Raw genomic sequence first — 57,671 nt, forward strand, 5'->3', positions numbered from 1 at the left:
TCCGTTACCAGTTGCGTGCCATTGAGCCAATGGCCGCAAAGACCATTCCGCCAACCCCACCACTCCGCTTCCGGGCCGGCATTGGTCGGCGGCGGCTCGAAACCGCAACCCGGTGAAATAACCCTCGCCCATCATGGCGTTCTATTTCTCGACGAACTTCCGGAATTCGATCGCAAGGTGTTGGAGGTGTTAAGGGAGCCGCTTGAATCCGGTCACATCGTAATCTCCCGCGCCAAGGATCGTGTCCGCTTCCCGGCCCGTTTCCAATTGGTAGCCGCGATGAACCCTTGCCCCTGTGGATATCTTGGCGAACCCAGCGGCAAATGCAGTTGTACACCGGACATGGTCCAGCGTTACCGCAACAAACTGTCGGGGCCGTTGCTGGACCGAATCGACCTGCACTTGACCGTCGCTCGGGAAGCCACGGCGTTGAACCCTGCGCTGAAACCCGGTGATGACACCGCTACCGCCGCAGTGCTGGTTGCCGACGCCCGAGAGCGACAACAAAAACGCCAGGGCTGCGCGAACGCTTTCCTTGATCTGCCGGGCCTGCGCGAACACTGCAAGTTATCCACAACCGACGAAACCTGGCTGGAAACGGCATGTGAGCGATTGACCTTGTCGCTGCGAGCGGCCCATCGACTGCTTAAAGTCTCACGCACCCTGGCGGACCTTGAGCAAGTTGATGGCATCACCCGCGATCATCTGGCTGAGGCGCTGCAGTATCGGCCGAGCACAAACTGACCAGAATTACTCCTTGGAGAAATCAACTAACGGCGTTTGTCGTACCTCGGTTTCCCGAGCACCCTGAATCTCGCTCACCCGATGCAACGCCTTATCCACAGCCCCCTTATCCGCCAGCAAGCTGTACTTGATCTGAAACTGCTTCTGCTCTTTAACCCCAATAATCGGCACCAAACCAAGTGGCCGCTGATACCGGCGGTTATAAGAAAAACTTGTCCCCGGCTCCAACCCGGTCACATATCCCTGCCCTTGCGTATCGGTGTTCTTCCACAACGAGAAGACAGGCAACTGCTGAGTATTAAACCCAACCGACACCCCAAGGTTCCCTGCCTTGTTATGCAGCACGGTCAACGTGTCACCTTTGGCATCGGCGTACGGCACTACGTTGTAAACCGTTTCGTCATAGTCCTTGGTCGGTCCGCGATAGGTTTGCCAGTCCGGCAAATCGCTTTTGGCTTTATCGTTGAACGGCGACACCTGTTTCACCGGCGCAGCGAAGCGGGCGCCCTGTTCCAGGAATGGGGTGCTGAAGTTACTGTGATAAAGCGCCTGGTATTCCTTCGGATAATCACCGTTGTTGGTCAGGGTGTCATTGAGGGCAAACGCGACGCTTCCGGGCTCAGTGACCAGCTCAGTCATCACCGAGAAATCGACTTTCTTGAACGCTTGCTCTTTGAGTTCGCCGCGCAGGCTGATCGCGTAAGGCGGTTTCTCATCTATATGCAGGGTAACTTTGCTGGCCGGGATGTTGGCGGCGCGGCCATGCAGAGTCAGCAGTTCGCCGTTGTCGATGCCGGGGTGGCCGACCCATTCGTAGCCGCAGCGGGTGACCAGTTCATTGAAGCCTTCCAGCCAGCCGAGGCCACCACGGCCGTTGAGCTCGATGAAGGACGGATTGACCACTTCCTTGACTGGCGAATCCCAGCCCATGCGCACATTACCGACCGACGCCTGCAGCACATTCATCCCGCGAGTCGGCACCACCGAGAGTTTCATCGTGCCGTTATCGATGTCGACGATGCTGACACCCTCTTGCCGACCGCCGTGCAAGGTACGAAGTGTCACGGAGAAGGGTTGGTCGGTTTTCACACCGAGTTGCTGGCTGGTGATCTGCCAGTTTTGCGCGGCTTTGTCGCTGTCGAGCAGGACGTAATCCCAAGCCATGGCGTGAGAGGCGGACAGCGCGCCAAGGACAACGAGGAGTTTGAGCGAGGTCATGGGGAAAGCCTTTCTTGGAATTGTGCATTTTTTATAGCGCTGATTAAACGATTCAGCAAGCATAAAAAGCTTACGCCCGAGCCTTCCCAAGCCAATTAAAATTGACCTTATGCAACCTCCGCACGCTTACGTTAGTCTCATAAGGCTTGAACCTCCGGCAGATTGACGGCGATATCATGATGACATTAAGGTCGCCCGCTAAATGCAGGAGCAAGTACAGACACATTTGTCTGTCATTTTTGCGCAACGGATCGTATGGAGTTTGAATGCGCGGGGCACTATTACGCAGCGGTAAGAGCGGGTCATTCACTGCCCTCGGCGAAACAGGTCAACCGGTCTACCGGGCAGCCCTGCAATTGCGCGAAGCCATTCGCCGCAAGAACCCCGATTTGGTCGATCATCTGGCCATCCCTCAAAGCGATGAACTCGGCAACCAGATCGATTGGTACAGCGCCCTCGACGGTGATGTAATTCCGTGGAGCAGCGCGACCGAAGAAGAACGCGCCCCTGCCCGCCGCCAACTGGAAGCCCTCAAGACTGCGCTCGAGGAATTGAGCCAGCGTTTCCTGGGCACTGATTCCGGCGAACAGCAGCAAGGCGACAAAGCCGTGTTCGGCAAGCTGCTCAAGCGCGTCATTCATATCCCCGACGAAAACTTCGTGTACCTGGTGCAAGGCAAACCGGTGCTGACCTTTTGGGGTTTCGAGCACGCCGGAAGCGACCTCAATCGCGATCCCCTGCACTGCCTCTATCAGGTTCCGCCGCTGCCACCCGTGGTCGAAGCGCCTGTTGTTGCGCCCGTCGTACCGGTGGTGGCTCGTCCGTGGTGGCGTCGCTGGTGGTGGCTGTTGCTGCTGCCGCTCCTGCTGCTGCTTTTGTGGCTGTTGCTCGGCCTGCGAGGGTGCGTGCCGCTTCCGTTGGTGGCGGTAGACCTGCTGCCCAAGGGCGTCGTGCCAGTGGAAAAACAGCTGGAAGAGCCGCCACTGACCGGCAATGTCACGACGCTCAATGGCGTCCCCGTGACCGGCACCGTCGTAGGTGCTACCAACGGCACCGGCACCGCCGCGACCGAAACACAGGGTGTGGAAGCGCAGGCCGTCGAAGGCAACGAGGCTGATGCAGCGCCAGCCGACCTGGCCAATGACCCAGCCAAAGACCCGGCAGCCGAAAGCAAAACCACGCCACCCGAAAACAAAACCGCGCCGCCGGATGTCACATCGCCCGAAGCAGAAAAATCCGCCGCCGCAAAACCCGGCCCTCCCCTGAGCATCCCGCCAGACGCCGCCGACGGTGCCGCCAAGTTTCTCGATGGTCAGTACAGCGCAGGCGCCGGGATACAGGACCGCCGAACCGGTAAACCGCTGCGTCTGGAATACCAGCTCAAGGACGGTAAGGGCCAAGTCACCGTACACCAGGCCGACGGCACGAAATGCAGCGGGCCGGTGAGCGCTACTATGAAGGGTGGCAGCCTGGCCATTGACAGCCAAGGCCAGGCCGTTTGCGGCGATGGCAGCACTTACGACATGCCCAAGGTCAACTGCCGCAAAGGGGCGACCACGGTCGCGGACTGCACCGGCGGTTACGGAAAAGAACAATTCCCCATGTCCATGCGGCAAGTGGCCGAATAAAAACGGAATAACCCGACATGTTGCCTGAAGTCACTCAATTCGAAGACACCGTCACGCTGGTCAGCGACACCGGCATCCAGTTCATGGATTTCGCCCTGCGCCTGGATCCCCGCAAGGAACCGGCGGGCGAGTTCGCGCCGATGATCAGCGGGCTGATCTGCCGCCTGGCGTACAACGAAGAGAAAGACTTCTTTTTCTACGAGCCCGAACCGGAAAAGGTCGAAAAAGCTAAACCTGCGTTCAGCGTCGACATGAAAAGCAGCCTCGATTTGCTCGACGGTATCTGGCTGCCGACCCCATTTTTCCGCTTCATGCCGCCGCATCGCTTCGACGAAGGCCCGACCAACTGGTCGCGCATGCGCTTGGTGAAACTGGCGACTCCCGACATCGACGGTAACACCCACCGCCTGACGATGGCGTTCGACAGCCGTGTGATGCCCAAGCGTGACGGCACTGCTTATCTGGCGCCAAACGAAGAAGACATCAGCTCCGGCGTGTCTTTCAAACTGGCGACCAAGGCCAGCGAAACCCGCTGGTTCCTGGCGCAGCCGTGGGTCAACGAGTGGTTGCTGGAAGTGTTCAACGAGGGCAATGCCCACCGTTCGCGCGCAGAGTTGGACATCGATATCCGCGCCAACTATCACCTGGCGCACTACCTCAACTTGCTCAGCCTGTTGAGCAAACCGTCGGCGGCCCAACAATCGACGGCCCGGGCGAAAGTTGAAATCCCCGAGCTGAAAGTGGTCGCCAACGACAGCAATGGCCTGGTCAAACCGATTCCCGTGGACCTGGTGCTGGACGTCGGCAACTCGCGCACCTGCGGCATCCTGATCGAAAATCACGGTCAGGCCGGCTCCGGGCTGAAGCAGAACTACGTGCTGGAACTGCGCGACCTGATCACCCCCGAACACACCTACAACTTGCCGTTCGAAAGCCGCGTTGAATTCGCCCAGGCGTACTTCGGCAAGGACCACTGCTCGGTCAAGAGCGGCCGTCACGATGCGTTCCAATGGGCGACGATTGCCCGTGTCGGCAATGAGGCCAGCCGTCTGGCCAGCCGTCGTCGCGGCACCGAAGGCTCCACTGGCCTGTCCAGCCCGAAACGCTATCTGTGGGACGAAAACGCCTATGGCCACGGCTGGCGTTTCAACTGCTCGTACATCAAGACCGACAACGAGCCGTACGCCACCGCAGCGCCGTTCTCACATCTGATCAACGAAACCGGTGAGGCGCTGTACAGCCTCGAGGAAGACGATCGTCTGCCTGTGTTCATGCCGCGTTATTCGCGCAGCTCGCTGATGACCTTCATGCTCGCCGAAGTGCTGGCCCAGGCGCTGTCGCAAATCAACAGCCCGGCCCAACGCTCGCGTCAGGGGCACACCCGCGTGCCGCGCCAGCTCAACAGCATTACCCTGACCGTGCCGCCGGGCATGCCACAGGCAGAGCGCAGCATCCTCAACGAACGCATGCTGCAAGCCATCGGCCTGGTGTGGAAAAGCCTCGGCTGGCATGCCGGCGAGGAAGATCCACATCAGGATCAGGCCGTCAGCCCGCGCACGCCGATTCCGAGTATCCGCGTGGAATGGGACGAAGCGTCCTGCGGCCAGTTGGTGTACCTGTACACCGAGGTCAACGAGAACTTCGCCGGTCACCCGGAGGAGTTTTTTGACACCATCGCCCGGCCGGACAAGGCCGACCGCCAACGCATCACCCTCGCGACCATCGACATCGGCGGCGGCACCACCGACCTGGTGATCACCGACTATCGCCTCGACCGCGCGGGTAATACCGGCAGCGGCAGCAACGTGCACATCGTGCCCGAACAGCGTTTTCGCGATGGCTTCAAAGTGGCCGGCGACGACATCCTGCTGGACGTGATTCAGGACTTCGTCCTGCCGAGTTTCGAAAAAGCCTTGCAGAACGCTGGCGTGAAAGCCGCGGATTCGCTGATGTCACGTCTGTGTGGCGATGAATCGGTCAGCGCCCAGGACATGATCCTGCGCCAGCAATTGAACCTGCAGGTGTTCGCACCGCTGGGTCTGGCGCTGCTCAAGGCGTACGAGCATTACGATCCGCAGGTCCCGCAAGAAGTCACCCCGCAAAGCTACCGCCAATTGCTCGGTGACAACGCAATCAGCCAGACCGTGCTCGACTACGTCAATGCCGCCGTGCGTCGCGATGTCGGCGGTCAGAGCGGTTTCGACCTGTATACCGCGCCGATCAGCTTCGACCTGCAAAAGCTCCACGCCGCGTTCCTCAACGACCAGATCAACATCACCAAGATCCTTGGTGCGCTGTGTGAAGTGGTCGCGCATTACCCGTGTGATGTCTTGCTGCTGACCGGCCGCCCTTCGCGCCTGCCCGGCATCCAGGCGTTCATTCGCAAGGTGTTGCCGCTGCCACCGGGGCGCATTCTGGCGCTGCAAAACTACCGCACCGGCGGCTGGTATCCGTTTCACAAGAACGGCCGGATCGACGACCCGAAAAGCACCGCCTCGGTCGGCGCCATGCTCTGCCTGTTGTGCGCCAACCACAGCGTGCCGAACTTCTACTTCCGGGCATCGGCGCTCAAGCCGTATTCGACGGTCAAGCACATCGGCGTCATCGACCTGAACAACGTAATCAAGGATGCCGACGTGCTGTACCGCGACATCCAGTCCGAAGACTACAAAATAAAGCTGCCGGAAATCGGCACGGGCGACGCCGCCGACACGCCACAGCTTGAAATGCGCGGCGATCTGCGCCTCGGTTTCCGCCAGTTGGCCGCCGACCGCTGGGCCGCCTCGCCGCTGTACACCTTGCGGTTCACCAAGGCGGGTCGGGAGAAGTTTTCCCGCGCAATCGGTGAAAACGGCAGCGCCCCGCTTCTCAAGGTGCGGTTTGAGGTCAAACCGGCAGACAAATACACGCGCAAGCAGGATCTGGTCAGCGACCGCCTCTCGGTCCGCGACATCGAATCCAACAGCAACAACGTCAACTTCAACCCGCGCAGCGACCTCGAGCTGGAACTCAACACCATGCTCGACGCCGGCCTGAGCGAGACCAAGTACTGGCTCGACAGTGGAAGTGTGAAACGCAAATGAATGACCTGACCCCCGATCAAACTCAGCTCTCTGCCAGTTGGGCCGCTGTTTATGAAGGCGCCGGTCAGGCGCTGGACTGGATAGGCCAGACGCGCGGCAATGCGCCGCGTCTGGACAGCGAAGCCGACAACCTGAACATCCGCCTGCATCGCGCCCGCAACCTGGCCCAAAGCCTCGGTCGCGTGGCCTGTACGCCGATGACCATTGGCTTTTTCGGCTTGTCCCAGGCCGGCAAGTCCTACCTGATTTCGGCCCTCGCCGCCGGTCAGAACGGCAAGCTGGAAACCGATTTCGGCGGCCAGCACCTGGACTTCATAAAGCACATCAACCCGGTGGGTGGTGGCAAGGAGGCCACCGGCCTGGTGACGCGCTTCAGCCGTCGAGCGACGGAAAGTCAGGATAAGGACTTCCCGGTAGAACTCACGTTGTTCAAGGAAATCGAGCTGGCGAAGATTCTCGCCAATGCCTGGTTCAAGGATTTCGACCTTGAGCGGATTTCCTACGAGATCGATGAAGAGCGCATCCAGCGCGTGCTCAAACCGTTCGAAGGTCGCGAAACCGGGCCGCTGCAAACGGGGGTCAATGCCGACGATCTGGTGTCGCTGTGGGATTACCTGCGCGACAACTTCCGCAACTCGGTGAAGAAGCTTGAGTACCTGTACTGGCCCAAAGCGTTGCAACTTGCGCCACGCCTGAACTTCCAGGAACGGGCCGAGCTGTTTTCGATCCTCTGGGGTGAGCAAAGCGAGTTGACCCGCGCGTACCAGCAACTGGCCGGCGCGTTGCACAGGCTGGGTCTGCCCGAGACCGTGTTCGCACCATTGAAGGCCTTGGTGAGTTTCGAAAACGACACCTACAGCCAGCGCGACAGCATCATGAACGTCGACATTCTCGAACGCTTCGGCAGTCCGCTGGACTTGCCGATCGATGTTCGACCGCTGGTTGGCGATCGCCTGCAAAACAGTCAGGCGATTGCGGTCGCGCAACTGGCGGCACTGACCGCCGAAATGACCTTCCGCCTGATCGAAGCGCCGGTGGATGACATCGTTAATCAGGTCGACCTGCTGGATTTCCCCGGTTATCGCGGGCGCCAGAAACTGCACGAGATCGCCGATGTCAACGACCCGCAATCCACCGCCAAGGACAACTCCGTTTCCCAGCTGATCCTGCGCGGCAAGGTCGCTTACCTGTTCGAACGCTACACCGACAACCAGGAAATGAACGCGCTCGTAGTCTGCACAGGCTCGACCAAGCAGAGCGACGTCAACGACGTGGGCCCGGTGCTGACCCGCTGGATCGAAAAGACCCAGGGCGCCGACTCGGCTGCTCGCAGCAAACGCGACACCGGTCTGATCTGGGCGCTGACCATGCTCGACCTGCGCATCACCAACTCCCTGAGCCTGACACCGGATCAGTACGACGAGAGCTGGAACGGCATGGTCAAGCTGACCATGCTGGAGCGCTTCGGCAGCTTGAGCTGGATGAACGACTGGGCCGGCACACCGTTCCAGAACACCTACCTGGTGCGCAAACCGCGTATGGACGCGGCGTTCATCGGGCAGGACGCGACCGGTGCGGAAACCGGCCTCAATGCCATCTATCAGGAACGTGTCAGCGCGCTGGGCACCAGCTTCGCCAGCAACGCTCTGGTGTGCAAACACATTAAGAACCCGGCCAACGCCTGGGCAGAAATGCTGCGCAACGATGACGGTGGCATCAGCCACTTCAGCGGCAGCTTCAAAGGCGTGGCCAATATCGAATTCAAATTGCAGCGTATCCGCGAGCAATTGAGCGAATGCCTCGAGGGCCTGACCACTCACGGTCTGAGCACCTGGTACCACGCTGACGACGACGGCGCCGCAGCCGCCAAGAAAGCCAAGGCGCAAATGATTCTGACGGGCCTGGGCCGTCGCCCGGCGGTACTTGGCGAATTGATCGATCAACTCGACATGCCGAGCGAAGAGGTGCGCGACCTGTACCTCAGCGGCGTGTACGAAACCGATGACGAGCCGGCCGTGAACGACGAACCGGTCGCCCCGACACCGAGCCAGAGCCTCTACGGAAACGACGCCGGTTTCGATTTCGATTTCAGTGACGACCTGAGCCACGACGCGCCAGTCAGCAACAAAACCGGCACCCCGGCGCCCGAGCTGCAAAGCAACGAGCACCGTTTTGCCAAAGCGGCCTTCAAGGCCTGGATTGCGCACCTGCGTGAACTGACCACCCGGCAAAGCCTGCTCAACCTCCTGGGGTTGGAAAAAGCATTGCTGGAAGCGGTGGTCGACGAACTGATCACCGCCGGCTATCGCCAGGACTTGCCGGGGCAACTGAGCCGCGCAGTCCTCAAACGCGCACAAAGCGGCGCGCGGCGCGATCAACTGGTCGAGCGCCAGGTCCTGGAAGTGCAACGGGTGCTGCGCGATTTCGTGTCCTGGTTCGGCTACCTGCAGAAGCCGGTGAGCGAGCGTCCGAACAGTCGCGCCGGAGCCAAGGCGCCGCTGTTCTCGTTCTACACCGATATTGGCCCGGGACAAGTGCCCGTGCTGCCAGCGCAACCGGCGAATCAGGCACAGCGCTATCTCGGCGACTGGCTCTCTGGCCTGGCCTACATTACGCAGGACAATGCCGGCCATGGCGCCGGGCGCGAAATTACCCCTGAACAGAACGAACGGCTGGGCCAAGTGCTCACAGCCTTCACAGCGAGATAAGCAATGCCAATTCGTGTCGACCTGCTCGCGTTAGAGCCCAATGTGCCTGGCCAGGCCCGCCTCACTGTGAAGAAATGGCAGGGTGGCGAGGAACAGCTGGAGTTTTCCATTCAGCGTAACCAGGACGGCTTTTACCTCCAGGACCACAAGGCCTGGAGCAACAATCCATTCTGGTTCAAGGTCTCGCGTTTCAACGTCACGGCCAGCGGCGAAGGCCTGGAAGCGCAGGTCGGCCCGGACGTGGTCGACCCGCTGCTGGAAGGCGGCGCCAACTCGCAATTCCAGATTGAACTACGCGAACAGAGCCAAGGGCATGCAGACAAAGGCGTGGTTCGGCCCGGCGTTGGTGTGCTGCCGTCCACGGCCGGCGGCCAGACGCGCTCGACCTACGGCGGCGCCGATCTGACGGCGCCGAGTGCACCGGCACCGGAAACCCCGGAGCTGCCTGAACTGGTCCTGTCCACCGCCGAGCCAGAAGTGGAATTGGAGTCGGTACTCACCGAGCCCGACTACACGCCACCTCCCGCACCGGTGAAGAAAAGCAACAAAGGCCTGATCGGTCTGTTGATTGTGGTGTTGCTGCTGGCGGCTGGCGCAGGATTCTGGTTCTACAAACGTCCCCCGGCCCCTGCGGTTGCAGCCACTGCCGCCGCACCGGCCGGCGCTGACACTCAAGCCTGCACCCTCGACAGCATGAACAGCCTGCCCGAGTTGACCTTCGTCCAGACCTGCATCAAAGCGGCACCCGACAGTGCCAGGTTGCTGGAGATCATCAACCAGGCCAAGGCCGGCAAACACTGCGGCGTCGCCCAGCGCCTGTACGCCAACCGTGCCCAGGCCGGTGACGCGCTGATCGCCAACGCCTATGCCCGCGAATACGACCCTAAATACCTGAAGGCCAGCGAGTGCTTCCCGGCTGCGGACAATGCCACCGCCGCCTACTGGTATGAAACCATCCTCACCCAGGACCCGAACAACGCCGAAGCCAAGCAGCGTTTCGAGGAGTTGCAGAAGTGATGCGTTCGCCCATGAGTCGATTCCTGCTGAGCAGTGCCGCATTACTGGTGCTGTGCATCTGCCCGCTGTCCCAGGCCGCTGACAAACCGCTGATTCAGGCCGGTAAAAAGACCCTGTTCCAACGTGTGCTAACCACGCCCGGCTGCAAAACAAGCCCGACAGCGGGCGGTGCCGAAGGTGACGCACAACCGGTTTTCAGCCGCTTTTATGTATACGAGCGCGCCCAGGCAAACAACGCCGAGTGGCTGAAAGTCGGCCCCGACAGCTACGGCAAAACCATTGGCTGGCTGCCTGCCAGCTGTACCACCGACTGGAAGATGCAACTGACTCTGGCCTTCACCAACCCGGCCAACCGCGACCGGTTGCTGTTCTTCAAGGACCGCGCCACCGTCGAAGGTATCCTCGATGCGCCGGACCCGGTCAGCAAAGTCGCGCCACTGCGGGCCACGCTGAAAAAGGGCAAACAAGCACCGGGCGTACTGGCTGAAGAACCTGAATACTTCGTCGACCTGCAAAAGCAGTTCTACCTGCTGCCGGTGCTCAGTGGCGAAGAAGTCATGACCGAAAGCGGTTTCCGCACGCGCCTGCTCAACGTCGCCTCCGTCAGCAAGCCGGATGACAAGAACGCCAAAGGTGGTGCTGCAAACAGCGCTGCCGGCGGCAAGGAAGCCGAAGAGAAAAAGGCCAACCAGCTGAAGGAATTCAGCGCGGCCGTGGTATTTGTCATCGACTCGACGATCTCGATGGACCCCTACATCGACCGCACCCGCGAGGCGATCCGCAAGGTTTACCAGAAGGTCGAAGCGCAGAATCTCGGCAAACAGGTCAAGTTCGGCCTGGTGGCTTTCCGCTCCAACACCCAGGCGGTGCCGGGGCTGGAATACACCACCAAGATGTACGCCGACCCGACACAGGTGAAAGACAGCGCCGACTTTTTCGCCAAGATCGCCGACCTCAAGCAGGCCACCGTGTCGAGCAGCAGCTTCGATGAAGACTCGTTTGCCGGCGTCATGGAGAGCATCGACAAGGTCGACTGGAGCCAGTTCGGCGCGCGCTACGTGGTGCTGATCACCGACGCGGGCGCCATCGAAGGCGACGACAAACTATCGAAGACCGGTTTGAGCGCCGCGCAGGTGCGTATGGAGGCCGCCAACCCGGGCGTGGCGATTTACACCCTGCACCTGAAAACCCCGGCCGGGTCCAAGGACCACGCCAAGGCTGAAGCGCAATACAAGAACCTGTCGACTTACCCAGGCACCAACACCTCGCTGTACTACCCGGTGAACGCTGGCGATGTGCAGGAATTCGGGCGCAAGGTTGACGCCTTGGCCGGGGCGATCACTACACAAGTCAAAGCCGCCTACATGGGCGAAGACGCCATCGGCAGTGCGGCGAACGCCAAGCAGGACCCGGCCGAGAAAAAAATGCTCGAAGACGCGGCGCTGATCGGCCACGCCATGCAACTCGCCTATCTCGGCGAGAAGACCAACAGCAAAGCCCCGCCAGTGTTCAAGGCGTGGATCACCGACCGTGACCTGATCAAGCAGAACATCCCGACCACCGACGTGCGGGTGCTGCTGACCAAGTCACAGCTCAGCGACTTGAGCGACGTGATGAAGCAGATTCTCGATGCCGCCAACGAAGGCCTGATTTCACCCACGGAAATGTTCGATCGCCTGCGTTCCGTGGCGGCGACCATGGGCGCCGATCCCAATCAGCTCAAACAGAACAGCAACGCCAAACTGGCGGACATGGGCGTCCTCGGTGAATACCTCACAGACCTGCCCTATCAGAGTGAAGTGCTGAACCTGGATGAAGAGACCTGGAAGAGCTGGGATGGTCTGGCACAAGAAAAATTCATCCGCACGCTGAACACCAAACTGCGGCATTACCAGCGTTACAACGCCGATGTCGACCGTTGGGTAGCTTTAGCCAAAGACAGCGATGCACGGGACAACGTCTACCCCGTGCCACTGGAAATGATGCCTTAAAGAGACGCCAATGCTCGATATCAAGAACCTGCTGGTGCGCCGTGGTGAAGGCGCACAGGCCCATCACGTGCGACTGCCGCACTTGCAGGTCGGCGCCGGAGAAATCCTCGCCATCACCGGCGAGAGCGGCAGTGGCAAAAGCACGTTGCTCGAAGCCATCGGCCTGTTGCTCGCACCGGTGGAACTCGAGCGCTTTCGGCTGGGCCCGACGCACGCTCAGGATATCGCCCAACTGCTGGCCACTGACGACCAGCCTGCTCTTGCAGCGGTGCGTTCACGACATTTGGGCTTCATTTTGCAGAGCGGCGGCTTGCTGCCGTTCCTGAGCGTGCGAGACAACATCAGCCTGCCGCGCCGTTTGCTCGGGATGCCGGTGAAGAGCGATCACATCGACCACGCCGTTGACGTGTTGCGCCTGCAAGGGTTGCTGGATAAACAACCTCAGGCCTTGTCGATCGGCGAACGCCAGCGCGTGGCCTGCGTTCGGGCAATTGCCCATGAACCGCTGCTGCTGTTGGCCGACGAGCCGACCGCCGCGCTCGACCCTCTCAGTGCCCGGCGTTTGTTCGAGCTGCTCCTGAGCCTGGTGTCGAGCATGGGCCTGAGTGCACTCGTTGTATCCCATGACTGGGCCTTGCTGAAGGATTTCGGCTTGCCGCGACTCGGCGCTATCAGCCATCAGGGGGAGACTCTGTTTGAACCGATGGACTGAACGCTTGCACCTGCTGGGTTCACTGGCGCTGCAAGACCTCTGGCACGACCGTAAGGTCTCGCTGTGCATCGCCGCCTCCCTGGTGGCGGTGATCGCGCCGTTGCTGCTGCTGTTTGGGCTCAAACACGGGGTGGTCAGCCAGCTGCAGGACGAACTGCTGCGCGACCCGCGCAACCTTGAAGTGAAGATGCTCAGCAACGGCAACTACGACACGGCCTGGATCGAGCGTTTGCGCCAGCGCCCCGAGACCGGTTTTGCCCTCGGCCAGACCCGCTCTCTCAATACCCAGGCTGACCTGCTGATCGGCATGCAACGGTTTGTTGAAGGCGCGGAAATCATCGCCACTGAGCCCGGCGACCCACAACTGAACCTGGCGCCACTCAACCCCGTCGGCAATCAAGTGATCCTCAGCGCCAGTGCAGCGCAACGCTTGCAGGCCAAGGCCGGCGACAGCGTGCAGCTGCGGGCCTTGCGCCGCCTGGAAGGTGTCAATGAACGCGGCGAGATGACGCTGACGGTACTGGCCGTGCTCGACGGTGCCCGTTTCGGTCGCGCGGCCGGGTTTGTCGCCCCGCCGCTGCTGCTGGATCTGGAGCGCTTTCGCGACGGTTATCAGGTCAGTGGGTTCGGCGTTGACACCGGCAAGCCTCAGGGTAATCTGCAACCGCTGTATGCCCGCGCCCGCGTGTATGCGCGCGACATTGATCAGGTCGCGCCGCTGGAACGCTGGCTCAACGAACAACACATCGAAACCTCGAGCCGGTTGGCCGACATCGACAACGTCAAAGCCATCAACCATGTGCTGGGGCTGATCTTCGGTGTGATCGCCGCGGCGGCGCTGATCGGCTGCGTGGCATCGATGGTTGGCGCGTTCCTGGCCAACATCGACCGTAAACGCAAAAGCCTGGCGGTCCTGCGTCTGCTGGGTTTCAAACGCAGGGCCGTCGGTGGTTTCGTGATTCTGCAAGCCCTTGCGCTGAGCCTGGCCGGCTACGTTGGCGGGCTGGGGTTTTATGCCGTTGGCAGTCATTTGTTCGACTACTTGCTCGGCAGCAGTCGGGCCACCGGTACCTTTGTTTGCCACATCACTGTTTGGCATGGCCTGGCCGCCCTGCTCCTGACCTTTTTGGTCGCTGCATTGGTGGCCATGATTGGTGCCCTGCGAGCCATCAACATCCAACCTGCGGAGAGTCTGCGTGAGCTATAAACGTTTTGGCTTGCTGTTGCCCCTGAGCCTCGGCTACATGCTCGACGCCTCGGCGGCGGGCTGGGAAGAGAAGTATTACAACCCGATGCCCGAGGCTGGCGACGTCGTGCTGCCGATGCCCTGCGAAGGCTCGATGGTATTTCGCAAGGTGTTCATTCCGGTCGCCGGTCCGCTGGACGACTACCCGATCAACATCGGTCAGGACGGCGCGGAATACGGCTACGTCGAACAGACCCGTCCGACCTTTATCGCCGGCAGTTTTACCGGGGCCAAGAACGACAAATCCCGCTACTACCTGATGGCCAAGTACGAGATGAGTCAACTGCAATACGCCGCGCTGACCGAAGCAACCTGCCCCACCGCCGCCACCAAGATGCGCTTGCCGCAAACGGCGGTGAGCTGGGTGCAAGCCATCGAAGCCGCCGACAAGTACAACCTGTGGCTGCGCAAAAACGCCGCCGGCAAGCTGCCCAAGGAAGACGGCGCGCAAGGCTTTCTGCGCCTGCCAACCGAAGTCGAGTGGGAGTTCGCCGCGCGCGGCGGGCTGGAAGTCGGTGCCGCTGAATTCCGCGACACGCACTACCCGATGCCAGAAGGCATCAACGCCTACGAGTGGTTTGCCGGGGCGCAATCGTCCAACGGCAAAGTGCAATTGACCGGTCTGCAAAAGCCCAACCCGCTGGGCCTGCATGACATGCTCGGTAACGTCGACGAAATGATGTTCGAGCCGTTTCGCCTGAACAAACTCGACCGCCAGCATGGTCAGGCCGGCGGCTACGTCGTCCGCGGCGGCAACTACCTGACCGCGCAGGCCGACCTGCGTACGGCATTGCGTAAAGAAGAGCCGTATTACAACGCCGAAGGCCAGGTGAAAAACAAGACCACCGGCCTTCGCTTGGTCATGGTCTCACCGACCCTCACCTCTCGCGAGCGGGTCGCCAGCATCGAAAGCAGCTGGAAGAAACTCGGCACCGGCAGCAAGGAAGCCGAATCCGCCGACAAAGGCACCGTACAATCCCTGAACAGCCTGGCCTCGGGCGTCGAAGACAAAGCGCTCAAGGAAAAACTCCAGGCCCTGGAAAACCAGCTGCGTGCCAGCAACCAGCAGCAGGAAGAAACCCGCGACCAGGCGATTCGCGCCAGCCTCAATCTGGGCGCATTCTTGTGCACCAAGATGCTCGACGACGGCCAGTACGTGGACTTCCTGCAAAAGAACTACAAGCTCAACTGCGAAAGCGCGGACAAAGATGCCAGTTGCGACATGCGTAAAACCAAGCTCGACGAGCAGAAGGATCGCCTGCACAAACTCAGCCGTTACTACGCCAGCAGCCTGGTGGAATCGGCAACCTTGTACGGCCAGCCACTGCTTGAAACGCAAGTCCCGGTAATGGAAGAAATCATCAGCCGCAACAAACAGCTGCAAGACCTCAAACCTTACTTGCGCACGCACTGGGCCAATCAGAAGGCGTTTCTGCAAAAGCAGAAAATCGATACTGAAGCCTGGCTGAACAGCTGCAAAACCGTTACTCAATAACAATGCGTCAAAACCGTTACCTAGGAGTTTCACCATGTCGCGCAGCCTTTGGACTCGCTTCAAGCTACAGATCGCTTTCGTAGTCGCCGGCAGCCTGCTAATGACCGGTTGCGCCAATACCGGCAGCTCTATGCTCGGCGAAGGCGGCGGCGACGGTGCCGACCCGCGCCTGACCCAGGGCAATGACGCAGAGTTCTTCAGCAAGTCCGGATACCAGGCCTGCGCCGTCGGCGCCGGAGTCGGCATCCTCGCTTGCGCGCTGTCCAACAGCAACAACAAAACCGTGTGCGTCATCGCCGCCGGTATTACCGCATGTGGCGTGGCCATGGGCGCCAACTATTACCTGGATCAACGTCGCAGCGAATACGCCGACACCACCACCCGTTTGGCGAAGATGAACAGCGACGTCCAACAAGACACGCAGAACGTGATCGCCCGTACCGCGACCGCTCAACAAGTGATCAATGATGACCAGGCGCAAATTGCCCAGATCAAAAAGGACATCGCCAACAAGAAAGTCGACAAGAGCAGGGCTCAGGCGCAAATCGCCGGGATCGATTCGGACATCGCGCGCCTGCGTAAAGACCTCGCCAACATGCGTACCAAAGTCACCGAGTACAGCAAAGTGGCAGACGCCGAGCGCGCACAAGGCACCAGCGCCGAGATGAAGCAGGTAGACATGAACATTCAGAAAATGAACCATAAAGTCGTCAGCCTGCAGAAGGAAGTCGACGCTCTGTACAGCCAACGATCCGCAATCACCCTGGGCTAAGCACATGACGCTAAGACAACTGATGGTCATCACTGCCGTCCTGGCCCTGAACGGTTGCGCGGCCAAGCCTGGCGAATGCGATGCGACCAATCGCGACAGCAGCATGCTGACCAAAATGAACTGCGACTACTCCGGTGGTTACAGCGATCAGGTCAAGCAGAATGAACATGCCCTGAGCGAGTCCCGTCAGCAAAACGCAATGTTCCGTCAGGTGTACGAGAACATTCAGGCCCAACAACTCAGCACCAAGACCGATCTGGCCAGCCAGCAGAAATCCCAGGCGGCGCTGAATCAGTCACTGGCGCAACTGCTGACCTCGCTCAAGGCCCGGCGTGGCAATGAAGCCCAGGTGCAGAAGCAGATTGCCGACCTCGAGCGGCAGCTCAAGGCTCCGCAAGCGGCGCCAACGACCAAATCAACGCCCGCAACGCTGGCGGCCAAGCAGCAAGAGCTGAAAACATTGCAGAAGAAGGTCAATCAGCTGCAATTCAGCCTCGGCTACGAAGAGTAACTTTTCACCCCGCAAGCATCCCGATGGATGCCTGCGCTTTTTCAGGAATCGTCGTCATGCAGCGGGTCATCAGGGATGCGCACGCCACATCGGAGGGGATGAGTGCGCTGCAAGCCAAAGTCGCCCTCATCCAGAAACACTTTCCGCCGACCGTCGCCAGTCTGTTTGCTATCCCGCGGATGGGCAGCGGCGACGTGCTGGAATGGTGGACCGAACTGGGTGGCCAACCCACGCCCTATGCTGACCTCAACGAGGACGCGCAACGACGTTTGCTGGAAACCTATGAAGTACGTCAGACGTCCCTCGGACTGCTGGCGGATGAACTGCAAAAACGCGGTCAACCGACGGTAGCAGATGACCTGCGCAGCCTGCTCGGCACGCCTGAGCTGGACAAACTCTACAGCCTCAACGGTGAGCCATTGGTGGTGCGCTGGAACCAGCGCCCGCCCAAGCCGATCGTGCCGCCGGTCGTGCCGGTCGTGCCGCCATCGCGTCGTGGCTGGTGGATCGCGGCGGCTTTGCTCGCGCTGCTGTTGCTGCTTCTGGCGCTGTGGCTCTGGTGGTTCCTGCACCGTGAGCCGGTTGTCGTGGTTCCGCCTGTAGCGCCTGTGGCGCCGGTGGTGACGCCGGTTGAGAAACCGGTTGAGCCTGTCCCCGAGCCTGTCGTGGAACCGGAACCCACGCCAGAACCGGTACCGGAACCCAAGCCGGTCCCGCCACCAAAACCGGCACCGGAACCCAAGCCGATCCCGCCACCCAAACCGGTTCCACCACCAAAACCGGTAGTGGCTACCCCGCCACCAGCCCCAACGCTGGACAACTTCGCATGCCGTAAAAATGCGCCGAACGCAGAGGTCCCGCAATTCGTGGTGGTGCTCGACACCTCGGGTTCGATGGATTTGAACATCAAGTCAGTGAAAGCCGACGAGGACTGGTTCTTCGGTCCCGACCTCAACAAGCTCCTGGACCCGAACCGCACCATGCGGCTCACCGCCAAACCCAGCCGCATGGACGTCGCCAAGGACTCGCTGGCCAGCATGATCAACGGGCTGGACCCGAAGATCGACACACGCCTGATCACCTTCGCCGGCTGTGAAAGAACACCGGACCGGGGTGTGTTCAAGTTCGGCGACCGCCCGCGGCTGATCAACGGGATTCGAGGTCTGGTTCCCGACGACGGCACACCGCTGGCCGACAGCCTGGCCCGCGCGGCGAGTACCGTCGACGGGCGCAATAACGATGCGGTTATCGTGATGTTTGTCGACGGAGAAGATGGTTGCGGGCAGGACGTTTGCGCGGTATCCCGTCGAATCGCCAGGGAACAACCGCGCCTGCGGGTCAACGTGGTGAAAATCGGTGCTGGCGGCCCGTCACGCTGCATCGCTGAAAACACCGGCGGCCGGGTTTACAACAGCACCAATGCGGCTGAGTTGAGTAACCAGTTGAAACAGGCGAGCAAGGAAGTATCCAGCAGTGCCAAGTGCGATTAGCTTGAGGACTGATCCGAAATTGAAGTGAGCCCATCGCGGGCAAGCCTGCTCCCACAAGGTTTGTGTCATTCACAAGAGGGTGGAACGACACATAACCTGCGAGAGCGTGCAGTGCGGCGATCCGACTTGCCCGCGATGATTCAGCTCAGGTGCTCGACCGCCGGTAACTCCATGGCCCGAACCTCACCCAAGAGGAAAACGCTGAGGCGGCGCAAACGCTCACCTCCGGGGCGGGTTTTCGGCCAGACCAGGTAATAATTCTCACCGCTGGCGACCGCCGTCGGCCACGGCAAACTCAGACGTCCCTGCGCAACATCCTCAGCCACCATCAACAAATCGCCCATGGACACACCATAGCCTCGGGCGGCCGCGATCATCCCCAACTCCAGCGTGTCGAACACCTGGCCGCCCTTGAGTGAAACTTGATCGGTCAGGCCCATGCGTTCCAGCCAACTGCGCCAGTCGCGACGGTCGGGCGTTGGGTGTAGCAGTTCGGTGCTGGCCAGGCGTGCGACGTCCCAAGGCTGATCGTTCAAAAGATCCGGCGCGCCCACCGGAATCAGTTCCTCTGGAAATAACAAAGTAGCCTCCCAGTCCGGCGGGAAATTCCCGTTGCTGAGGATTACGGCGCAATCGAACGGTTCCTGATTGAAGTCCACCGAGTCGATGTCCATCCAGGCGCTGGTCAGCTGCACTTCATTGCCCGGTTGAAGGTGCCGAAAACGACTGAGGCGCGCCAACAACCAGCGCATGGTCAGGGTCGACGGGGCTTTCATGCGCAGGATGTCGTCTTCGGCGCGCAAGGTATTACAGGCACGTTCAAGTGCAGTGAAACCGTCACGAATGCCCGGCAACAGCAAACGGGCCGACTCGGTCAGTTGCAGGTTGCGGCCACTGCGGTGAAATAAGCGGCAGGCAAAATGCTCTTCGAGCGTACGAATATGTCGGCTGACCGCGCTTTGGGTAATCGACAGTTCTTCGGCCGCACGGGTAAACGAGCTATGCCGCGCCGCCGCTTCGAATGCTCGAAGGGCATACAAGGGAGGAAGACGACGAGACATCAGGAAAGCTCCTACAGCGCGATTGCTTCAGCTTATCGGAAACTCTCTCACATGAGTTTTAATCATGCCACCCATCCTTTTTATCCCTTTGTGCAAACCGCGCAGAGCGCCGAGAATCGGTGCTTTCCTGTTCCCTTTGATAATCGAGCGTGATGACCATGCAGCATCCAGCACGTACTGAACTCTGGGCCATCCTGCGGTTGGCGGGGCCGCTGATTGCCTCGCAGTTGGCGCACATGCTGATGGTCCTCACCGACACCCTGATGATGGCGCGCCTGAGTCCCGAGGCCCTGGCCGGTGGCGGGCTCGGTGCGGCGACCTATTCGTTCGTGTCGATTTTCTGCATCGGCGTGATCGCAGCGGTAGGTACGCTGGTGGCGATCCGTCAGGGGGCCGGCGATATTGTCGGGGCTACCCGGCTGACCCAGGCCGGGCTGTGGCTGGCATGGTTGATGGCGCTGGCCGCCGGTTTGCTGCTGTGGAACCTCAAACCGGTGCTGCTGCTGTTCGGCCAGACCGAAACCAACGTCAACGCAGCCGGGCAGTTTTTGATCTTCCTGCCGTTCGCCCTGCCCGGCTACCTGAGCTTCATGGCCCTGCGCGGGTTCACCAGCGCCATTGGCCGTGCGACGCCGGTGATGGTCATCAGCCTGGGCGGAACGGTGGCCAACTTCCTGCTCAACTATGCGCTGATTACCGGGATGTTCGGTCTGCCGAAACTGGGGCTGATGGGTATCGGGCTCGTGACTGCGATTGTCGCCAACCTCATGGCGCTTGCGCTGGCGTGGCACATTCGTCGGCATCCGGCGTATGACGCCTATCCGCTGTGCCAGGGCCTGTCGCGGCTGAACCGCCAGTACCTGAAGGAGCTGTGGCGCCTGGGCCTGCCGATTGGCGGCACCTACGCAGTGGAAGTCGGGCTGTTTGCCTTCGCCGCGCTATGCATGGGCACCATGGGCAGCACGCAACTGGGCGCGCACCAGATCGCCCTGCAAATCGTTTCGGTGGCGTTCATGGTCCCGGCGGGGATTTCTTATGCGATCACCATGCGCATCGGCCAGCACTACGGCGCCGGGCAACTGCTGGATGCGCGGCTGGCCGGACGGGTCGGCATTGCGTTCGGGGCGGCGGCGATGCTGTGTTTCGCCATGGTCTTCTGGCTGTTGCCAAACCAGTTGGTCGGCCTGTTTCTCGACCACAACGACCCGGCGTTTCGCGATGTCATCAACCTTGCCGTGAGCCTGCTGGCGGTGGCGGCATGGTTTGAGCTGTTCGACGGCGTGCAAACCATTGCCATGGGCTGCATTCGCGGACTCAAGGATGCCAAGACCACTTTCCTCGTCGGCTTGGGTTGCTATTGGCTGATTGGCGCACCGGCGGCGTGGTGGATGGCGTTTCACCTGGACTGGGGGCCAACGGGTGTCTGGTGGGGTCTGGCGCTGGGGCTGGCGTGTGCGGCGGTGAGCCTGACGCTGGGGTTTGAGTGGAAGATGAAGCGGATGATTCGGCGGGAGCCTTCGGCACAAGGCAGTTTTCAGGTGATTCAGCCGGATTAGGATCAAAAGATCGCAGCCTTCGGCAGTTCCTACAGGGTTAACACATTCCCATGTAGGAGCTGCCGCAGGCTGCGATCCTTTAAATGGCCTCGACGATGCTCTGCTCGCCGGAACCAAACGTCAGATATTCCACCAACTCAACCAGCGGCAATGGCTTGCTGATCAAATACCCCTGCACCTGATCGCATTCAAACCCGCGCAGCAGATCCAGTTGCTCCGGCGTTTCCACACCTTCTGCGACCACCTCAAGGTTGAGGTTGTGCGCCAGGTTGATCATCGCGTGGACCAGTTTGCGGTTTTCCTCGCGCTGCTCCATGCCGCCGACAAAGCTCTTGTCGATCTTCAGCAAGGTGATCGGCAGGCTGTTGAGGTGCACGAACGACGAGAACCCGGTGCCGAAGTCGTCCAGGGAGAAGCGCACACCGAGGCGCCCGAGGGCGTCCATGGTCTGCTTGACCAGATCGCTGCGGCGCATCACGGCGGTTTCGGTCAGCTCGAACTCCAGCCACTGCGCTTCGACACCGCGCTCGGCAATCAGGCGGCTGAGGGTCGACAGCAACTGGCTGTCCTGGAACTGCCGGAACGACAGGTTGATCGCCATGTGCAACGGCGGCAAACCCAGCTCAAGCAGCGCCTGCATGTCGCGCAAGGCCCGGGAAATCACCCAGTAACCCAGCGGCACAATCAGACCACTTTGCTCGGCCAGCGGCACGAATTCACTCGGTGCTAGCAAGCCGCGCTCGGCATGCCGCCAGCGCACCAACGCTTCGAGGCCGACGATTTGCCCGTCTTCGAGGTTCAGCCGTGGCTGGTAGTGCAATTCCAGCTCATCGCGGCGCAGCGCCCGGCGCAGCTCGGTTTCGAGGTCGGCGATGCTGCGGGCATTGCGGTTGATGCGCTCGTTGAAAATGTGAAAGGTGCAGCCCTGAGTGCTTTTGGCCTGCTGCATGGCGATGTGCGCGTGCCACATCAGCGGGTCCGCACCGGCCTGGGCCCGGGCGTGGGCGATGCCCAGACTGGAACCGATCAGCAGGCTTTCGCCATCGACCCAATAAGGCTCGGCCAGTGCTTCGCTGATGCGCTCGGCCATCCACTCGGCACGCTGGGGAGCGCGACGGGTGTCGATCAGCAGAGCGAATTCATCGCTGCCCAGGCGTGCCAGTTGATCGCCGACCTCAAGTTGATTCTTGAGCCGTGCCACCACTTGCAGGATCAGGCGGTCACCGGCCTGATGGCCAAGGGCGTCGTTGGCATAACGAAAGTTGTCGAGGTCGAGATGACCGAGGGCCAGGCCGCGACCGTCGTTTTCCGCCAGACGCGCCGTCAGCAGGGTCTGGAAACCCTGGCGGTTGGCGATGCCGGTCAGCGGATCTTGCTCGGCCAGGCGTTGCAGAGTGTTTTCCAGGACGCCACGTTCGCGCACATGCCGCAGGCAGCGGCGCAACATGCCGGTATCGAGCAGATCGCGCACCAGCCAGTCACTCACGCCGTCGGGCGGAATCAGCGGCTCATGGTCGAGCAACAACACCGTCGGCAGGCTGCAACGGCCCGGCGCCGGTTGAAGTTGCGGGATGGTCAATAACACCGCGCTGCGGTTGTCATCGAACAGGCTGCTGACCGACTCCCAACTCGGCGCGCTGATGAGCACGGCCGAGCTCCCCATAGGAGCCAGACACTCGCGCAACAACGCTGCCCACGCTGGCTCTTCGGCCAGTAGCAGCAAACGCAAGGGTTCGACAGGCGTAGACAAGCTAGCTCCCTAGACTCTGCAAAGATGTAGGCGACGGGCATTATGCCGTTCCGATGACCAATGACAATGACATCAGTGAGCAAAACCAGCCCTTTGTATCCGGAATTACGAACATTAGCCGCAAATTCGTTGCGCATCCTGCGTGAAAGTAACAAAACCGGCAATTACAGATAGCGTGGTACGTCACAAGTCGGACAGAGCAGCACAATTCGCTGAGCCTGTTAAAATGCCGGCCCATTTCGTGACTGACTCCTGAATTTACGTATGTCCCGACTCAATCCCCGGCAGCAAGAAGCCGTGAACTACGTCGGCGGCCCTCTATTGGTGCTCGCCGGTGCAGGCTCCGGCAAGACCAGCGTGATCACGCGCAAAATCGCGCACCTGATCCAGAACTGCGGCATTCGCGCCCAGTACATCGTCGCCATGACCTTTACCAACAAGGCCGCCCGCGAAATGAAGGAACGGGTCGGCACCCTGCTGCGTGCCGGTGAAGGGCGCGGGCTGACGGTCTGCACGTTTCACAACCTGGGCCTGAACATCATCCGCAAGGAACACGTGCGGCTGGGCTACAAACCGGGCTTCTCGATCTTCGACGAGACCGACGTCAAGGCCCTGATGACCGACATCATGCAGAAGGAATACTCGGGCGACGATGGCGTCGACGAGATCAAGAACATGATCGGCGCCTGGAAGAACGACCTGATCCTGCCGGCCCAGGCACTGGAAAACGCGCGCAACCCCAAGGAACAGACCGCAGCCATCGTCTACACCCACTACCAGCGCACGCTCAAGGCGTTCAACGCGGTGGACTTCGACGACCTGATCCTGCTGCCGGTGAAGCTGTTCGAAGAGCACGCCGACATCCTGGAAAAGTGGCAGAACAAGGTGCGTTACCTGCTGGTCGACGAATACCAGGACACCAACGCCAGCCAGTATTTGCTGGTGAAAATGCTCATCGGCAAACGCAACCAGTTCACCGTGGTGGGCGACGACGACCAGTCGATCTATGCCTGGCGCGGCGCTCGCCCGGAAAACCTGATGCTGCTCAAGGAAGACTACCCGTCCTTGAAGGTGGTGATGCTGGAGCAGAACTACCGCTCCACCAGCCGCATCCTGCGCTGCGCCAACGTGCTGATCTCGAACAACCCCCACGAATTCGAAAAGCAGCTGTGGAGTGAAATGGGCCACGGTGACGAGATCCGCGTGATCCGTTGCCGCAACGAGGACGCCGAGGCCGAGCGCGTGGCCATGGAAATCCTCAGCCTGCACCTGCGCACCGACCGCCCGTACAGCGATTTCGCGATCCTGTATCGCGGCAACTACCAGGCCAAGCTGATCGAGCTGAAGTTGCAGCATCACCAGGTACCGTATCGTCTGTCCGGTGGCAACAGCTTCTTCGGGCGTCAGGAAGTGAAAGACCTGATGGCCTACTTCCGCCTGATCGTGAACCCGGACGACGACAACGCGTTCCTGCGGGTGATCAACGTGCCGCGCCGCGAGATCGGTTCGACCACGCTGGAGAAGCTGGGCAACTACGCCACCGAGCGCAAGATCTCGATGTACGCAGCCACCGATGAAATCGGCCTGGGCGAGCATCTGGACAGTCGCTTCACCGATCGCCTGTCGCGCTTCAAGCGTTTCATGGACAGGGTGCGCGAGCAGTGCGCTGGCGAAGACCCTATCTCGGCCCTGCGCAGCATGGTCATGGACATCGACTACGAGAACTGGCTACGCACCAACAGCTCCAGTGACAAGGCCGCGGATTACCGCATGGGTAACGTCTGGTTCCTGATCGAGGCGCTGAAGAACACCCTGGAAAAAGACGAAGAAGGCGAGATGACGGTCGAGGACGCCATCGGCAAACTCGTCCTGCGCGACATGCTTGAGCGTCAGCAGGAAGAGGAAGATGGCGCCGAAGGCGTACAGATGATGACCTTGCATGCGTCCAAGGGCCTGGAATTCCCTTACGTGTTCATCATGGGCATGGAGGAGGAAATCCTCCCGCACCGTTCCAGCATCGAAGCCGACACCATCGAAGAAGAACGTCGCCTGGCCTACGTGGGCATTACCCGCGCGCGCCAGACCCTGGCCTTCACCTTCGCCGCCAAGCGCAAGCAGTACGGCGAGATCATCGATTGCGCGCCGAGCCGTTTCCTCGATGAGTTGCCGCCGGACGATCTGGCCTGGGAAGGCAACGACGACACCCCGACCGAAGTCAAAGCCGTGCGAGGCAACAACGCATTGGCGGATATACGCGCGATGTTAAAGCGCTAGAATTGACCACTTTTATATGACCTTCGGCGCACAGGCGCCAAAAGAGGACAGCTTCATGGAAGCACTGCACAAGAAAATTCGCGAAGAAGGCATCGTGCTTTCCGACCAGGTCCTGAAAGTCGACGCCTTTCTGAACCACCAGATCGACCCGGCCCTGATGAAGCTGATCGGCGACGAATTCGCCACGCTGTTCAAGGACTCGGGCATCACCAAGATCGTCACCATCGAAGCCTCGGGCATTGCCCCTGCGATCATGACCGGTCTGAACCTGGGTGTGCCGGTGATTTTCGCCCGCAAGCACCAGTCCCTGACCCTGACCGAAAACCTGTTGTCGGCGACCGTCTACTCGTTTACCAAGCAGACCGAAAGCACCGTGGCCATCTCCCCGCGCCACCTGACCAGCAGCGACCGCGTGCTGATCATCGATGACTTCCTGGCCAACGGTAAAGCGTCCCAGGCACTGATTTCGATCATCAAGCAGGCTGGCGCCACCGTGGCGGGCCTGGGCATCGTGATCGAGAAGTCGTTCCAGGGCGGTCGTGCGGAACTGGACTCGCAGGGTTATCGCGTAGAGTCCCTGGCCCGCGTGAAGTCGCTGGCCGATGGCGTCGTGACCTTTATCGAGTAAGCCGGGACGCAGTAATACCCCTGTAGGAGCGAGCCTGCTCGCGATTGCATAGTGTCAGCCGACATAGTCATTGGCTGATACACCGCTATCGCGAGCAGGCTCACTCCTACAGTTGTTTTTGGGCGAGCAGTTACTGTGCGGTGGCCTTGAGGCCTGTGAGCAGCAGGCGCTGATACAAATCCTCCTTCATCCCCTCCGGGCTGGCCAATTGCATGCGCTGCAGATGCTCCTGGAACAACGCAGGCTCCGGTGCATCCAGCGCTGCCTTGCCCAATTCCAGCACCTCGCTCAGCTTGAACTTGCTCTTGAGCCAGTTCAGCGCCCGCAACAGATCCCGCTCCACCTCGGTGAAATCACAGCCCAGCGGATACTCCGGAAACAGCTGCGGATGCCGCGCCTGAATCTCCTGCAAACGCTGCGGACTGTTATCGGTAAAGCGCGGATCGAGACGGAAGTCCTTGGGCAGTTTGCCGACTTTCTGCGCCTGCTCGATCAATCCCGGCTGAAAACGCGAGTCACTGATATTGAGCAAGGCCTCGATCACTGCTGCATCAGTCTTGCCGCGAAGATCGGCGATGCCGTATTCGGTGACCACGATGTCCCGCAAGTGCCGGGGAATCGTGCAGTGACCGTATACCCAGACGATGTTCGAGCTGACATCGCCGCCAGACTCGCGCCAACTGCGCAGCAGCAACACCGAGCGCGCGCCTTGCAGTGCATGACCCTGCACCACGAAGTTGTACTGCCCGCCTACGCCGCTGAGCACACGCCCGTCTTCCAGCTGATCCGCCACCGCCGCACCGAGCAAGGTCACGGTGAATGCGGTGTTGATGAACCGCGCATCCAGGCGCTGCAAGCGCTTGAGTTCTTCCTGGCCGTAGAGCTCGTTGATGTAGCTGATGCGGGTCATGTTGAATGCAAGCCGCTCGTTTTGCGGCAATTCGCGCAAGCGTTCGTAGTAGCTGCGCGGACCGAGGAAGAATCCGCCGTGCACCGAGATGCCATCGGTTTGCGCAGTCTCGTCGAGGGTGCCGGCATCCGCCTGCTGTTGGGTCGCCACGTCCGGATAAACCTTGCGCCGCACGATCCCGGCATCGGCCAGCACCAGCAAGCCGTTGACGAACATTTCGCTGCAACCGTACAAGCCCTTGGCGAAGGGTTCGATGCCGCCTTCGCGCTCGATCAGTTGCGCCCAGTGGCTGAGGTTTACGTCTGCCAGCAAAGCGCTGTATCCGTCGTTGTCGGTTTGCCGCGCCAGCAGCGCCGCCGTCAGCGCATCGCCCATGGAACCGATGCCGATCTGCAAGGTGCCGCCGTCACGCACCAGGGTGCTGGCGTGCAGGCCAATGAAATGGTCCTGACACCCCACCGGCATGTTCGGCGTGGAAAATAGCGTGGTGTTGTCCTTCTCATCGATCAGCAGGTCAAAGGTGTCGATGCCGAGTTCCGCATCGCCGGCCATGTAGGGCAGATCGTTGTGTACCTGGCCGATCAGCAGGATGGTTTCTCCGGCGGCGCGGCGCTTGGCGATCATCGGCAACAGGTCGAGGGTGATGTCCGGGTTGCAGCTCAGGCTCAAGCGGTCGGGATGTTCGGCATCGCTGGCCACCAGTTGCGCCACCAGATTCAACCCGGCGGCATTGATGTCCCGCGCCGCATGGCTGTAATTGCTGCTGACGTAATCCTGTTGCGCCGTGGCACTGTTGAGCAGGCTGCCGGGCTGCATGAAGAACTGCTGGATGTGGATGTTGCCCGGCAGGCCATCGCGGCGCAGGTCGGCGAGAAATTCCAGCTCCGGATAATCGCCGAACACCCGCTCGACAAAGGGTTCGAGAAATCGCGTCTGCAAACCATCGCCCAAGGGTGGGCGGCCCAGACACAACGCGGTGTAGATCGTCAGCCGTCGCTCGGGCGACTGTGCGATTCGCCGATACAGCGCGTTGACGAAGTGATTGGGTTTGCCCAACCCCAGAGGCAGGCCCATGTGGATATGCGCCGGCAACCGTGCCAAGACGTCATCGACTGCCTGTTCGATAGAGCACAGCTGAACCATCGGATCCTCCCTCACGTTCCATGACTTGGGCCTGGACCGAGCTTGCCGTGTCTTTGCTGCAATGAACAGCCACCCGGGTCAAATCACAGGCACAAAAAAGCCGCTCGAAAGCGGCTTTTCACCAGCAAGACTCAGGCTTATTTCAAGCCGGACATCTTCTGGATGGCGCCTTTGAGCTCGGCGTCGGAGCAATCGGCACAAGTGCCTTTAGGCGGCATCGAGTTGATACCGGTAATGGCTTTGGCCAGGATGCCATCGAGGCCACCCTGGTGATCGGCACGTTCTTTCCAGGCAGCGGCATCACCGATTTTCGGCGCGCCCAACAGGCCTGAACCGTGGCAAGCGTTGCAATGTTTTGCAATCACATCATCCGGAGTTTTCGCACCACCACCGCCGCCGGCGGCAGTGGCCACTTCCATCCCTTTGCACTCTTTACCCTGAACACAAACCTGGCCGACTGGCTCAAGGCGTTTGGCGATATCGTCGTTGGTCGCAGCCTGAGCGCTGACACTGACAGCCCATAGGGCCAATACGGTTGCTGGTGCAGCCAGCATTTTCATAATTAGGTTCACGCGTTCACCCTCAATGGTGGCTAGTCACGCCTACGGCCACGGTTCGCAGGCGGGCGCAAGTATAGCGGTAAGCCCGTCGCACTGAAACAACCCCAAAGTCGGAGGGGTCTTAGGCCGCGACGGAAATACAGCCCGGGCGCCTCTGCGATGCTGGCAGGACGCCTCTTTTCTTAGAAATTCGCCGGTGTGGCTGCGCTGATTAGTCGCGCCGGCACATCGAACGGATTACGGAAACGGTGTGGCTTGGTACTTTCAAAGTAGTAGCTATCGCCGGCTTCGAGGACAAAAGTTTCGAGACCGACCACCAGTTCCAGTTTTCCTTCGACCAGGATGCCGGTTTCCTCGCCCTCATGGGTGAGCATCTCGTCACCGGTGTCGGCGCCTGGCGGATAGATTTCATTGAGGAATGCGATAGCCCGGCTCGGGTGCGCCCGACCGACCAGCTTCATGGTCACCGCGCCATCGGAAATATCGATCAGCTCGTTGGCCTTGTAGACGATCTGGGTCGGTTTTTCCTGCAGGATTTCTTCGGAAAAGAACTCGACCATGGACATGGGAATTCCGCCCAGCACTTTGCGCAGCGAACTGATCGAGGGGCTGACGCTGTTCTTCTCGATCATCGAGATCGTGCTGTTGGTGACCCCCGCCCGTTTGGCGAGCTCACGCTGGGAAAGGCCTTTGAGCCTACGGATGGATTGCAGTCGTTCACCGACGTCCAAAGCTTGCGCCTCCAGGATTCAGATTGTTGGAATAGTGAGCGTTATCATGGCGACAGCGTTCAGTATTTACAACACCTTGACCTGAATCCTGCTCAGCGAGGCGACTTCCGGTCCTGAGCCCTGTGCACTAAGCCCCGGAATAGAGCAGTGGCACTCGGCGCAGGTTGCAGAAGATCTGGTAAGGAATCGTGCCGGCAGCCATGGCCACATCACTGGCGAGGATGTTTTTGCCCCACAACTCGACGGTCGAACCGAGGCCGGCCTGCGGCACATCGGTCAGGTCGATGCAGAGCATGTCCATCGATACCCGGCCGATCAGCTGGCTGCGCTGCCCGGCAACCAGCACTGGCGTGCCGGTCGGAGCCAGACGCGGGTAGCCGTCGGCGTAACCCATGGCCACGACGCCAATGCGCATCGGTTTCGGGGTGATGAATTTGGCGCCGTAGCCGACGGGCTCACCGGCCGGCAACTCGCGCACACTGATCACCTTCGACTCCAGGGTCATGACCGGTTGCAGGCGCGATGCTGTTTCGTTGGCTTCTTCGAAGGGCGTGGCGCCGTAGAGCATGATGCCCGGGCGCACCCAATCACTCGGAATCTGCGGCCAACCGAGCACCGCCGGCGAGTTGCGCAGGCTGACCTCGGCGGACAAGCCCTTGCGCGCCGCTTCAAACACCGCCACCTGATCGGCACTCGCTTGTTCGTGCAGTTCGTCGGCACGCGCAAAGTGGCTCATCAGCACCACTTTCGCGACTTTGCCGCTAGCTAGCAGCCGTTGATAGGCCGCCTGATAATCCGCCGGGTGCAGACCCACGCGGTGCATGCCCGAATCGAGCTTCAGCCACACGGTGATCGGCTTGCTCAACGTCGCTTTCTCGATGGCTTCGAGCTGCCACAGCGAATGCACCACGCACCAGAAATCATGCTCGACAATCAGCGCCAGCTCATCGGCTTCGAAAAAACCTTCCAGCAGCAGGATCGGCGCACGAATGCCCGCCGCCCGCAGTTCCAACGCCTCTTCGATGCAGGCCACGGCAAACCCGTCCGCCTCGGCTTCCAGCGCCTGGGCGCAACGCACCGCGCCATGGCCATAGGCATCAGCCTTGATCACCGCGAGGGCTTTGGCCCCCGTGAGTTCACGGGCGATTCGGTAGTTGTTGCGCAGGGCTTGAAGGTCGATCAGGGCACGGGCAGGACGCATGGCGGCAGACTTCTGGTCGGGTTATCGGGAAGAAAAACCGGCGCTGGCTGACGACGTGAACCGCCAACAGCACCGGGAGAGGGATCTGTCTGAAAGCTTATGGCAGAGCGGCGACAACCGACAGCTCGACCAGGATTTCCGGTTCGCACAGTTTCGATTCAACGGTGGCACGAGCCGGGGCGACGCCTTTTGGCAGCCACTTGTCCCACACCGCGTTCATGCCTTCGAAATGCGCGTCGATGTCTTTCAGGTAAATCGTCACCGACAAAAGATTGTTTTTGTCGGTGCCGGCCAGATCGAGCAAACGCTCGATGTTGGCCAGGGTTTCACGGGTCTGCTGTTCAATCCCGGCGTTCATGTCGTCGCCGACCTGCCCGGCCAGGTACACCGTGCCGTTATGGGTGACGATCTGACTCATGCGCTCATTGGTGAGCTGGCGCTGGACTAACATGCTTTGCAGACTCCTGGATTTTTTTGCCGTAACGGGAAATATCGAGACCTTCGGCGCTGATCTGCGGCTTTTTCTTCGCCATCAGATCAGCCAGCAAGCGACCGGAGCCACAGGCCATGGTCCAGCCGAGCGTGCCGTGACCGGTGTTCAGGAACAGGTTCTTGAACGGGGTGGCGCCAACAATCGGGGTGCCGTCCGGAGTGGTCGGACGCAGGCCAGTCCAGAAATCGGCCTGGGCCAGATCGCCGCCCTGAGGATAAAGGTCGTTGACGATCATCTCCAGGGTTTCGCGGCGACGCGGATTCAGCGACAGGTCAAAACCGGCGATCTCGGCCATGCCGCCAACGCGGATGCGGTTGTCGAAACGGGTGATCGCGACCTTGTAGGTCTCGTCGAGAATGGTCGAAGTCGGGGCCATCGCCGGGTTGGTGATCGGCACGGTCAGGGAGTAGCCCTTGAGCGGGTATACCGGCGCCTTGATCCCCAGCGGCTTGAGCAGTTGCGGCGAGTAGCTGCCGAGGGCCAGCACGTAGCGGTCGGCGGTTTCCAGCTTGCCGTCGATCCACACACCGTTGATGCGATCACCGGCGAAGTCGAGGTGCTGAATGTCCTGACCGAAACGGAATTGCACACCGAGGTTTGCGGCCATCTCGGCGAGCTTGGTGGTGAACATCTGGCAGTCGCCAGTCTGGTCGTTCGGCAGACGCAGAGCACCGGCGAGGATGTCAGTGACGCTTGCCAGCGCCGGCTCAACGCGGGCAATACCGTCGCGGTCGAGCAGCTCGAACGGCACACCGGATTCTTTCAGCACGGCGATGTCTTTCGCGGCGCCGTCCAGTTGAGCCTGGGTGCGGAACAGTTGGGTGGTGCCGAGGCTGCGGCCTTCGTAGGCAATGCCCGTTTCGGCGCGCAGTTCGTCGAGGCAGTCACGGCTGTACTCGGACAGACGAACCATGCGCTCCTTGTTCACCGCGTAACGGCTGGCGGTGCAGTTGCGCAGCATCTGTGCCATCCACAGGTACTGGTCGATGTCGGCAGTGGCCTTGATCGCCAAAGGCGCGTGGCGCTGCAACAGCCACTTGATGGCCTTGAGCGGCACGCCCGGCGCGGCCCACGGCGAGGCATAACCCGGCGAGACCTGCCCGGCGTTGGCGAAACTGGTCTCCATGGCAGCAGCCGGCTGCCGGTCCACAACCACCACTTCAAACCCGGCACGGGCCAGATAGTAAGCACTGGTGGTACCGATAACGCCGCTACCCAAGACCATGACGCGCATTTTCATATCCCTCATCGCGGCTAACCGCTGACGTTTGTTATTCAGAGCTTTAGATGCGCGCAGTGTAAAAAAGATTTGCCAGTGCTTTTCACTATATAAGCGCCTATATTTGGCGACAATTCTCGGCAAAAACCCTTTTCACGGAGGCGCATCCCCTATGCGTACCAACACTCAGACCAAACGTGAGCTGGACAAGATCGACCGCAACATCCTGCGGATCCTGCAAGCGGACGGGCGGATTTCATTTACGGAGCTAGGAGAAAAGGTCGGGCTCTCGACCACGCCCTGTACTGAGCGGGTCCGGCGTCTGGAGCGCGAAGGGATCATCATGGGCTACAACGCCAGGCTCAATCCGCAGCACCTGAAGGGTAGTCTGCTGGTGTTCGTCGAGATCAGCCTGGACTACAAATCCGGCGATACTTTCGAAGAGTTCCGACGCGCGGTGCTGAAATTGCCCCATGTGCTGGAGTGTCACCTGGTGTCAGGAGATTTCGACTACCTGGTGAAGGCGCGGATTTCCGAGATGGCTTCGTACCGCAAATTGCTGGGCGACATTCTGCTCAAGCTGCCGCATGTGCGTGAGTCCAAGAGCTATATCGTGATGGAAGAGGTGAAGGAGAGCCTGACTCTGCCTATTCCGGACTGAAGATCAAAAGATCGCAGCCTGCGGCAGCTCCTACAGGTGTACACGCGTTTTTTTAGGAGCTGCCGCAGGCTGCGATCTTTTAAACCAACACCTGCCGAGTGCTGGCCATGTACTCGAACACCTGCTTCTCCACCCGCGGATGAATCAACTCCACCGGCCCGCGCCCATTGGGGCACGGCAAGGTCTTGGTGGTGCCGAACAACCGGCAGATCAGCGGCCGCTCGTCATACACCGTGCAACCATTCGGCCCCAGATGCACACAGTTGAGTTCTTCCATGGCGGCATCCTGCTCGGCGCGGGTCTTGCGCGGCAGGCGCGACATTTCTTCCGGCGAGGTGGTCACCGGCCCGCAGCAGTCATGGCAGCCGGGAACGCACTCGAACGAGGGAATCTGTTGTCGCAATGTGCGGATTGTCTGGCTGTTGCAGCTCATTGCAGCGGTGACCAATAGCGGAATAGAGCGCGATTCTGACGCAAAAGCCCCGATCCAGACAGCACCAGCCGACCAATGTTGCCCGTCCGGGAAGGTCCGGCTTATGCTCCGTCAGGTTTACTAAACGCAAGAATCGGGAACACGCACATGAATGCCCGTGCTCAACAGCCTGCCCTGAACCACACCGCGTCCTACTACGCCGCCAGCAGCCTGCCGCAGCCAGAACTTGCGGCGCTCAAAGGTGAAGTGCTGGCCGATGTCTGTGTCGTGGGCGGCGGGTTTTCGGGGTTGAACACGGCGCTTGAACTGGCCGAACGCGGCCTCAGTGTGGTGTTGCTTGAGGCCCACAAAATCGGCTGGGGCGCCAGTGGACGCAATGGCGGGCAGTTGATTCGCGGCGTTGGCCACGGCCTCGATCAGTTCACCAACATCATCGGTGCCGAAGGTGTTCGGCAAATGAAACTCATGGGCCTGGAAGCCGTGGAAATCGTCCGGCAACGGGTCGAGCGCTTCCAGATCCCCTGCGACCTGACCTGGGGTTACTGCGACCTCGCCAACAAGCCCCGTGACCTTGAAGGCTTCGCCGAGGACGCCGAAGAACTGCGCAGCCTCGGCTACCGCCACGAGACCCGTTTGCTGCAAGCCAACGAGATGCACACCGTGGTCGGCTCCACGCGTTACGTCGGTGGCCTGATCGACATGGGCTCGGGGCACCTGCATCCACTGAACCTGGCCTTGGGCGAAGCCGCAGCGGCACAACGACTGGGGGTCCAGTTGTTCGAGCATTCGGCCGTGACCCGCATCGACTATGGCCCCGAGGTCAAGGTCCATGCCGCCGAGGGCTCGGTGCGCGCAAAGACCCTGGTGCTGGGTTGCAATGCCTACCTCAATAACCTCAACCCGGAGCTCAGCGGCAAAGTCCTGCCCGCCGGCAGCTACATCATCGCCACCGAACCGTTGAGCGAAGAATTGGCTCACGCCCTGCTGCCGCAGAACATGGCGGTCTGTGACCAGCGGGTGGCGCTGGATTACTACCGGCTCTCGGCGGACCGGCGCCTGCTGTTTGGCGGCGCCTGCCATTATTCCGGTCACGACCCGAAAGACATCGCCGCGTACATGCGTCCGAAAATGCTGGAAGTCTTTCCGCAACTGTCTGATGTGAAGATCGACTATCAATGGGGCGGCATGATCGGCATCGGCGCCAATCGCCTGCCGCAGATCGGCCGGCTCAAGGACCAGCCGAACGTGTACTACGCCCAGGCCTATTCCGGTCATGGCGTGAATGCCACGCACCTGGCCGGCAAGCTGCTGGCCGAAGCCATCAGCGGGCAGCACAGTGGTGGTTTTGATTTGTTCGCCAAGGTGCCGCACATCACCTTCCCCGGCGGCAAGCATTTGCGCTCGCCGTTGCTGGCGTTGGGGATGTTGTGGCATCGGCTTAAAGAGTTGGTCTGAAAGATTGTTTGTGGCAGGACTGACGCCATCGCGAGCAGGCTCGCCCCCACATTGGATTTGTGGTCAGACGCAAATCCCTGTGGGAGCGAGCCTGCTCGCGAATGGGCCTAAAAATCACCATGGATTTCAGATCCGCCAGAAAGGCTTCAGCCCCTCCTCCCGCGCCTGCTCCCGCGTCAGCCCGATATCCTTGAGCTGGTCGGCCGTCAGGGTCAGCAACGCCTTGCGCGTGTGCAGGCGACGCCAGAACTGGTCCCAGCGACTCAGGCCGGACGACGCATTGCACATGCCCGCCTCCCGCGTGCCGTTGTTCTGCCCTGCCGCCAGTTCCTGACTGTGTAACGTCAGCCGCACATCGCTCAAACCGTTCATCTTGGATGCTCCTGTTTACTTGGGTAGCCAGAGGTTCCATGATGCGTGGGCGCGAAAAAGCATTACAGATTCAAAGCTACTGTATTAATTCCATACAGCTTTGCCGATTCCGCCACTGAATCCTGATTTTTCGGCTGATCTGTACTGGTTAACCGAATCACCCCTATCGAGGCTGCACCATGACCCTTTACGTCAACCTCGCCGAATTGCTCGGCACACGTATCGAACAGGGCTTCTACCGCCCCGGTGACCGGTTGCCTTCGGTACGGGCGCTGAGCGTCGAGCACGGCGTCAGCCTGAGCACGGTGCAGCAGGCCTATCGGGTGCTGGAGGACAGCGGGCTGGCCATGCCACGGCCCAAATCCGGGTACTTCGTCCCGGCCAGTCGCGAGCTGCCGGATTTGCCAGCAGTCGGCCGCCCGGCCCAACGGCCGGTGGACATTTCCCAATGGGATCAAGTGCTGGAGTTGATTCGCGCCGTGCCGCGCAAAGACGTGGTGCAACTGGGCCGCGGCATGCCGGACATCACCAGCCCGACCATGAAACCGCTGCTGCGTGACCTGGCGCGAATCAGCAGGCGGCAGGACATGCCCGGTCTGTATTACGACAACATCCACGGCAACCTCGAACTGCGCGAACAGATCGCTCGCCTGATGCTCGATTCCGGCTGCCAGTTGAGCGCCAGCGAACTGGTGGTCACCACCGGTTGCCACGAAGCGCTGTCCACCAGTATTCGCGCGATTTGCGAGCCGGGGGACATTGTCGCGGTGGACTCGCCGAGCTTTCACGGCGCCATGCAGACCCTCAAAGGCCTGGGCATGAAAGCCCTGGAAATCCCCACCGATCCGCTGACCGGCATCAGTCTCGAAGCGCTGGAACTGGCCCTGGAGCAGTGGCCAATCAAGGTCATACAGTTGACCCCCAACTGCAACAACCCGTTGGGCTACATCATGCCGGAGTCGCGCAAACGCGCGTTGTTGACGCTTGCACAGCGCTATGACGTGGCGATCATCGAGGACGATGTGTATGGCGAACTGGCCTACACCTATCCACGTCCGCGCACGATCAAGTCCTTCGACGAGGACGGTCGCGTCCTGTTGTGCAGCTCGTTTTCCAAGACCCTGGCGCCGGGCCTGCGCATCGGCTGGGTCGCGCCCGGCCGCTATCTGGAACGGGTGCTGCACATGAAATACATCAGCACCGGATCCACCGCGCCACAGCCGCAGATCGCCATCGCCGAATTTCTCAAGGGTGGCCACTTCGAACCGCATTTGCGGCGGATGCGCACGCAATACCAGCGCAATCGCGACGTGATGATTGATTGGGTGACCCGCTACTTCCCGGCCGGCACCCGCGCCAGTCGCCCACAGGGCAGCTTCATGCTGTGGGTCGAACTGCCAGAAGGTTTCGACACCCTGAAACTGAATCGTGCATTGCACGACCAGGGCGTACAGATTGCCGTGGGCAGCATTTTTTCCGCCTCGGGCAAGTACCGCAATTGCCTGCGCATGAACTACGCTGCCAAGCCAACACCGCAGATCGAAGACGCGGTGCGCAAGGTGGGTGCGACAGCGATCAAACTGCTGGCGGAAACCGATCAGCTCAGCGACTGACTTTTCTACTGGAATCCGCGTCCATATGCCTATCTGCGCCGCCAAACGGAACGATCCTACGTGAGAGTCAGACAGCCCCTGCTTGCTCTTCTGCTACTCGCCGCGTTCCTGGGCGGTTGCGCCAGCCTCGAAATACAGCGTGTGCCGAGCCAGGCGCTACCGGCTTCAAACTCCGCATTCGGCCGCTCGGTCCAGGCGCAGGCCGCACCTTACAAGGGACAATCGGGCTTTCGCCTGCTATCGGACAGCACCGAGGCCTTCACCGCCCGCGCCGAACTGATTCGTAACGCCCAAAGCAGCCTAGACTTGCAGTACTACATCGTGCACGACGGCATCAGCACACGCATGTTGATCGAGGAGTTGCTCAAGGCCGCTGACCGGGGCGTGCGGGTGCGGGTACTGCTCGACGATACTGCCAGCGATGGCCTGGACCGGGTCATTGCCACCCTCGCCGCCCACCCAAACATCCAGATCCGCGTGTTCAACCCGCTGAATCTGGGCCGCAGTACGGGTGTGACGCGCACCGTGGGCCGGCTGTTCAACCTGTCGCAACAGCATCGACGCATGCATAACAAGTTGTGGCTGGCGGACAACAGCATGGCCATCGTCGGCGGGCGCAATCTGGGGGACGAGTATTACGATGCCGAGCCCAAGATGAATTTCACTGACATCGACATGCTCGGTGTCGGCCCGGTCGCCGAGCAACTCGGGCACAGTTTCGACCAGTACTGGAACAGCGCCCTGAGCAAGCCAATCGACGAATTCCTGTCGAGCAAACCCACACATCAAGACCTGGAAAACACCCGCACCCGACTGGAAGAATCCCTGGCGGAAACGCGCAAGCAGAATCACACGCTCTACAAACACCTGATGACCTTCACCACCCACCCGCGCCTGGACATCTGGCGCCGCGAACTGATCTGGGCCTGGAACCAGGCATTGTGGGATGCGCCGAGCAAGGTACTGGCCAAGGGCGAGCCCGATCCGCAGTTGCTGCTGACCACGCAACTCGCACCTGAACTCAACAACGTCAGCAAAGAGCTGATCATGATCTCGGCCTACTTCGTGCCCGGCCAGCCGGGACTGGTGTACCTGACCGGGCGCGCCGATGCCGGCGTCTCCGTGAGCTTGCTGACCAACTCACTGGAAGCCACGGACGTTCCGGCGGTGCACGGCGGTTACGCGCCCTATCGCAGGGCGCTGCTGGAGCACGGTGTGAAGCTCTACGAATTGCGTAGCCAGCCCGGCGAGGGCGGCGGCAGCGGTAGCGGGCCGCATCTGTTTTCCAGCAGCGCCTATCACGGCTCTGACTCCAGCCTGCACAGCAAGGCGATGATCTTTGACCAGCAAAAATCCTTTATCGGCTCGTTCAATTTCGATCCGCGCTCGGTGCTGTGGAACACCGAAGTCGGCGTGCTGGTGGACAGTCCGGAATTGGCCGCACGGGTCCGTGAACTGGCGCTGCGGGGTATGGCGCCGGCCCTGAGTTATCAGGTGGAACTGGAAAACGATCAGATCGTCTGGACCACCGAAGACGACGGAAAAATGCACACCCTGACCAAGGAGCCAGGGAGCTGGTGGCGGCGCTTCAATGCCTGGATGAGCAATACGGTCGGGCTGGAGAAGATGCTGTAACTCTCGACCGCCACAGTTCTGCGATGCTCATCAGGCTGGTTCTGCTGCGGCGCCAAACGCCCCTTGCCGCGACACCACAATCAACACGCCCAAGGCCCCTACCGCCATCAGCAACGGCAACGCATGGCCGTTGATCCACTGGCTGCCGGCACCCGCCAGCAGCGGCCCGATCAGGCAACCGATCCCCCACAACTGGGCAATGTGCGCGTTAGCCCGCACCAGCGCATCGTCGCGATAACGCTCGCCGATCAGGATCAATGACAAGGTGAACAACCCGCCAGCGCTAGCGCCGAACAGCACCCACAACGGCCAGATCAGCAGTGTGTCGATCAGCATCGGTATTGCCAGGCTCGACATCAGCAGAACCACCGCACAACCGGTGAACAACGCGCGTCGCGACAAGCGATCGGCCAACGCACCAATCGGCAATTGCAGCACCGCATCGCCGACCACCACCGTACTGACCATCGCCAAGGCGATCTCCGTGGTGAATCCCTGGCGCAGGCAATAGACCGGCAACAACGTCAGAATCATCGCCTCGAACGCGGCGAACAACGACACCGCCCAGGCAATCGCCGGCAGGCCACGACAGAACTCAAGCAAATCACGCAGGGTCACGCTGCTGGCCTCGCTGCTCGGCGCACCACTGCGGCCCAGCAACAGAAACGGAGCAGCCATCAGCAAACCGACGCCCACCCAAAAGCCATAGTCATGCTCGGTACCGAGGAAGCCCAGCAACACCGGCCCTGCCAGCTGACTCAATGCGTAGCTGCTGCCATACAGCGCCACCAGCCGCCCGCGCCACTGCTCGACCACCAGTTGATTGATCCAGCTTTCACCGATGATGAATACAAGGGTCAGGATCACCCCGATCATCAACCGCAGCACCAACCAGACCGGATAGCTCGGCAACAGCGCCAGCAAGCCGATCGAAACCGCCCCGGCCCACAAGCACAGGCGCATCAGATTGGCCGTGCCGAATCGCGCCGCCAGATGGCTGGAGATTTTCGCCCCCAGCAGGACGCCGATGGCCGGCATCGCTGCCATCACGCCAATGGCAAACGAGCCGTAGCCCCAGCTTTCCAGGCGAAACGACACCAGCGGCATGCTGACACCCAGGGCCAAGCCGACACTCAGGACAGATGCCAAAACGGCGAAATAAGTCGCCCAACGCATGTTCCACGCTCCTGTGGATTGTTATTTTTTGAGGCCACACAAAACAATGTGGGAGCGAGCTTGCTCGCGATAGCGGTGCAACATTCAACATTGAAGTCGACTGTTACACCGCTATCGCGAGCAAGCTCGCTCCCACAGGGATCTATGTCGTATCAGGAGGCCTGCTCTAAAACAGGCCTCCCTTAACGGCTTACAACTTGATCCAGGTCGCCTTCAGCTCGGTGTACTTGTCGAACGCGTGCAGGGACTTGTCGCGACCGTTGCCGGACTGCTTGAAACCACCAAACGGAGCGGTCATGTCGCCGCCGTCGTACTGATTGACCCACACGCTACCGGCACGCAGTGCGCGGGCGGTGAGGTGCGCCTTGGAGATGTCGGTCGTCCAGACCGCAGCGGCCAGGCCGTACGGCGTGTCGTTGGCGATCGCGATGGCTTCTTCGGCGCTGTCGAATGCGATGACCGACAGTACCGGGCCGAAGATTTCTTCCTGGGCGATTTTCATCGCGTTGCTCACGCCGTCGAAAATCGTCGGTTCAACGTAAGTGCCGCCAGTTTCCTGGAGCGTACGCTTGCCACCGGCCACCAGCTTGGCGCCGTCGGCATGACCGGACTCGATGTAGGACAGCACGGTATTCATCTGCTGGGTATCGACCAGCGCACCAACGTTGGTCGCCGGGTCCAGCGGATTGCCCGGCTTCCAGGTTTTCAGCGCTTCGATCACCAGCGGCAGGAATTTGTCCTTGATCGAACGCTCCACCAGCAGGCGCGAACCGGCGGTGCAGACTTCGCCCTGGTTGAAGGCGATGGCACCGGCTGCGGCCTCGGCTGCGTCTTGCAGGTTCGGCGCATCGGCGAACACGATGTTCGGGCTCTTGCCGCCGGCTTCGAGCCAGACGCGCTTCATGTTCGACTCGCCAGAGTAGATCAACAGCTGTTTGGCGATTTTGGTCGAACCGGTGAACACCAGCGTATCGACGTCGTTGTGCAGGGCCAGGGCCTTGCCGACGGTGTGGCCATAACCCGGCAGCACGTTCAGCACGCCTTTCGGGATGCCGGCTTCGACAGCCAGTTCAGCGATGCGGATGGCGGTCAGCGGGGACTTTTCGGACGGCTTGAGGATCACCGAGTTACCGGTGGACAGCGCAGGACCGAGTTTCCAGCACGCCATCATCAGCGGGAAGTTCCACGGCACGATGGCGCCAACCACGCCCACCGGCTCACGGGTAACAAGACCCAGCTGATCGTGCGGAGTGGCTGCCACTTCGTCGTAGATCTTGTCGATGGCTTCACCGCTCCAGCTCAGGGCTTGCGCCGCGCCGGGAACGTCGATGTACAGGGAATCGCTGATCGGCTTGCCCATGTCCAGGGTTTCAAGCAGGGCCAGCTCTTCGGCGTGCTGTTTCAGCAGGCCGGCGAAACGGATCATGGTGGATTTGCGCTTGGTCGGCGCCAGGCGCGACCAGACACCGGAATTGAAGGTGGCGCGAGCGTTTTCCACGGCACGCTGGGCATCGGCGGCGTCACAGCTGGCAATCTTGCCCAGCAGACGGCCATCGACCGGGCTGATGCACTCGAAGGTCTCGCCGGAGACGGCGTCGGTGTATTCGCCATTGATATAGGCGCGGCCTTCGATTTTCAGGTCGCGGGCACGTTGCTCCCAGTCGGCACGGGTCAGGGTGGTCATGCGAGTGTCCTCCTCTTATTGATACGACACCCGCGTTCTTCGCGGGCGCTGTCAGGAATTCTGCCCAGCCAGCTTGCTATTCGGCCCAAGGCATCCACCACCCTAAACCAGCCGCACATGAAGTTTCAATATATTTGACATAACACCGGCAAACGGCCTTGCGATGTTCATTTTAATAAACATAGACTTTGAGCCTTTCTACCACTCGCGCCGTAATCACGGGGGATAACAACAATGAACATCCAGAACGTCGTCGACTTCAGCCAGACCACCACCGCCGCCGAACGCTACCGCCCAGATGCAGCCAAAGTGCTCAAGGGCGACCCGGAACAAACCGTTTACAACCACTACAACAGCCCTTGTGGCCAGTTGAACGCTGGTGTGTGGGAAGGTGCAGTCGGGCAGTGGACAGTGAACTTCACCGAGCACGAATACTGCGAGATCCAGCAAGGGGTTTCGGTGCTGCGTGACAGCGACGGCAATGCCAAGACCCTGCGCGCAGGCGACCGCTTCGTGATCCCCGCCGGGTTCAAAGGCACCTGGGAAGTGCTGGAGCCATGCCGCAAGATCTACGTGGCGTTTGAACAGAAGGCTTGAAGCAAGATCATCGAAATACCCGAAAGCCCGTCCCTGGTGACGGGCTTTTTCATGGACGGGCCCCGGCAAACATCGCGACACAGTACAACAGGTGATAAATGACCGGAGCTGCTCCAGTATTTCTTCACGGCATCCAAGACGGATGACGGGAGCAATTTCGCTCACTCACCCATTGCAAGGAAGCGGTAAATGACCATTGATTTGAAACAACACCTGGACACAGCCATTCAGTACATCGGCCGACAATACTCCGAAGAGCTGCGTGGAGAGCTCGCCAACAAGACCGGGCTGGCGGTACGTCCGAGGGGCATCGGGTTCATCATGAGCAAGGACTACAATCCCGCACGGATCAATCTGCTGGTCGAGAACGAAATCATCACCCATGTCACCATGGGCAATTGATTTGCGCCAAGCCATGCATCGCTCTACTCAGCACTGAAGCGCTGTGACTTGATCAGGCTGAAGCACCGCCCGCTTTTTCAAGCACAACAAAAAAGGCCCGTATCTCGCGATACGGGCCTTTTTCGTAAGAGGGAAAAATCAATTACTTGATTTTGCCTTCTTTGTAGATCACGTGCTTGCGAACAACCGGATCATATTTCTTGATCTCGATTTTGTCCGGGGTAGTACGCTTGTTCTTGTCGGTAGTGTAAAAGTGACCAGTACCGGCGCTCGAAATCAAACGAATCAATTCACGCATGATTAGCTCCCTTAAACCTTGCCATCGCGGCGAAGTTCGGCCAGCACGACAGTGATGCCACGCTTGTCGATGATACGCATGCCTTTGGCAGATACGCGCAGACGCACAAAACGTTTCTCTTCTTCAACCCAGAAGCGGTGATGCTGCAGGTTCGGCAGGAAACGACGACGGGTTTTGTTGTTTGCGTGGGAAATGTTATTCCCAGTTACCGGACCCTTACCGGTAACTTGACATACTCTAGACATGCCTCAGCCCTCTAAAACCACATGCCCAACCCGGCATGGGTTGGCCGCTTAATCTCTCAGTCATTTGGCGCCAGGCGCCGCGTTTCTTTAGAGGTCTTACCGGCTACACCTACAGTGAAGGAACCGGGCCCCTAGAAAAGAGCGCTGCTTTATACCAGAAAGACTGAAGAGCAACAACATTCAGTGTGCGTTGAACTCACAAAAACCCCGTTTTTCGGGCTCCGAGCGCCTTGGACAAAGGCTATCATCGATGGCGACCGCTCGTCGCAGAGAATTGGCCAACTGGCCAAATCAGGATTTTGCTCGCCCGCCTCACAGCAAATTCAGGCGCTATAGTCCCCTCAAAATGAAAAAGGGGATAGTCATTTGCAAAAGAGCCCACTAGGGTAAGCCTTTTCCAGACTGCACTTGCAGATGGGCCTTCGATCTGTAAAGGAAGCCGACCATGCGCCTCGCTGCCCTACCGCTATTGCTCGCCCCGCTTCTGCTGAGCCCACAGGCCTTTGCCGCCGCCCTGAGCGTCTGCACCGAGGCCAGTCCTGAAGGCTTCGACGTGGTGCAGTACAACTCGCTGACCACCACCAACGCCTCGGCCGATGTGCTGATGAATCGCCTGGTGGACTTTGACACGGCCAGTGGCAAAGTGGTCGCAAGCCTCGCCGACAGCTGGGAAGTCAGCACCGACGGCCTGACCTACGTCTTCAAGCTGCACCCGCAGGTGAAATTCCATCGCACCGAGTACTTCACCCCGACGCGCGACCTGAGCGCCGAAGACGTGATTTTCAGCTTCGACCGCATGCTCGACCCGGCCAATGCCTGGCACAAAATCGCCCAGAGCGGCTTCCCCCATGCGCAATCGATGCAATTGCCTGCACTGATCAAGAAGATCGACGCCCTCGACCCGCAGACCGTGCGCTTCACCCTCGACCACCCGGATTCGACCTTCCTGGCGACCCTGAGCATGGGTTTCGCCTCGATCTATTCGGCCGAATACGCCGACAAATTGATGAAGGCCGGCACACCCGAGAAGCTCAACAGCCAGCCGATCGGCACAGGGCCGTTCGTTTTCACCCGTTTCCAGAAGGACGCCTCGGTTCGCTACAAGGCCAACCCCGAATATTTCGGCGGCAAACCCTCTGTGGATCCGCTGATCTTCGCCATCACCCCGGACGCCAACGTTCGCCTGCAGAAATTGCGCCGCAACGAATGCCAGATTGCCCTGTCGCCCAAGCCTCTGGACGTACAGGAAGCGCTGAAAGAGCCGACGCTGAAAGTCGAAAAGACTGACGCGTTCATGACCGCATTCGTCGGCATCAACAGTCAGCATCCACCTCTGGACAAGCCTGAAGTCCGCCAGGCCATCAACCTCGCCTTCGACAAGGCCAACTATGTCAAAGCCGTGTTCGAAGACACCGCCGAGGCGGCCAACGGCCCGTATCCGCCCAACACCTGGAGCTACGCGAAAGGCCTGCCGGGTTACCCTCACGACATCGCCAAGGCCAAAGCCTTGATGGCCAAGGCCGGACTCAAGGACGGCTTCCAGACCACCATCTGGACCCGCCCTTCCGGCAGCCTGCTCAACCCCAACCCAAGCCTCGGCGCTCAACTGCTGCAGTCTGACCTCGCGGAAATCGGCATTCAGGCCGAAATCCGTGTGATCGAATGGGGCGAACTGATCCGCCGCGCCAAGGCCGGTGAACACGACTTGCTGTTCATGGGCTGGGCCGGTGACAACGGTGACCCGGACAACTTCCTCACGCCGCAGTTTTCCTGCGCCGCGGTCAAGTCCGGTACCAACTTCGCCCGCTACTGCAACGCGGACCTGGACAAGCTGATCAGCGCCGGCAAGACCACCGGCGAGCAAGGTGTGCGCAGCAAGCTCTACGAACAGGCCCAGGCGCAGATCCAGCAGCAGGCGCTGTGGCTACCACTGGCCCACCCGACTGCGTTCGCACTGACACGCAAGGATGTCGAGGGGTATTCGGTCAGCCCGTTTGGCCGACAGGATTACTCGAAGGTCAACTTCAAATAACAGGCTTGATACGAACCCTTGTAGGAGCGGGCAAGCCCGCTCCTACAAGGGTTTCGCTTGACTCCACAGCCCCTACATCCACCCATACTCAGCCATCGACAGCGGATCGCCGTCGCCGATGATGAAGTGGTCAAGCACCCGCACGTCAATCAACTCCAGCGCCTTTTGCAGGCGCTTGGTCAGCACCCGGTCGGACTGACTGGGGTCGGTGTTGCCCGACGGGTGGTTGTGGCAGAGGATCAATGCCGCTGCGTTGTTGGCCAGGGCGCGCTTGACCACCTCTCGCGGATGAACGCTGGTGTTGTCGATGGAACCGCGGAACAGCGTCTCGAACGCCAGCACCTGATGCCTGGAGTCGAGAAACAGACACCCAAACACCTCGTGCGGCTCGTGGCGCAGCATCGATTTCAGGTACTCGCGAACCGCGTGCGGATTCTCCAGTGCCGATTTTTGGCGCGCACGCTCGGCCAGATGACGCCTGCTCATTTCTTGCGCAGCTTGCAACTGTGCAAATTTCGCCGGCCCAAGTCCCAACTGCTTGCTGAACGTCTCCTGATCGGCCTCAAGCAGCAAACGCAGGCTGCCAAACTGATTCAACAGGTGTCGCGCCAGATCTACCGCACTTTTACCCACCACGCCCGTGCGTAAAAAGATCGCCAGCAATTCGGCATCCGAAAGGCTTCCCGCGCCCTGTTCAAGCAACCTCTCCCGCGGCCGTTCCGCCGCCGGCCAATCGCGAATACTCATAGCACCTCCCTGTCTGTGGGCACCGCTGTTCCGTAGCGGTCGCTGTGATATCGTAGCCCATCTTTTTTGCGGGCGAATTCACCCTGGGGAGGGGGTTTCGCCACGTATGTCACCAACGAATTGAAAGGCAGGCCTATGCAGCGGCTGTATCGGAAACGCATTGTTCTGGGCGTCGGCGGCGGCATCGCAGCCTACAAGAGCGCCGACCTGGTTCGCCGCCTGATCGATCAGGGCGCCGAAGTGCGCGTGGTCATGACCCGTGGCGGCGCAGAGTTCATCACACCGCTGACCATGCAGGCCCTGTCCGGGCACCCGGTCCACCTGGACCTGCTGGACCCGGCGGCCGAAGCGGCCATGGGCCACATCGAGCTGGCCAAATGGGCCGACCTGGTGCTGATCGCCCCCGCCACGGCGGACCTGATCGCCCGCCTGACCCAAGGCATTGCCGATGATCTGCTGACCACGCTGGTGCTGGCCACCGACGCAGTGGTCGCCGTCGCGCCGGCAATGAACCAGGCGATGTGGCGCGACCCGGCGACCCAGGCCAACCTGCAAACACTCGAAAGCCGCGACATCAAGGTCTTCGGCCCTGCTTCCGGCAGCCAGGCCTGCGGTGACGTCGGTCTGGGGCGCATGCTCGAAGCCCTTGAACTAGCCCAGTGCGCCGCCGACTGCTTCCAGCGTCAGGCGCTGACCGGCAAACACGTACTGATCACCGCCGGCCCGACCCAGGAAAACATCGACCCGGTGCGCTACATCACCAACCACAGCTCCGGGAAAATGGGCTTTGCCTTGGCCGAAGCCGCCGTGGAAGCCGGTGCCCGTGTAACCCTGATCACCGGCCCCGTGCACCTGCAGACCCCGGATCGCGTCACCCGCATCGACGTGGTCAGCGCCCGCGACATGCTGGCCGCCTGCGAAGCGGCGATCCCTTGCGACCTGTTCATCGCCTCGGCAGCGGTCGCGGATTACCGCCCGGAAGTCGTCGCCCCACAGAAACTCAAGAAAGATCCTACGAACGGCGACGGCTTGTTGCTGCAGATGGTGCGTAACCCGGACATCCTGGCCACCATCGCCACACGCCCTGACCGCCCGTTCAGTGTCGGTTTCGCCGCCGAAACCGAACACCTGCTCGATTACGCTGCACGCAAGCTGAAAGACAAGAACCTCGACCTGATCGTCGCCAACGACGTCGCCAACCCGAGCATTGGCTTCAACAGCGAAGAAAACGCCTGCAGCGTCATCGACCGCGAGCTTCACGCCACACTTTTCGCCCAGACCAGCAAGAGCAAGATTGCTCGCCAGCTGATCACCTTTATCGCCGAACGTCTGAACCAGGTTTAATTTACATGCACGCTTTGCAAGCCAAGATCCTCGACCCCCGCATCGGTACCGAATTCCCGCTGCCGCAATACGCCACACCGGGCTCCGCCGGCCTAGACCTGCGCGCCATGCTGGAACAGGACACCGTGATCAAGCCGGGTGAAACCGTGCTGATCCCCACCGGCCTGTCGGTCTATATCGGCGACCCGAACCTGGCGGCGCTGATTCTGCCGCGCTCGGGGATGGGCCATAAGCACGGCATCGTGCTGGGCAACCTGGTGGGTCTGATCGACTCAGACTACCAAGGCCCATTGATGGTTTCCTGCTGGAACCGTGGCCAGACCGAATTCACCATGCCGGTTGGCGAGCGCCTGGCGCAATTGGTGCTGGTGCCGGTGGTGCAGGCTCACTTCGAGATGGTTGAAGAGTTTGTCGAAACCGAGCGTGGCACTGGCGGCTTCGGCCATACCGGTACCCGCTGATCCGGTTACGCTCTTCTTGTGGCGGGGGATCTGACACCCTCGCCACAAAATTCAAATTGTCATCTGCAAGGTTTAGCTCCGGAAATCAAGGCATTGCCCGGCCTAACCCTTGCCGTCATGGGCGTCATGGCCCTTTCACAGCACGAACTCTCTGCGGAAAACGCCGTCATACCCTTCAGTTTGAACCTGCTGCCGAATGAGTCGGCGGCCTGTCCAGCCACTTTCGAGATGGAGCATTTCCACAGATGAACACCCCGGCCAAAGTCGCACCCAAGTTCCCTGACAGCATCTTCCGCGCCTACGACATCCGCGGCACCGTCCCGGAATTCCTGAACGCCGAAACCGCTTACTGGATCGGCCGCGCCGTCGGCTCCCAAAGCCTGGCCCAGGGCGAGCCAAACGTGTCCGTCGGTCGCGATGGCCGTCTGTCTGGTCCGGAACTGGTCGCGCAACTGATCAAAGGCATCGCCGACAGCGGCTGCCACGTCAGTGATGTCGGCCTGGTCCCGACTCCGGCGCTCTACTACGCCGCCAACGTACTGGCCGGCAAATCCGGTGTGATGCTCACCGGTAGCCACAACCCGTCGAACTACAACGGTTTCAAGATCGTCATTGCCGGCGACACCCTGGCCAACGAACAGATCCAGGCCCTGCACGACCGCCTCAAGACCAATAACCTGAGCAGCGGCCAGGGCAGCATCACCCAAGTCGAGATCCTAGACCGCTACAACACCGAAATCGTCCAGGACATCAAGCTTGCCCGTCGCCTGAAAGTGGTCGTCGACTGCGGCAACGGCGCGGCCGGCGTGATCGCCCCGCAACTGATCGAAGCGCTGAACTGCGAAGTCATCCCGCTGTTCTGCGAAGTGGACGGCAACTTCCCGAACCACCACCCGGACCCGGGCAAGCCTGAAAACCTCGCGGACCTGATCGCCAAGGTCAAGGAAACCAACGCTGACATCGGCCTGGCCTTCGACGGCGATGGCGACCGCGTCGGCGTGGTGACCAACACCGGCAGCATCGTCTACCCGGACCGTCTGCTGATGCTGTTCGCCCGCGACGTCGTGGCGCGCAACCCGGGCGCCGAGATCATCTTCGACGTCAAATGCACCCGTCGCCTGATTCCGCTGATCAAGGAATACGGCGGCCGGTCGTTAATGTGGAAGACCGGTCACTCGTTGATCAAAAAGAAAATGAAACAATCCGGCGCCCTGCTGGCTGGCGAAATGAGCGGGCACATCTTCTTCAAGGAGCGCTGGTTCGGTTTCGACGACGGCATTTACAGCGCAGCACGGTTGCTGGAGATCCTCAGCAAGGAAAAATCCTCGGCCGAAGAGTTGTTCGCAACCTTCCCGAACGATATTTCTACGCCGGAAATCAATATCCATGTGACCGAAGAGAGCAAATTCAGCATCATTGATGCATTGCACGATGCGCAGTGGGGCGAAGGCGCCGACCTGACCACCATTGACGGCGTGCGAGTCGACTACGCCAAAGGCTGGGGCCTGGTACGCGCCTCCAACACCACTCCGGTGCTGGTGCTGCGTTTCGAGGCCGATGACGAGGCTGAATTGCAGCGCATCAAGGACGTATTCAAAGTCCAGTTGAAGCGTGTTGCACCTGATCTCCAACTACCGTTCTGATTCACCCGGAGCCCTGAATGACCCTCGAACGCGAAGCCGCCGCCAACACCGCCAAGGTACTGTCCGAAGCGCTGCCTTACATCCGCCGTTATGTCGGCAAGACACTGGTGATCAAATACGGCGGCAACGCGATGGAAAGCGAGGAGCTGAAAACCGGCTTCGCCCGCGACATCGTGCTGATGAAGGCCGTGGGCATTAACCCGGTGGTGGTTCACGGTGGCGGTCCGCAAATCGGTGACCTGCTCAAGCGCCTGTCGATCGAGAGCCATTTCGTCGACGGCATGCGCGTCACCGACGCCGCGACCATGGACGTGGTGGAAATGGTCCTCGGCGGCCAGGTCAACAAGGACATCGTCAACCTGATCAACCGTCATGGCGGCAGCGCCATCGGCCTGACCGGTAAAGACGCCGAGCTGATTCGCGCGAAGAAGCTCACCGTTACCCGCCAGACCCCGGAAATGACCACCCCGGAAATCATCGACATCGGCCACGTGGGCGAAGTCGTCGGCATCAATACCGACCTGCTGAACCTGCTGGTCAAGGGCGATTTCATTCCGGTGATCGCGCCCATCGGCGTCGGCGCCAACGGCGAGTCGTACAACATCAACGCTGACCTGGTGGCCGGCAAAGTCGCCGAAGCGTTGAAAGCCGAGAAGCTGATGCTGTTGACCAACATCGCCGGCTTGATGGACAAGTCGGGCACGGTGCTGACCGGCCTGACAACCCAGCAAGTCGACGACCTGATCGCCGACGGCACCATCTACGGCGGCATGCTGCCGAAGATCCGTTGCGCACTGGAAGCGGTCCAGGGCGGCGTTGGCAGCTCGCTGATCATCGACGGTCGCGTGCCGAACGCGATCCTGCTGGAAATCTTCACCGATACCGGTGTGGGCACCCTGATCAGCAATCGCAAGCGTCCTTAAGCGATAGCGCAAACAAAAAGACCCCACTCGGCCTGGCTGAGCGGGGTCTTTTTTGCCTGCATTCCCTGTAGGAGCGAGCCTGCTCGCGATGGAGTCTTGTCAGTCAACATCAATGTTGAATGATCTACCGCTTTCGCGAGCAGGCTCGCTCCTACAGGGTTTGGCGTCAGACGCCAAATTGCGCGCGGTAGGCTTCCACCGCCGGCAGATGCTGTTTGAGCTGCGGATCGTCGGCGAGGAATTCCAGCACCTGGTTCAGCGAAACGATGCTGATGACCGGGATGCCGAAGTCACGCTCGACTTCCTGGATCGCCGACAACTCGCCGTTGCCACGCTCCTGACGGTTCAGGGCGATCAGCACGCCGGCGGCCTTGGCGCCGTCCTGGGAAGCGATAATCTGCATCACCTCACGGATTGCGGTGCCGGCGGTGATCACGTCGTCGATGATCAGAACGTCGCCGGTCAGGGGGGCGCCAACCAGGCTGCCGCCTTCACCGTGGGCCTTGGCTTCCTTGCGGTTGAAGCACCATGGCAGGTCACGGTTGTGATGTTCGGCCAGGGCCACGGCGGTGGTCGCCGCCAAAGGGATGCCCTTGTAGGCCGGGCCGAACAGCACGTCGAAGGGAATGCCGCTCTCGGCAATGGCAGCGGCGTAGAAACGTCCCAACTGCGCCAGGGCCGAACCCGAGTTGAACAGGCCTGCGTTGAAGAAGTAAGGACTGGTGCGCCCGGACTTCAGGGTGAACTCACCGAAGCGCAAAACGCCGCGATCGATGGCAAAACGGATGAAATCGCGCTGATACGCTTGCATGAAAAACCCCAAATACCACGGATTTAGCTAATTAGCTTGACGCCGTGTATCATACACGCACGCGATTTTTGGGGCCATTTATGCGGATCATCAGTGTGAACGTCAATGGTATTCAGGCTGCAGTCGAGCGTGGTTTGCTCAGTTGGCTGCAGGCACAGAATGCCGACGTCATCTGCCTGCAGGACACCCGCGCCTCCGCCTTTGAACTGGACGATCCAGCCTTCCAACTGGATGGATACTTCCTTTATGCCTGCGATGCCGAAGTTCCCGCCCAAGGCGGCGTGGCTTTGTATTCGCGGCTGCAACCGAAGGCTGTCATCAGCGGTCTCGGTTTCGAGACGGCCGACCGCTACGGGCGCTACCTGCAAGCCGATTTCGACAAGGTCAGCATCGCGACCTTGCTGCTCCCTTCGGGGCAGAACGGCGATGAAGACTTGAACCAGAAGTTCAAGCTAATGGACGACTTCGCCCGTTATCTGGATAAACAGCGACGCAAACGCCGCGAGTACATTTACTGTGGCTCGCTGTACGTGGCGCAACAGAAGCTGGATATCAAGAACTGGCGCGACAGCCAGCAATCTCCGGGCTTCCTGGCACCTGAACGTGCCTGGATGGACGAGATTGTCGGCAACATGGGTTATGTCGACGCCCTGCGTGAAGTCAGCCGTGAAGGCGACCAGTACAGCTGGTGGCCGGACAACGAACAGGCGGAGATGCTCAACCTCGGTTGGCGCTTCGACTATCAGTTGCTGACCCCCGGCCTGCGCCGCTTCGTACGCAGCGCACGCCTGCCACGCCAGCCGCGGTTCTCGCAACACGCGCCGCTGATCGTGGACTACGACTGGACGCTGACCATTTAAGCGTCGTTTCGCAGACACAAAAAAGCCGACTTCAGGGTCGGCTTTTTTGTGGGCGGTGTCTTTGCTTTCTGTAGGAGCGAGCAGGCTCGCTCCCACAATGGGATCTTCGTTGATCGTTACTTGATCAACCGCCAGGTGAACGGATACCGATAAGGCTGCCCTTCATTGGCCTTCACCCCAGCAATGATCGTCAGCACCAGCGCACCGATCGCGATCAGGCCAAACAGGAAGAACCCGATAATCACCACCATCAGCAGGAAGCAGATAGCCGAGGCGATGGCGACGGTGATCTGGAAGTTCAGCGCCTCCTTGCCCTGAGCATCAATGAACGGGTCCATCTCGCGCTTCATCTGCCAGAGAATCAGCGGGCCGATGATCGTGCCAAACGGAATCCAGATCCCCAGCAAGGCGGACAAGTGGCAAAACATGGCCCACTGGCGCACCTCCTGGCTCGGCGTGGGCAGCGGCAGTTGCTCGTCACTCATGGTGTCCTCCTTGTCTGGAGCAGTCCGGTCAGTCGGCCAGTGCGGCCTTTTGCAGTTCGAAGATCTCGTTCATGCCTTTCTTGGCCAGTTCGAGCATGGCGTTCAACTCTTCAGGCTGGAACGGCGCGCCTTCGGCAGTACCCTGGACCTCGATGAAGCCGCCAGCGCTGGTCATTACCACGTTCAGGTCGGTCTCGGCGGCCGAGTCTTCCAGGTAATCGAGGTCGAGCACAGGCTCGCCCTTGTACATGCCCACGGAAACCGCAGCGATCATCTGCTTGACCGGGTCGCCGCCCTTCAGGCCCCCACGCTTCTTGATCACTTTCAAGGCATCGATCAGCGCAACCATTGAACCGGTGATCGACGCGGTGCGGGTGCCACCGTCAGCCTGGATCACGTCGCAGTCGACGTACAGGGTGACGTCGCCCAGCTTGGACATGTCCAGCGCTGCGCGCAGGGAACGACCGATCAGACGCTGGATTTCCAGAGTGCGGCCGCCTTGCTTGCCACGGCTGGCTTCACGTTGGTTACGCTCGCCGGTAGCGCGCGGCAGCATGCCGTACTCGGCGGTCAGCCAACCCTGGCCCTGGCCTTTCAGGAAACGCGGTACGCCCGGTTCAACGCTGACGGTGCAGATGACCTTGGTATCGCCGAACTCGACCAGCACAGAACCCTCGGCGTGTTTGGTGTAGTTGCGGGTGATGCGGATCGAGCGGAGCTGATCGGCAGCGCGACCACTTGGACGTATCATAGGGAGTACCTGTACTGGGGACGGAAAACTGCGGAGCATTATAGAGCCGACGGCCGCCACTGGGCACTTCTAAAAAAATCCTCCGACGACCGAGGGCTCTGCACCGCGCGTCGGTGCAGGCCTGCCGCTCTTTGTCACACTGTGTGTTTGGGCGCATCCGCGCCACTGCGCTACAATCCTGCGCCTTTGCTGCCAGTCGGCTTTAATTCATTGATATCGGATTCCCGGAACCTCGGTTCTGTGCCGATCTGCCTTGCGAGGTACCTCCATGGTGCACAGCATGACCGCCTTCGCCCGCGTCGAGAATGCCGGCGTCCAGGGCACCCTGAGCTGGGAATTGCGCTCGGTCAACAGCCGCTACCTGGAACCGCACCTGCGTCTGCCGGAGTCCTTTCGCGACCTCGAGGGTGCTGTTCGTGAGGCCCTGCGCCAGGGCGTATCCCGGGGCAAGCTCGAATGCACCCTGCGCTTCACCGAAGAGAACACCGGCAAGGCGCTGCAAATCGATCAGGAGCGCGCCGCACAACTGGTCGCCGCCGCCGAGACCATCGCCAGCCTGATCAAGAACCCGGCAGCGCTGAACCCGCTGGAAGTCCTGGCCTGGCCCGGCGTACTGGTAGGCGACGCCACCGACCCGCAAGCCTTGAACGCCGAAGCGCTGGCACTGTTCAATCAGGGCCTCAAGGAACTGAAGGCCGGCCGCGAGCGCGAAGGCGCGGAGCTGGCGCGGCTGATCAACGAGCGCCTGAGCTCCATCGAAGAAGACGTGGTGACCTTGCGCGAACTGGTCCCGCAAATGCTCGCCACCCAGCGCCAGAAAGTCCTTGATCGCTTCGCCGACATGAAGGCCGAGATGGACCCGCAGCGCCTGGAGCAGGAAATGGTCATGCTCGCGCAAAAAAGCGACGTTGCCGAAGAACTGGATCGCCTGAGCACTCACATCATCGAAGTTCGCCGGGTTCTCAAATCCGGTGGCGCCGCCGGTCGGCGCCTGGACTTCCTGATGCAGGAACTCAACCGCGAAGCCAATACACTGGGCTCCAAAGCCTTCGACCCGCGCAGCACCCAGGCTGCGGTCAACCTCAAGGTGTTGATCGAGCAGATGCGCGAACAAGTGCAGAATATTGAGTAAGGCTACCCCGACATGACACACAGCACCGGCACCCTGTACATCATTTCCGCCCCTTCGGGTGCGGGCAAGAGCAGCCTGGTCAAGGCCCTGACCGACGCCAATCCGGAGATCCGCGTCTCGGTCTCCCACACCACCCGCGCCATGCGCCCCGGTGAAGTGAATGGCGTGAACTATCACTTCGTCGACCGCAGCGAATTCGTGAAGATGATCGAGCACGGGGATTTCCTCGAGCGCGCCGAAGTGTTCGGCAATCTCTACGGCACTTCGCAAAGCCACCTGCAGCAGACCCTGGACGAAGGCCACGACCTGATTCTGGAAATCGACTGGCAAGGTGCCGAGCAAGTGCGCAAGCTGATGCCGCAGGCCCGTTCGATCTTCATTCTGCCGCCGTCATTGCAGGCCCTGCACCAGCGCCTGACCAATCGCGGCCAGGACAGTGACGAAGTCATTGACGGCCGGATGCGCGAAGCCGTCAGCGAAATGAGCCACTACGTCGACTACGACTACCTGATCATCAACGACGATTTCGCCCACGCGCTGCACGATCTGAAGGCGATTTTCCGCGCCAATCAGCTGATTCAGAAGCGTCAGCAGCAGCGTCACGGCAAATTACTGGCTGAATTGCTCGGTTAATCAGCGCTTCCCAAAACCGCTGCAAGGGCTTTACATTGGCACTTGTAGCGTGTTGAAGGGCTTGGTCAAAAAATCAGCGCTTCCCTAATCGCTGGTGATTTTTTAAACTGTTGAGTCCGCTCGCCCATCCGGGCAGCGCGCATATTGCATTTGCTACGAGGAAGACCATGGCCCGCGTAACCGTTGAAGACTGCCTAGAACACGTGGATAACCGCTTTGAGCTGGTCATGCTCTCTACCAAGCGTGCCCGTCAACTGGCCACCGGCGGCAAAGAGCCGAAAGTAGCATGGGAAAACGACAAGCCTACCGTCGTCGCCCTGCGTGAAATCGCTGAAGGCCTGATCGACTACGCAGCTATCGCTGAAGCCGAAATCGTTGAAGATGAACCGCTTTTTGCTGCATTCGAGGACGAGTCCAACGAGGCCGTCTAAGCCTATGCCTGGTCGACGTAGCACGGCGCGGGATAAAAGCTTACGGCAGGAGATATCATGCCGAGCATAGACGCCCTCGCCGATCGCTTATCGACCTACCTCGGCAAGGACCAGGTCAATCTGGTCCGCCGAGCGTATTTCTACGCCGAACAAGCCCACGACGGCCAACGCCGCCGTAGCGGCGAGGCGTACGTCACGCACCCACTCGCGGTTGCGAATATTCTTGCCGACATGCACATGGACCATCAGAGTCTGATGGCCGCGATGCTGCATGACGTGATCGAAGATACCGGTATTGCCAAAGAGGCGCTGCAAGCGCAATTCGGTGAAACCGTGGCCGAACTGGTCGACGGGGTCAGCAAACTGACCCAGATGAACTTCGAGACCAAGGCCGAAGCCCAAGCCGAAAACTTCCAGAAAATGGCCATGGCCATGGCCCGCGACATTCGCGTGATCCTGGTCAAGCTGGCCGACCGCCTGCACAACATGCGCACGCTGGAGGTGCTGTCCGGCGAAAAACGCCGGCGCATAGCCAAGGAAACCCTGGAAATCTATGCGCCCATCGCCAATCGGCTGGGCATGCACGCCATCCGCATAGAGTTCGAAGACCTCGGCTTCAAGGCCATGCACCCGATGCGTTCCGCGCGGATCAACCAGGCGGTCAAACGCGCCCGGGGCAACCGCAAGGAAATCGTCAACAAGATCGAAGAGTCCCTCAGCCACTGCCTGGCCATCGACGGCATTCAGGGCGAGGTCAGCGGTCGTCAGAAACACCTCTACGGCATCTACAAGAAAATGCGCGGCAAGCGTCGGGCCTTCAACGAGATCATGGACGTCTACGCGTTCCGGATCATCGTCGACAAGGTCGACACCTGCTACCGCGTGTTGGGTGCTGTACATAATTTGTACAAACCGTTGCCAGGGCGCTTCAAGGATTACATCGCGATCCCCAAGGCCAACGGCTATCAGTCGTTGCACACCACGCTGTTCGGCATGCACGGTGTTCCGATCGAGATCCAGATCCGCACCCGTGAAATGGAAGAGATGGCCAACAACGGCATCGCCGCCCATTGGCTGTACAAGTCCAGCGGCGACGAACAGCCCAAAGGCACCCATGCCCGCGCCCGCCAGTGGGTCAAGGGCGTGCTGGAAATGCAGCAACGCGCCGGCAACTCGCTGGAGTTCATCGAAAGCGTGAAGATCGACCTGTTCCCGGACGAGGTCTACGTGTTCACGCCCAAAGGCCGGATCATGGAGCTGCCCAAGGGCTCCACGGCGGTCGACTTCGCTTACGCGGTGCACACCGACGTCGGCAACAGCTGTATCGCCTGCCGGATCAACCGTCGTCTCGCGCCACTGTCCGAACCGCTGCAAAGCGGCTCCACGGTCGAGATCGTCAGCGCCCCCGGCGCACGGCCGAACCCGGCCTGGCTCAACTTCGTGGTCACCGGCAAGGCGCGTACGCACATCCGCCATGCGCTGAAACTGCAACGCCGCTCCGAATCCATCAGCCTGGGCGAACGCCTGCTGAACAAGGTCCTCAACGGTTTCGACAGCTCGCTGGAGAAAATCCCGGCCGAGCGCGTCAAGGCCATGCTCGTCGAGTACCGCCTCGAACTGATCGAAGACCTGCTGGAAGACATCGGCCTGGGCAATCGCATGGCCTATGTAGTGGCCCGCCGGTTGCTGGGCGAAGGCGAACAGCTGCCAAGCCCTGAAGGCCCGCTGGCGATTCGCGGCACCGAAGGCCTGGTACTCAGCTACGCCAAGTGTTGCACGCCGATCCCGGGCGACCCGATTGTCGGCCACCTGTCCGCCGGCAAAGGCATGGTCGTGCACCTGGACAACTGCCGCAATATCAGCGAAATCCGCCACAACCCGGAAAAATGCATCCAGCTCTCGTGGGCCAAGGACGTTACCGGCGAATTCAACGTCGAGCTGCGCGTCGAGCTGGAACACCAGCGCGGCCTGATCGCCCTGCTGGCCAGCAGCGTCAACGCAGCCGACGGCAACATCGAGAAAATCAGCATGGACGAACGCGATGGTCGCATCAGCGTGGTCCAGTTGGTGGTCAGCGTGCACGACCGCGTGCACCTGGCCCGCGTGATCAAGAAACTGCGCGCCTTGACCGGGGTGATCCGCATCACCCGCATGCGCGCCTAAGCCCCTAATTACAAGGAGTCCTACATGACCAAGACTGTTATCACCAGCGACAAGGCCCCGGCCGCCATCGGTACTTACTCCCAGGCGATCAAGGCTGGCAACACCGTTTACATGTCGGGTCAGATTCCCCTGGACCCAAAAACCATGGAACTGGTTGAAGGCTTCGAAGCCCAGACCGTCCAGGTGTTCGAGAACCTCAAGGCCGTGGCTGAAGCCGCTGGTGGTTCGTTCAAGGACATCGTCAAGCTGAACATCTTCCTCACCGACCTGAGCCACTTCGCCAAGGTCAACGAGATCATGGGCAAGTATTTCGACCAGCCTTACCCTGCCCGCGCCGCCATCGGCGTAGCAGCCCTGCCAAAGGGCTCGCAGGTTGAAATGGATGCCATCCTGGTCATCGAGTAATGCGTACGGCGCAGCCTCGGGCTGCGCCGACTGCTCTGCTGTAAAGAATGCTTGAAAGGATTCCACCCATGCGCAACGCGCTTGCTCTCTCGCTGCTCGCCCTGTTCCTGGGCGGATGTGCCAGCAACCCTGCCGACC

51 protein-coding genes and 1 pseudogene (2 of these 52 only partly in view) are annotated in these 57,671 nt (G+C 60.5%); 33 read left to right on the plus strand and 19 right to left on the minus strand.

Annotation, left to right across the window (positions count from 1 at the left end; genetic code table 11):
* Window positions 1-744, plus strand: the end of a protein-coding gene (locus AABM52_RS29720; RefSeq protein WP_347909727.1) for a YifB family Mg chelatase-like AAA ATPase. 750 nt of this gene lie to the left of the window's left edge; only the last 744 of its 1,494 coding nucleotides appear in the window; its start codon lies beyond the left edge, outside the window; its stop codon occupies window positions 742-744.
* Window positions 745-750: 6 nt separating this feature from the next.
* On the opposite strand, the gene AABM52_RS29725 is transcribed toward AABM52_RS29720, so the two are convergent.
* The gene (locus AABM52_RS29725) at window positions 751-1,962 is read right to left on the minus strand and encodes an aldose 1-epimerase family protein (protein ID WP_347912706.1); all 1,212 of its coding nucleotides are present in this window, start codon (window positions 1,960-1,962) and stop codon (window positions 751-753) included.
* 266 nt (window positions 1,963-2,228) lie between these two features.
* Between AABM52_RS29725 and AABM52_RS29730 the strand changes: the two genes are divergently transcribed.
* The 11 genes from AABM52_RS29730 to AABM52_RS29780 are packed head-to-tail and all read left to right on the plus strand — an operon-like array spanning window position 2,229 to window position 18,615.
* Window positions 2,229-3,590 (plus strand): SrfA family protein, encoded by a 1,362-nt coding sequence (locus AABM52_RS29730; RefSeq protein ID WP_347909728.1) that lies wholly within the window; start codon window positions 2,229-2,231, stop codon window positions 3,588-3,590.
* A 17-nt stretch (window positions 3,591-3,607) separates the two neighbouring features.
* Entirely contained in the window at window positions 3,608-6,673 is a 3,066-nt protein-coding gene (locus AABM52_RS29735; protein WP_347909729.1) for a virulence factor SrfB, read from the plus strand.
* Window positions 6,670-9,381 carry a virulence factor SrfC family protein gene (locus AABM52_RS29740; protein ID WP_347909730.1) on the plus strand — a complete coding sequence of 904 codons (2,712 nt, stop codon included), beginning with the start codon at window positions 6,670-6,672 and terminating at the stop codon, window positions 9,379-9,381. Before AABM52_RS29735 ends, AABM52_RS29740 begins: the two co-directional genes overlap by 4 nt.
* Window positions 9,382-9,384: 3 nt before the next feature.
* Window positions 9,385-10,398, plus strand: a complete 1,014-nt coding sequence (locus tag AABM52_RS29745; protein WP_347909732.1) for a hypothetical protein — start codon at window positions 9,385-9,387, stop codon at window positions 10,396-10,398.
* Between the two features lie 11 nt (window positions 10,399-10,409).
* On the plus strand, window positions 10,410-12,389 hold the full coding sequence (locus AABM52_RS29750) for a vWA domain-containing protein (protein ID WP_347909733.1): 1,980 nt from the start codon (window positions 10,410-10,412) through the stop codon (window positions 12,387-12,389).
* Window positions 12,390-12,399: 10 nt separating this feature from the next.
* A complete protein-coding gene (locus AABM52_RS29755) occupies window positions 12,400-13,101 on the plus strand; it encodes an ABC transporter ATP-binding protein (protein ID WP_347909734.1) in 702 nt (233 codons plus the stop codon).
* Window positions 13,085-14,308 carry an FtsX-like permease family protein gene (locus AABM52_RS29760; protein ID WP_347909736.1) on the plus strand — a complete coding sequence of 408 codons (1,224 nt, stop codon included), beginning with the start codon at window positions 13,085-13,087 and terminating at the stop codon, window positions 14,306-14,308. The genes AABM52_RS29755 and AABM52_RS29760 overlap by 17 nt, the downstream gene beginning before the upstream one ends.
* On the plus strand, window positions 14,298-15,842 hold the full coding sequence (locus AABM52_RS29765) for an SUMF1/EgtB/PvdO family nonheme iron enzyme (protein ID WP_347909737.1): 1,545 nt from the start codon (window positions 14,298-14,300) through the stop codon (window positions 15,840-15,842). The genes AABM52_RS29760 and AABM52_RS29765 overlap by 11 nt, the downstream gene beginning before the upstream one ends.
* A 34-nt stretch (window positions 15,843-15,876) precedes the next feature.
* Complete coding sequence (locus AABM52_RS29770) at window positions 15,877-16,614, plus strand: hypothetical protein (RefSeq protein ID WP_347909739.1); 738 nt, start codon at window positions 15,877-15,879, stop codon at window positions 16,612-16,614.
* Between the two features lie 4 nt (window positions 16,615-16,618).
* Complete coding sequence (locus AABM52_RS29775) at window positions 16,619-17,125, plus strand: hypothetical protein (protein ID WP_347909740.1); 507 nt, start codon at window positions 16,619-16,621, stop codon at window positions 17,123-17,125.
* 56 nt (window positions 17,126-17,181) lie between these two features.
* Window positions 17,182-18,615: a VWA domain-containing protein gene (locus tag AABM52_RS29780; protein WP_347909741.1), complete on the plus strand. Its 1,434-nt coding sequence runs from the start codon at window positions 17,182-17,184 to the stop codon at window positions 18,613-18,615.
* A gap of 140 nt (window positions 18,616-18,755) precedes the next feature.
* On the opposite strand, the gene AABM52_RS29785 is transcribed toward AABM52_RS29780, so the two are convergent.
* Window positions 18,756-19,676 (minus strand): LysR substrate-binding domain-containing protein, encoded by a 921-nt coding sequence (locus tag AABM52_RS29785; protein WP_347909742.1) that lies wholly within the window; start codon window positions 19,674-19,676, stop codon window positions 18,756-18,758.
* A gap of 158 nt (window positions 19,677-19,834) precedes the next feature.
* Here AABM52_RS29785 and AABM52_RS29790 point away from each other — a divergent pair, with 158 nt between their 5' ends.
* The gene (locus tag AABM52_RS29790) at window positions 19,835-21,232 is read left to right on the plus strand and encodes a NorM family multidrug efflux MATE transporter (RefSeq protein WP_347909743.1); all 1,398 of its coding nucleotides are present in this window, start codon (window positions 19,835-19,837) and stop codon (window positions 21,230-21,232) included.
* 79 nt (window positions 21,233-21,311) lie between these two features.
* Here AABM52_RS29790 and AABM52_RS29795 read toward each other — a convergent pair whose 3' ends face one another.
* Window positions 21,312-22,982 carry a bifunctional diguanylate cyclase/phosphodiesterase gene (locus AABM52_RS29795; RefSeq protein ID WP_347909744.1) on the minus strand — a complete coding sequence of 557 codons (1,671 nt, stop codon included), beginning with the start codon at window positions 22,980-22,982 and terminating at the stop codon, window positions 21,312-21,314.
* Window positions 22,983-23,246: 264 nt separating this feature from the next.
* Between AABM52_RS29795 and rep the strand changes: the two genes are divergently transcribed.
* Window positions 23,247-25,256, plus strand: coding sequence for a DNA helicase Rep (gene rep, locus AABM52_RS29800; protein ID WP_095943382.1), 2,010 nt, complete (start codon window positions 23,247-23,249; stop codon window positions 25,254-25,256).
* Between the two features lie 55 nt (window positions 25,257-25,311).
* Entirely contained in the window at window positions 25,312-25,884 is a 573-nt protein-coding gene (locus tag AABM52_RS29805; RefSeq protein WP_046038985.1) for a xanthine phosphoribosyltransferase, read from the plus strand.
* Window positions 25,885-26,014: 130 nt separating this feature from the next.
* On the opposite strand, the gene AABM52_RS29810 is transcribed toward AABM52_RS29805, so the two are convergent.
* From AABM52_RS29810 to dadA, 6 genes are all read right to left on the minus strand, one after another.
* Window positions 26,015-27,937 (minus strand): acetyl-CoA hydrolase/transferase C-terminal domain-containing protein, encoded by a 1,923-nt coding sequence (locus AABM52_RS29810; protein ID WP_347909745.1) that lies wholly within the window; start codon window positions 27,935-27,937, stop codon window positions 26,015-26,017.
* Between the two features lie 137 nt (window positions 27,938-28,074).
* Window positions 28,075-28,497, minus strand: a complete 423-nt coding sequence (locus AABM52_RS29815) for a c-type cytochrome (protein WP_347912707.1) — start codon at window positions 28,495-28,497, stop codon at window positions 28,075-28,077.
* A 182-nt stretch (window positions 28,498-28,679) separates the two neighbouring features.
* Window positions 28,680-29,228, minus strand: coding sequence for a cupin domain-containing protein (locus AABM52_RS29820; protein WP_008023455.1), 549 nt, complete (start codon window positions 29,226-29,228; stop codon window positions 28,680-28,682).
* Between the two features lie 127 nt (window positions 29,229-29,355).
* Complete coding sequence (gene alr / locus AABM52_RS29825) at window positions 29,356-30,429, minus strand: alanine racemase (protein ID WP_347909746.1); 1,074 nt, start codon at window positions 30,427-30,429, stop codon at window positions 29,356-29,358.
* A gap of 97 nt (window positions 30,430-30,526) precedes the next feature.
* The gene (locus AABM52_RS29830) at window positions 30,527-30,880 is read right to left on the minus strand and encodes a RidA family protein (RefSeq protein WP_347909747.1); all 354 of its coding nucleotides are present in this window, start codon (window positions 30,878-30,880) and stop codon (window positions 30,527-30,529) included.
* Complete coding sequence (gene dadA / locus AABM52_RS29835) at window positions 30,852-32,156, minus strand: D-amino acid dehydrogenase (RefSeq protein ID WP_347909748.1); 1,305 nt, start codon at window positions 32,154-32,156, stop codon at window positions 30,852-30,854. The genes AABM52_RS29830 and dadA overlap by 29 nt, the downstream gene beginning before the upstream one ends.
* Window positions 32,157-32,313: 157 nt before the next feature.
* Between dadA and AABM52_RS29840 the strand changes: the two genes are divergently transcribed.
* Entirely contained in the window at window positions 32,314-32,802 is a 489-nt protein-coding gene (locus tag AABM52_RS29840; protein ID WP_007975155.1) for an Lrp/AsnC ligand binding domain-containing protein, read from the plus strand.
* A 79-nt stretch (window positions 32,803-32,881) separates the two neighbouring features.
* On the opposite strand, the gene AABM52_RS29845 is transcribed toward AABM52_RS29840, so the two are convergent.
* Entirely contained in the window at window positions 32,882-33,235 is a 354-nt protein-coding gene (locus AABM52_RS29845; RefSeq protein ID WP_007975156.1) for a YkgJ family cysteine cluster protein, read from the minus strand.
* A gap of 147 nt (window positions 33,236-33,382) precedes the next feature.
* Between AABM52_RS29845 and AABM52_RS29850 the strand changes: the two genes are divergently transcribed.
* Window positions 33,383-34,690 carry an FAD-dependent oxidoreductase gene (locus AABM52_RS29850; protein ID WP_347909749.1) on the plus strand — a complete coding sequence of 436 codons (1,308 nt, stop codon included), beginning with the start codon at window positions 33,383-33,385 and terminating at the stop codon, window positions 34,688-34,690.
* Window positions 34,691-34,816: 126 nt separating this feature from the next.
* Here AABM52_RS29850 and AABM52_RS29855 read toward each other — a convergent pair whose 3' ends face one another.
* Entirely contained in the window at window positions 34,817-35,062 is a 246-nt protein-coding gene (locus AABM52_RS29855; RefSeq protein ID WP_347909751.1) for a DUF1127 domain-containing protein, read from the minus strand.
* Window positions 35,063-35,241: 179 nt separating this feature from the next.
* Here AABM52_RS29855 and AABM52_RS29860 point away from each other — a divergent pair, with 179 nt between their 5' ends.
* Together AABM52_RS29860 and AABM52_RS29865 are read left to right on the plus strand one after the other, a co-directional pair.
* Window positions 35,242-36,675, plus strand: a complete 1,434-nt coding sequence (locus AABM52_RS29860) for a PLP-dependent aminotransferase family protein (RefSeq protein WP_046038975.1) — start codon at window positions 35,242-35,244, stop codon at window positions 36,673-36,675.
* 60 nt (window positions 36,676-36,735) lie between these two features.
* On the plus strand, window positions 36,736-38,310 hold the full coding sequence (locus tag AABM52_RS29865; RefSeq protein WP_347909752.1) for a phospholipase D family protein: 1,575 nt from the start codon (window positions 36,736-36,738) through the stop codon (window positions 38,308-38,310).
* A 30-nt stretch (window positions 38,311-38,340) separates the two neighbouring features.
* Here AABM52_RS29865 and AABM52_RS29870 read toward each other — a convergent pair whose 3' ends face one another.
* Together AABM52_RS29870 and AABM52_RS29875 are read right to left on the minus strand one after the other, a co-directional pair.
* Entirely contained in the window at window positions 38,341-39,486 is a 1,146-nt protein-coding gene (locus tag AABM52_RS29870; RefSeq protein ID WP_347909754.1) for an MFS transporter, read from the minus strand.
* Between the two features lie 190 nt (window positions 39,487-39,676).
* Window positions 39,677-41,170, minus strand: a complete 1,494-nt coding sequence (locus AABM52_RS29875; RefSeq protein WP_095943393.1) for an aldehyde dehydrogenase — start codon at window positions 41,168-41,170, stop codon at window positions 39,677-39,679.
* Between the two features lie 234 nt (window positions 41,171-41,404).
* On the opposite strand from AABM52_RS29875, the gene AABM52_RS29880 reads away from it, so the two are divergent.
* Window positions 41,405-41,767 (plus strand): cupin domain-containing protein, encoded by a 363-nt coding sequence (locus tag AABM52_RS29880; protein WP_347909755.1) that lies wholly within the window; start codon window positions 41,405-41,407, stop codon window positions 41,765-41,767.
* Window positions 41,768-41,956: 189 nt separating this feature from the next.
* Window positions 41,957-42,169 (plus strand): hypothetical protein, encoded by a 213-nt coding sequence (locus AABM52_RS29885; protein WP_347909756.1) that lies wholly within the window; start codon window positions 41,957-41,959, stop codon window positions 42,167-42,169.
* A gap of 142 nt (window positions 42,170-42,311) precedes the next feature.
* On the opposite strand, the gene rpmG is transcribed toward AABM52_RS29885, so the two are convergent.
* On the minus strand, window positions 42,312-42,467 hold the full coding sequence (gene rpmG, locus AABM52_RS29890) for a 50S ribosomal protein L33 (RefSeq protein ID WP_003177274.1): 156 nt from the start codon (window positions 42,465-42,467) through the stop codon (window positions 42,312-42,314).
* An 11-nt stretch (window positions 42,468-42,478) separates the two neighbouring features.
* On the minus strand, window positions 42,479-42,712 hold the full coding sequence (rpmB, locus tag AABM52_RS29895) for a 50S ribosomal protein L28 (RefSeq protein WP_007975166.1): 234 nt from the start codon (window positions 42,710-42,712) through the stop codon (window positions 42,479-42,481).
* Window positions 42,713-43,157: 445 nt separating this feature from the next.
* Here rpmB and AABM52_RS29900 point away from each other — a divergent pair, with 445 nt between their 5' ends.
* Window positions 43,158-44,744: an ABC transporter substrate-binding protein gene (locus AABM52_RS29900; RefSeq protein WP_347909757.1), complete on the plus strand. Its 1,587-nt coding sequence runs from the start codon at window positions 43,158-43,160 to the stop codon at window positions 44,742-44,744.
* Window positions 44,745-44,816: 72 nt separating this feature from the next.
* Here the strand turns inward: AABM52_RS29900 and radC are convergent, their stop codons facing one another.
* Window positions 44,817-45,491, minus strand: a complete 675-nt coding sequence (radC, locus tag AABM52_RS29905) for a DNA repair protein RadC (RefSeq protein WP_347909758.1) — start codon at window positions 45,489-45,491, stop codon at window positions 44,817-44,819.
* A gap of 135 nt (window positions 45,492-45,626) precedes the next feature.
* Here radC and coaBC point away from each other — a divergent pair, with 135 nt between their 5' ends.
* From coaBC to argB, 4 genes and pseudogenes are all read left to right on the plus strand, one after another.
* Window positions 45,627-46,835, plus strand: a complete 1,209-nt coding sequence (coaBC, locus tag AABM52_RS29910) for a bifunctional phosphopantothenoylcysteine decarboxylase/phosphopantothenate--cysteine ligase CoaBC (RefSeq protein WP_347909759.1) — start codon at window positions 45,627-45,629, stop codon at window positions 46,833-46,835.
* 5 nt (window positions 46,836-46,840) lie between these two features.
* On the plus strand, window positions 46,841-47,296 hold the full coding sequence (gene dut, locus AABM52_RS29915; RefSeq protein ID WP_007975171.1) for a dUTP diphosphatase: 456 nt from the start codon (window positions 46,841-46,843) through the stop codon (window positions 47,294-47,296).
* Window positions 47,297-47,535: 239 nt separating this feature from the next.
* Window positions 47,536-48,939: pseudogene (locus AABM52_RS29920) on the plus strand (phosphomannomutase/phosphoglucomutase); the annotation flags it as partial.
* A 17-nt stretch (window positions 48,940-48,956) separates the two neighbouring features.
* The gene (gene argB / locus AABM52_RS29925; RefSeq protein WP_008047078.1) at window positions 48,957-49,862 is read left to right on the plus strand and encodes an acetylglutamate kinase; all 906 of its coding nucleotides are present in this window, start codon (window positions 48,957-48,959) and stop codon (window positions 49,860-49,862) included.
* Between the two features lie 166 nt (window positions 49,863-50,028).
* Here argB and pyrE read toward each other — a convergent pair whose 3' ends face one another.
* Window positions 50,029-50,673: an orotate phosphoribosyltransferase gene (gene pyrE, locus AABM52_RS29930; RefSeq protein ID WP_011336558.1), complete on the minus strand. Its 645-nt coding sequence runs from the start codon at window positions 50,671-50,673 to the stop codon at window positions 50,029-50,031.
* Between the two features lie 80 nt (window positions 50,674-50,753).
* On the opposite strand from pyrE, the gene AABM52_RS29935 reads away from it, so the two are divergent.
* Window positions 50,754-51,533 (plus strand): exodeoxyribonuclease III, encoded by a 780-nt coding sequence (locus tag AABM52_RS29935; protein ID WP_003176915.1) that lies wholly within the window; start codon window positions 50,754-50,756, stop codon window positions 51,531-51,533.
* Between the two features lie 116 nt (window positions 51,534-51,649).
* Here AABM52_RS29935 and AABM52_RS29940 read toward each other — a convergent pair whose 3' ends face one another.
* Window positions 51,650-52,018: a DUF4870 domain-containing protein gene (locus AABM52_RS29940; protein WP_046038952.1), complete on the minus strand. Its 369-nt coding sequence runs from the start codon at window positions 52,016-52,018 to the stop codon at window positions 51,650-51,652.
* 28 nt (window positions 52,019-52,046) lie between these two features.
* Complete coding sequence (gene rph / locus AABM52_RS29945; RefSeq protein WP_007989575.1) at window positions 52,047-52,769, minus strand: ribonuclease PH; 723 nt, start codon at window positions 52,767-52,769, stop codon at window positions 52,047-52,049.
* 268 nt (window positions 52,770-53,037) lie between these two features.
* On the opposite strand from rph, the gene AABM52_RS29950 reads away from it, so the two are divergent.
* The 6 genes from AABM52_RS29950 to AABM52_RS29975 form a co-directional block, all read left to right on the plus strand.
* A complete protein-coding gene (locus tag AABM52_RS29950; protein ID WP_347909760.1) occupies window positions 53,038-53,901 on the plus strand; it encodes a YicC/YloC family endoribonuclease in 864 nt (287 codons plus the stop codon).
* A 12-nt stretch (window positions 53,902-53,913) separates the two neighbouring features.
* Window positions 53,914-54,534: a guanylate kinase gene (gene gmk / locus AABM52_RS29955; protein WP_046038947.1), complete on the plus strand. Its 621-nt coding sequence runs from the start codon at window positions 53,914-53,916 to the stop codon at window positions 54,532-54,534.
* 167 nt (window positions 54,535-54,701) lie between these two features.
* A complete protein-coding gene (rpoZ, locus tag AABM52_RS29960; RefSeq protein WP_007921129.1) occupies window positions 54,702-54,965 on the plus strand; it encodes a DNA-directed RNA polymerase subunit omega in 264 nt (87 codons plus the stop codon).
* 57 nt (window positions 54,966-55,022) lie between these two features.
* Window positions 55,023-57,128: a bifunctional GTP diphosphokinase/guanosine-3',5'-bis pyrophosphate 3'-pyrophosphohydrolase gene (spoT, locus tag AABM52_RS29965; protein WP_347909761.1), complete on the plus strand. Its 2,106-nt coding sequence runs from the start codon at window positions 55,023-55,025 to the stop codon at window positions 57,126-57,128.
* A 24-nt stretch (window positions 57,129-57,152) separates the two neighbouring features.
* Window positions 57,153-57,533 carry a RidA family protein gene (locus AABM52_RS29970; protein ID WP_003229509.1) on the plus strand — a complete coding sequence of 127 codons (381 nt, stop codon included), beginning with the start codon at window positions 57,153-57,155 and terminating at the stop codon, window positions 57,531-57,533.
* A gap of 68 nt (window positions 57,534-57,601) precedes the next feature.
* On the plus strand, window positions 57,602-57,671 hold the beginning of the coding sequence (locus AABM52_RS29975; protein ID WP_347909763.1) for a hypothetical protein. The gene runs 671 nt beyond the window's last position; 70 of the gene's 741 nt are visible here — the first part of the coding sequence; it begins with the start codon at window positions 57,602-57,604; its stop codon lies beyond the right edge, outside the window.

The sequence above is a fragment of the Pseudomonas grandcourensis genome, from assembly GCF_039909015.1.
GTDB classification, from domain to species: domain Bacteria; phylum Pseudomonadota; class Gammaproteobacteria; order Pseudomonadales; family Pseudomonadaceae; genus Aquipseudomonas; species Aquipseudomonas grandcourensis.

Excerpts from the sequence above, each read along its gene's own strand:
- AABM52_RS29780 (WP_347909741.1), top strand. The coding sequence starts at position 17,182 with ATGCAGCGGGTCATCAGGGATGCGCACGCCACATCGGAGGGGATGAGT.
- spoT (WP_347909761.1), top strand. The coding sequence starts at position 55,023 with ATGCCGAGCATAGACGCCCTCGCCGATCGCTTATCGACCTACCTCGGC.
- rph (WP_007989575.1), bottom strand. The coding sequence starts at position 52,769 with ATGATACGTCCAAGTGGTCGCGCTGCCGATCAGCTCCGCTCGATCCGC.
- AABM52_RS29900 (WP_347909757.1), top strand. The coding sequence starts at position 43,158 with ATGCGCCTCGCTGCCCTACCGCTATTGCTCGCCCCGCTTCTGCTGAGC.
- AABM52_RS29735 (WP_347909729.1), top strand. The coding sequence starts at position 3,608 with ATGTTGCCTGAAGTCACTCAATTCGAAGACACCGTCACGCTGGTCAGC.
- AABM52_RS29950 (WP_347909760.1), top strand. The coding sequence starts at position 53,038 with ATGGTGCACAGCATGACCGCCTTCGCCCGCGTCGAGAATGCCGGCGTC.
- AABM52_RS29810 (WP_347909745.1), bottom strand. The coding sequence starts at position 27,937 with ATGGTTCAGCTGTGCTCTATCGAACAGGCAGTCGATGACGTCTTGGCA.
- AABM52_RS29855 (WP_347909751.1), bottom strand. The coding sequence starts at position 35,062 with ATGAACGGTTTGAGCGATGTGCGGCTGACGTTACACAGTCAGGAACTG.
- AABM52_RS29840 (WP_007975155.1), top strand. The coding sequence starts at position 32,314 with ATGCGTACCAACACTCAGACCAAACGTGAGCTGGACAAGATCGACCGC.
- AABM52_RS29830 (WP_347909747.1), bottom strand. The coding sequence starts at position 30,880 with ATGTTAGTCCAGCGCCAGCTCACCAATGAGCGCATGAGTCAGATCGTC.
- coaBC (WP_347909759.1), top strand. The coding sequence starts at position 45,627 with ATGCAGCGGCTGTATCGGAAACGCATTGTTCTGGGCGTCGGCGGCGGC.
- AABM52_RS29745 (WP_347909732.1), top strand. The coding sequence starts at position 9,385 with ATGCCAATTCGTGTCGACCTGCTCGCGTTAGAGCCCAATGTGCCTGGC.
- rpoZ (WP_007921129.1), top strand. The coding sequence starts at position 54,702 with ATGGCCCGCGTAACCGTTGAAGACTGCCTAGAACACGTGGATAACCGC.
- AABM52_RS29755 (WP_347909734.1), top strand. The coding sequence starts at position 12,400 with ATGCTCGATATCAAGAACCTGCTGGTGCGCCGTGGTGAAGGCGCACAG.
- dut (WP_007975171.1), top strand. The coding sequence starts at position 46,841 with ATGCACGCTTTGCAAGCCAAGATCCTCGACCCCCGCATCGGTACCGAA.
- AABM52_RS29725 (WP_347912706.1), bottom strand. The coding sequence starts at position 1,962 with ATGACCTCGCTCAAACTCCTCGTTGTCCTTGGCGCGCTGTCCGCCTCT.
- argB (WP_008047078.1), top strand. The coding sequence starts at position 48,957 with ATGACCCTCGAACGCGAAGCCGCCGCCAACACCGCCAAGGTACTGTCC.
- AABM52_RS29775 (WP_347909740.1), top strand. The coding sequence starts at position 16,619 with ATGACGCTAAGACAACTGATGGTCATCACTGCCGTCCTGGCCCTGAAC.
- pyrE (WP_011336558.1), bottom strand. The coding sequence starts at position 50,673 with ATGCAAGCGTATCAGCGCGATTTCATCCGTTTTGCCATCGATCGCGGC.
- AABM52_RS29885 (WP_347909756.1), top strand. The coding sequence starts at position 41,957 with ATGACCATTGATTTGAAACAACACCTGGACACAGCCATTCAGTACATC.
- AABM52_RS29790 (WP_347909743.1), top strand. The coding sequence starts at position 19,835 with ATGCAGCATCCAGCACGTACTGAACTCTGGGCCATCCTGCGGTTGGCG.
- AABM52_RS29845 (WP_007975156.1), bottom strand. The coding sequence starts at position 33,235 with ATGAGCTGCAACAGCCAGACAATCCGCACATTGCGACAACAGATTCCC.
- rpmG (WP_003177274.1), bottom strand. The coding sequence starts at position 42,467 with ATGCGTGAATTGATTCGTTTGATTTCGAGCGCCGGTACTGGTCACTTT.
- AABM52_RS29880 (WP_347909755.1), top strand. The coding sequence starts at position 41,405 with ATGAACATCCAGAACGTCGTCGACTTCAGCCAGACCACCACCGCCGCC.
- AABM52_RS29805 (WP_046038985.1), top strand. The coding sequence starts at position 25,312 with ATGGAAGCACTGCACAAGAAAATTCGCGAAGAAGGCATCGTGCTTTCC.
- AABM52_RS29815 (WP_347912707.1), bottom strand. The coding sequence starts at position 28,497 with ATGAAAATGCTGGCTGCACCAGCAACCGTATTGGCCCTATGGGCTGTC.
- AABM52_RS29940 (WP_046038952.1), bottom strand. The coding sequence starts at position 52,018 with ATGAGTGACGAGCAACTGCCGCTGCCCACGCCGAGCCAGGAGGTGCGC.
- AABM52_RS29870 (WP_347909754.1), bottom strand. The coding sequence starts at position 39,486 with ATGCGTTGGGCGACTTATTTCGCCGTTTTGGCATCTGTCCTGAGTGTC.
- AABM52_RS29785 (WP_347909742.1), bottom strand. The coding sequence starts at position 19,676 with ATGTCTCGTCGTCTTCCTCCCTTGTATGCCCTTCGAGCATTCGAAGCG.
- AABM52_RS29875 (WP_095943393.1), bottom strand. The coding sequence starts at position 41,170 with ATGACCACCCTGACCCGTGCCGACTGGGAGCAACGTGCCCGCGACCTG.
- AABM52_RS29970 (WP_003229509.1), top strand. The coding sequence starts at position 57,153 with ATGACCAAGACTGTTATCACCAGCGACAAGGCCCCGGCCGCCATCGGT.
- gmk (WP_046038947.1), top strand. The coding sequence starts at position 53,914 with ATGACACACAGCACCGGCACCCTGTACATCATTTCCGCCCCTTCGGGT.
- AABM52_RS29730 (WP_347909728.1), top strand. The coding sequence starts at position 2,229 with ATGCGCGGGGCACTATTACGCAGCGGTAAGAGCGGGTCATTCACTGCC.
- AABM52_RS29770 (WP_347909739.1), top strand. The coding sequence starts at position 15,877 with ATGTCGCGCAGCCTTTGGACTCGCTTCAAGCTACAGATCGCTTTCGTA.
- rep (WP_095943382.1), top strand. The coding sequence starts at position 23,247 with ATGTCCCGACTCAATCCCCGGCAGCAAGAAGCCGTGAACTACGTCGGC.
- radC (WP_347909758.1), bottom strand. The coding sequence starts at position 45,491 with ATGAGTATTCGCGATTGGCCGGCGGCGGAACGGCCGCGGGAGAGGTTG.
- AABM52_RS29935 (WP_003176915.1), top strand. The coding sequence starts at position 50,754 with ATGCGGATCATCAGTGTGAACGTCAATGGTATTCAGGCTGCAGTCGAG.
- AABM52_RS29860 (WP_046038975.1), top strand. The coding sequence starts at position 35,242 with ATGACCCTTTACGTCAACCTCGCCGAATTGCTCGGCACACGTATCGAA.
- AABM52_RS29740 (WP_347909730.1), top strand. The coding sequence starts at position 6,670 with ATGAATGACCTGACCCCCGATCAAACTCAGCTCTCTGCCAGTTGGGCC.
- alr (WP_347909746.1), bottom strand. The coding sequence starts at position 30,429 with ATGCGTCCTGCCCGTGCCCTGATCGACCTTCAAGCCCTGCGCAACAAC.
- AABM52_RS29850 (WP_347909749.1), top strand. The coding sequence starts at position 33,383 with ATGAATGCCCGTGCTCAACAGCCTGCCCTGAACCACACCGCGTCCTAC.
- rpmB (WP_007975166.1), bottom strand. The coding sequence starts at position 42,712 with ATGTCTAGAGTATGTCAAGTTACCGGTAAGGGTCCGGTAACTGGGAAT.
- dadA (WP_347909748.1), bottom strand. The coding sequence starts at position 32,156 with ATGCGCGTCATGGTCTTGGGTAGCGGCGTTATCGGTACCACCAGTGCT.
- AABM52_RS29750 (WP_347909733.1), top strand. The coding sequence starts at position 10,410 with ATGAGTCGATTCCTGCTGAGCAGTGCCGCATTACTGGTGCTGTGCATC.